Here is a 56,463-nt window from a genome sequence, read left to right as displayed (position 1 = left end):
GGCCGATCGGCTGGTGGCGGACCGGTTCGGGACGGCTCCGGCCGTGCTTCCCGGCGGCTTCCACGATGTCGGCGGATCCCGTACCTACGTCGCCGGGGACAGGACCTCGCCCGGCTTCGTACTCCTGCACGGACTCCCCCTCGACGGCGAGTCCTGGCAGGGCGTGCTCGGCGAACTGGACGGAGCACCCGCCCTCGTCGCCGACCTGCCGGGACTCGGCCGCTCGGCCCCCACCTCGGCCACCCCGCTGGCCTGGCTCACCGATCTGCTGGCTCCCGTACGGACCCGGCCCGTGATCGTCGCCCACTCCGCGGCCGCCGCACCGGCACTCCGCTACGCCGCCGCCCATCCCGAGCGCATCAGTGCCCTGGTCCTCGTCTCCCCCTATTTCCTCCAGGAGGCGGCCCCGAGACCGCTCCGCACACCGGCGCTCGCCACGCCGCTCCTCAAGAGGATCTCCGCCGACCGTCTCGCGACCTCGCTCCTCGGCGATGGCACTTCCTCGGACGAAGCCCGCCGGGCCGTGGCGAGCGCCGCCGCCCAGCTGCACCGGCCTGGCGTCGCCCGCCGTACGGCCCGCCTGCTCCGGGACGCGAACCAGCCCGCCGAACGCGCCGCTCTCCAAGCCCTGCTCAGCGAGACGGTGTCGGTCCCGGTCCACCTCCTTGCCGGGCAGCTGGATCCGCTGGTCGCCGACCCAGGCCCGGCCACCGTCACGACCATCCCCGGCACCGGTCACCACCCGCACCTCACGCACCCGGCCGCCATCGCCTCGATCATGCGGCGCGCCGACGGGGCGCCGGGCTGAGGCCACAAGGCCGCCGGGGACTGAGGTCACGAGGGCCATGCGGCACCTCGGCGGGGCGCTGAGCTGAGGTCACAAGGTCGGCGCGCCGCTCCACACCGCGGGATCATGGAGCATGATGATCGTCTGCGTGCCTTCCGCGTCCACGATGTCGAAGGCCCGGGGCATGTCGGGCGCCACGGTATCGGCGAATATCGTCTGCGGCCGCTGGATGAGGTGAGCGAGCACCACCGGATACCGCCCGTCCCGCCCGCCTATCGCCACGGTGAAGATGTCGTCCTTGTCGTCGTACTCGAGATAGGCGAGCGGGAGCTTCTCGGCCTGCATGAGATCGCCGAACGTCCGGCTCAGCACCTCGACGGTCACGTCCGAGCCTTCGTACTGCCTTGACAGGTTGTCGAAGAACTGGCGCCATTCCTCGCGCGGCAGCTCGGGTCGCTCCTCGGTCATCTGACGGTTCCTTCCCTCCGGGTACGGGCCCGCGATCTCCTCCATGCTGGTCGGACCGCACCCGCTCGCACATCACACGGTCGGGTAGGTCCTCCCTCAGCCCCTGCTCTGAAGAACCGCCCGCAGCAGCCCGGTGACCAGCGGATGCGGCTGTTCCGGTGTCGATCGGGCCTGCGGCACGAACAGCGTCGCCACGTAGAAGGGATGTCCGGGAAGCTCCAGCACCCGCGCCTCCTGCTCCTCATCGACGCCTGTCACCCGGAATCCTCCGTCGTGCAGGGTTCGCCGATGGCCGGGCTCCAGGCCGAAGTCGCAGTAGTACTGCTCCTCGACCTCCGTGAGGCCGTACAACTCGGCTGCCCGCGAGCCCTCCACGAGGCTGACGGGCATGGTCTTGCCGGCGAGCGAGCAGGTCAGCGCGGAGACGAACAGCTCCGAGGCGTAGGGGTCGTACTCACCGTGCTGGGCGTCCTCGAACCCGAGCACGTCGCGGGCGTACTCGATCACCATGTGCTGGAAGCCGCCGCAGGTGCCCAGCGTCGGGACGCCCTGCTCGCGGCCGTGACGCAGGGCGGCGACGGCCCCGGTCAGGCTGCGGTACGGGCTGCCGGGCGCGCACAACAAGGCGTCGGCGGCGCGTACTGCCGACAGATCCCGTTCCAGCGGCTCGGTCGCCTGCCACTGGATCTCGATCTCGATCCCCAGCTCGGCCGAGGCGTGACGTAGCGCGTCGTTCGTGGCCGCGTGCGTAGGGAATGTCGGGTCGAAGTCGCCCACGACGGCGACGATCAAGGAAGGAGCCATGGCGCCCACTATCGGATACGGCGGGCCGGACAGCCAAGTCCGCGCCGCGGCGTCGGTCATGTCGTTCACACCGTTCGACCTGCGGAAATGATAAGTGTCGCCATATGACTAAAACGATCATCGGGGGCGCTCTGGCCGGCGCGGCGCTGCTTGCGGCGACCGCCTGCGGGGGCGACGCCCGTCAAATGACCGAGCCGTTCGGCGCTCCTCCCACGCCGTACATCGCCGCCACCGAGACGCCCAAGTACGGCGCCCAAGCCGACTCGCAGAAGAAGAAGCTGGAGGAGGTGGGGCAGGCCGCGATGAAGGCCGTGCCCGGCTCGACGCTCGTCTCGATGGAGACCGAGGAGAACGGCGGCCTCTGGGAGGTGCAGGTCGTCGACGACAAGGGCGTCGAACACCAGATGGACGTCGAATCGGACAAGGCCAAGGTCGTCAGCGGCCCACGGGCGGAGGACGACGAGAACGCCGGCGACAAGGCCCGATACCTCGACCGCGTCAAGGCCGCCAAGATCGACTACGCGCAGGCGGCGGCCAAGATCCTGGCGGCCGTGCCGGGGGGCCGCATCACCGAGATCAACCTGGACAGCCACCGGGACAAGATCGTCTGGGAGGTGGACGTGGTTCCGCCCAACGGGTCCAAGCAGGACATGACGGTTGACGCGACCGACGGCGCGGTGACAAAGGACAGCCACTCGGACTGATCGGGGACGCCGAGCGCTGACCGCACCCCCGACGGTCAGCGCACCCCTCCTCAGCGTCAGCGAGCGCGGCGGGTTATCGACCCGAGGCCGAAGCCGAGCCCGAGTCCGAGCCCGAGTCCGGGTCCGGGTCCGCCAGCCAGGCGTCCACCCCCGCCCGCAACTCCGCCTTGAGCTCCTCCTCGGCGAACGAGGCGTCGATCGAGGCCCGGGCGAACCCGGCCAGTTCCGCGTCGTCGTACCCGAAGACCTCCCGCGCCAGCGCGTACTCGCCGGCCAGGTCGGTTTCGCCGTCGGTGTTGAGCGTGACCGCCAGCCCCGCCGCGCTCAGCCGCCGCAGCGGGTGCTCGGCCAGGCTGGGGACAACGCCGAGCAGGACGTTCGACGTGGGACAGACCTCCAGCGGCACCCCGCGCTCCCGCACCTCGGCGACCACCGCCTCGTCCTCCAGGACGCGGACGCCGTGCCCGATCCGCTCGGCGTGCCCGATGGCGAGCGCCTCGCGGATGCTGTCCGGCCCGCCGAACTCCCCCGCGTGGTGCACCAGGCGCACCCCGGCGTCGCGCGCCGCGTCGAGCACCTCCGCGAACGGCGCCACCGGGTAGCTCTCGTCGCCCGCCAGCCCGATGCCGACGACCGCCTCGTAACGGGTGGCCAGCCGCAACGTCTGCCAGAGCCGGTCGACGGAGCGCCGCCGGGAGTGGTCGAGCAGCACCCGGCACTCGATCCCGTAGCGGCGCGACCCCTCGGCCAGCCCGTCCAGCACCGCCTCCAGCGGCATCTCCGGCGCGCCGAGCCGTTCGCCGTGCGAGGCCGCGGTGAAGGACACCTCCGCGTAGCGGGTGCCCTGGGCCGCCTCGTCCTCGCAGAATTCCAGCGCCACCCGCCGGAAGTGCTCGGCCGTGAGCAGCCGCCCGCGCACCAGCGCCCGATGGTCGGCGAACTCCCGGAACGTGGCGAACGGCCCGCCCCGCCCGGACGGCCCGCCGAACTCGCGCGAGGTCTCGGGGCGTACCGTGCTCTCCAGGTGAACGTGCAGGTGGGCTTTGGGCAGCAGCCGTACGTCTCTCACTGTCAGCACCCTAGATGGGGAAACGGACAGACCGCATCCCGATTTGGATATTGACTGACTGGTCAGTCATAATGATCATATGTCCCCCAGGACGGTCGACAAGGCCGCGCGACGTAAAGAGATCCTCACCGCGGCGGTGCGGGTGTTCGCCCGCAAGGGCTTCGCCGCCACCCGCATCGACGACATCGCCGCCGAGGCGGGCATCGCCAAGGGCAGCGTCTATCTCTATTACGACAGCAGGGACGCGCTGCTGGAAGCCGCCTTCGAAGGCTACCGGACCATGTCGGCCGCCATCTTCGACCGGGCGCTCAACGGGTGCGGGCCGGCGCTGGAGCGGCTGGCCGAGATGGTACGCGAGGTGCTCGGCGTGCTGACCGCGCGGCGCGAGCCCGCCCGGATCATGGTCGACCTGTGGGCGGCCTCCCGTGACGCGGAGGGGTCGCTGGTGGACATGGCGGCCGTCTACGGCGACGCGCGGGCCGTGATCACCGAGCTCCTGCGCCAGGCCGCGAAGGAAGGCGTGCTGCGTGAGGGCCTGGACGAGCGCCACGCGACCGTCATCGTGGGGACCATCGAGGGCTGCCTGCTGCAGTGCCTGGTGGATCCCGGGCTACCGGCGGCGGAGCTGGCCGAGCCGATCATCCAGATCTTCCTGGAGGGGCTGCGCCGACCGGCCGCTTGACAAGCCCGGAGGGCTGATAGAGCCTCCTTGCAGAGATCTCCGGTACACCAGCCACTTCGCCTCTCTCACAGGTGAGGAGACGATGCCGGAAGAACACGAGCCGATGCCGTCGCCCGCACAGCAACGGCTGTGGTTTCTCCAGCAGCTCGCGCCGGATTCGCCGCAGTACAACGTCTTCCGGGGCTACGAGCTGCGCGGGCCGCTGGACGTGGCGGCGCTGCGCCGAGCCCTCGGCGCGCTGGCCGACCGGCACGTCGCGTTACGCATGAGGTTCCCCGCCGACGGCGGGGTGGCCCGCGCGGTGGTGAGCGGCACCCCCTTCGACGTCGAGCTGCCCAGCACCGATCTCGGCTTGGAGTCGACGGCGGCCGATCTCGCGGGCGAGCCTGGTTGGGACGCGGCGGCGACGGAGTTCGCCCGGCTGTGGTCGGCGCGGCCGTTCGACCTCGCGCGGGACGACCTGATCCGGGCCCACCTCCTGCGCGTCACGCCCGAGCTGCACGTGCTCCTGCTGTGCGTGCATCACATCGTGATCGACGGCTGGTCGGTGCCGATCATCGACGAGGAGCTCGGGCTGCTGTACGCGGGCCGCCCCCTCGGCCCGCCGCCGACCGGCTACCTCGAGTACGCCCGCCGGCAGGAGGAGCTGGCCGGCTCCCCCGCGGCCGAGCGGGTGCTCGCGTACTGGCGGCGGCGGCTGGCGGGCGCGCCCGAACTCGTCACGCTGCCCGCCGACCGGCCACGGCCGAGGATCCAGGACTTCCGCGGCGGCCTGCTCGTCAGGCCCGTGCCGGTGGACGTGACCGCCACGCTGCGGTCTTTCGCCGCGGCGCACCGGGTCACGCCGTACACCGTCGCCTACGCCGCCTTCGCCGTCCTGCTCGCCCGCTATGCCCGCGCGAGCGACCTGGTGATCGGCGTGGTCGTGGCCGGGCGTTCGCGGCCGGAGTTCGCCGGGACGGTGGGCTTCTTCGTGGGCACGCTGCCGGTACGGATGGATCTGTCCGGGGATCCGAGCTTCCTCGCGGTGCTCGCCGCGGCCCGCGAGGCGCTGTTCGACGCCTACGACAACGACCTGCTGCCCTTCGACGTCCTGGTCGACCGGCTGTCCCTGCGGCGCGACCCCTCCTACATCCCGCTGGTCCAGGTGATCTTCCAGATGCTGGTCACTCCGGCGTACGGCACCGAGACGCGCTGGGGCGACCTCGGCGCCCGGCTCTGGGGCCGGGACGTCTCGCAGCCCGCCACCCGCTTCGACCTGGAGGTCCACCTCCTGGACCAGGCCGACGACGACATGGTCATGGAGGTCTCCTTCAACGCCGACCTGTTCGACGAGGAGACGGTCACGGGGCTGGCCGATGACTACGTGCGGGTGCTGCGCCTGCTGTGCGGCGACCCCGAGCAGCCGGTGTCCGGGGCGTACGCGCTGATCGGCGGGGGTGCGCGGCAGGTTCGGGTGTCGGTCCGCGACGAGCATGGGGTGTCGTTGCCGTACGGGGTGCCGGGCGAGGTCTGGCTCGACGAGACGCCCACGGGGCTGCTCGGCCGCATGGGGGCCGTCGGTGGGCTGGACGTTCTGGGGCGTACGGACGCCGAACTCGTGGTGCGCGGCTGCCGGGTGCCGGCCGAGGTGATCGAGCGGGCGCTGCTCGACGAACCGTCGGTCGCGGCGGCCGAGGTGTCGATGGGAGACGGCGGCGAGCTCACAGCCCGCCTCACCGCCGTGCCCGGTGTGACCCGCCCGGCCCGGCCCGAACTGCGCGCCCGGCTCCGCCGGCGGCTGCCCGGCTTCCTGGTGCCCGGCACCTTCCTCTGGAACGGCGAGCCCTCCCCCGCCGAAGCCCCGTCCCTGAACGTACTGGATCTGACCACACCGGCCCCGAACGCACCGGACCTGACCGCACCGGACCTGACCTCAACGGGCGCGACCGCACCCGGCTCGACCGCAACGGACCTGGACGCACCCGACCCGACCGCACCGGGCCCGAATGTGTCTGGCCCGGTCGCGCCGGTTCCGGGCGAGCCGATGGTGTTCTTCGTGGCCGCCGAACCACCGGGAGAGGCTTCGTGAGCACGTCAGCGGCGGCGGCCTGTTTCTGGACGCCGCGCCGCAGACCCGGCGCGGCACTGCGCGCGGTCTGCTTCCCGCACGCCGGCGGTGACGCGCTGTCGTACGCCTCCCTCGCCCGCGCGCTGCCCGACGACGTGGAGGTCCTGGCCGTACGGATGCCCCGGCCTGGCGACCGGTCCGGACCCCCCGTGGCCGATCTCGCGACGTTCACCGCCCGGATCGCGGCCGCGCTCACGGACGTGGCGCCGCCGTACATGATGGTGGGCCAGAGCCTGGGCGCCCTGCTCGCCTTCGAGACGGCCAGGGCGGCGCCGGGTACGCCCCCCACGGCCTGCCTGTTCATCTCGTCGGCGCCACCGCATCGCTGGGCGGAGACGCTCGACCTCTACGCCGCGAACGGCGCGGATCGGGCGCTGCTGTCGTACCTGCGTGACGGCGATGGGGGTGTGGGCGCGGCGCTGGACGATCCGGCGGCTGAGGCGCTCGTGCTCCGGGATCTGCGGGTGGATCTGCGGCTCCTGCAGGGGTACGCGGCATCCGTGGAGCCGCGGCTCACCTGTCCGGTCCGCGTCCTGGTGGGCGCCGAGGACCCGGCATTGTCGCCGGACGACGTCACCGCGTGGCGCCGCTACACCACTGGCGCCTGCTCGGTCGGGTCGGTGCCCACCGGCCACTTCGTCGTACGGCAAGGAGAGGCTTTCGTCGTCCAAGAGATCACCCGCGTCGCCGCCGCGGGACTCATCGCCGAGGGAGAATGATGTTCGACGCGGAGATCGGCCGACGGGTCGCGGAGCACGCCGCCCAGGCCCCCGGCAGCCCGGCGGTCGTGTCCGCCGAGGGCGTCCTGACCTACCACGGTTTGTCCACGCGGATGGAACGCTACCGCGAGGCGCTGGTGGCGGCGGGCCTGCGTCCGGGCGACGTGGTGGCGATGGCGCTGCCCGACGGCGCGACCGGCATCGCCGCGATGCTGGCCGCGTTCACCGCCGGCGTCGCCTTCGTCTGGCTCGACGAGGACCAGCCCGCCGCCCGCCACCGCGCGATCCTGGAGGACTGTCACCCGACGGGCCTGGTGACGACGCCGAACGGCGCGGAAGGGGCCGCAGGGTCGCCTCCAGCAGGGGTGACCGTCCAGGGCAACCGAGCGGCAGGGTCGCCTCCCGCGGTGGTGACCGTTCAGGGCGACGAGGCGGCGGTCGTCTCGGCCGCGCCGTCCGGGCCGCGAGCGGAGACGGTGCCACAGGACACCAGCTGCCTGGTCTACACCTCGGGCTCCACGGGCCGGCCCAAGGGCATCGTCCAGCGCAGCGGGAACCTCCTGCACTTCGCCCGCTGGCTCGCCTCGGAGACGGGGCTGCGTCGCGGATCCCACATGCTGCAGCTGGCCCGCCTCAGCTATGACGCCGCCTACCTGGAGATCCTCAGCGCCCTGGACGCCGGCGCCGCGATCGTCATCCCGCCGCCCACGGTGAAGCCCGACGGCGCCGAGCTCCTGCCGTGGCTGGACGGCCGCGAGGTGACGCACGTGTTCTGCGTGCCCACGCTCATCCGCCGCCTGCTGCTGGCCCGGGAGAGCGCGGGCGAGCCGCCCGACCTCGGGATGCGGGCGGTCAGCCTGTACGGGGAGCCGTTGCACAGCTCCACCGTGAACCAGGTACGCGCCCATTTCCCGCGAACGGCGGTCTACAACATGTACGGCCCGGCCGAGACGACCGTGGCGACGTTCCACCTGGTCGAACCGGACTGCGCCGGGGACGTCCCCATCGGCCGCGACATCCCGGGGGTGGAGACCCTGCTGCGCAGAGCCGACAACGCTTCGGATGCGTGGAATGCTTCGGATGTGTCCGATGCGTCCGATGCCTCCGATGCCTCCGATGCCTCCGATGCCTCCGATGACGAGGGTGAGGTCTGGATCAGGACCCGGTTCCTGGCTCGCGGTTACCTGGGACGGCCCGCGGAGACCGCCGCGGTCTTCTCGGCGATGGACGAGTCCGGCCTGCGTACGTACCGGACCGGGGACCTGGCGCGCAGGCGGCCCGACGGCGCGCTGGTGTTCCTCGGCCGCCGCGACCATCAGGTCAAGATCCGGGGCGCCCGTGTCGAACTGGCCGAGATCGAGGCCGTGCTGCGGGCCGAGCCGGGCGTGGCGCAGGCCGCCGTCGGCGTCTTCAGCGACGAGCAGGGCACCGTGCATCCCGCCGCCTATCTGGAGCCGGTCTCGGCGGCGAAGGTGGATGTGCGGGGCCTGCATCGCCATGTGGCATCCGTCCTGCCCGCGTACATGGTGCCCGCCGCGTACGTCATGCTCGACAAGCTCCCCCTCACCGCGACCGGGAAGATCGACCGGAACCGGCTGCCGGACCCGAACACGCTCACCTCGGGAACCGGCTCCCGGGGGGCGTTCGAGACCGAGACCGAGCGGCGGCTGGCCGCGATCTGGCGTGAGGTGCTCGAGCGCGAGGAGCTGGGCGCCGATGACGACTTCTTCGAGCTGAAGGGCCACTCGCTCATGGCCGTCCGGATCGCGGCGGCGGTGATCGGGGAGTTCGGGGTGGAGATACCCGTCCGGGCCGTCTTCGAGCATCCCACCGTGCGCGAACTGGCCGCCTACATCGACGATGATCCGTCCCGCTTGTAGGCGTCCTCCTGCATCGACGAGGACCCGTCTCACCTGTAGGTGTCCTCCTGCATCGAGGAGGAGCCGTCTCACGGTAGGCGGCCGTTTTCCTTGTAGGCGGCCGTCTCACTTGTAGGCGGCCTCCTGGGCGGGGATGCCCCGGATCCGGCAGGGGCGTTCGGCGCGGAGCAGGAAGCGGTGCAGCTCGGCCCGGACGCGCCGTACCGCGTCATCGGTGGCGTCGCGCATGTACAGCTCCAGGACGAACCGCTGCCCGTCGTGCTCGGTGTGCTCGTCGTCGCCCGCGTACCTGCTGCGCCGATCGTCGCCCGCGTACGTGCCGCGCCCGTGCTCACCCGCGTGCCTGCCCTGCCCATCGTCACTGGCGTGCCCGGCTCGGCGGCCGGGGCACAGGCGGGTGGTCGCGGCCACGACTCCGGGCAGCCCCATGGCCAGGCGGCGTACCGACGGCAGCGACACCTTGACCCCGTCCACGACGCAGGAGTCCCCCATGCGGCCGGCGAAGTAGAGATAGCCATCCGAGTCGAGACGGAACAGATCCCCGGTGGCGATCTGCGCCGAAGCGGTATGGGGGTCAGGAGCGCGGCCCTCAGTGGCGATCTGCCCGGGAGCGGTATGGCGGTCGAGAGCGCGGCCCTCAGTGGCGACCTCCCCTGGAGCGGTACGGCCGTCGGTGGCGCCGACCCGCCGCACGAGCACGGTGTCGGAGGTCACCAGCAACTCCCCCACCCCGTCGCGTACGTTCCGCAGGGACACCCCGACGCCAGGCAGTGGGCGGCCGACCGAGCCGTGCCGGTGGGCGGGTTCGAGATGCGCGGCCAGGGTGCTGACCCGTGGTCCCGCCTCCGTCAGGCCGTACGTGATGTACACCTCCAGGTCGCTCCGCGCCCGCACCAGCGCGGTGACCTCCTCCGACGGCAGGGCGTCGCCGCCCACGGTGAGCATGCGCAGGCCCCGGGGCGGCGCACCGGGCACCAGGTTCCGCAGGAGGAAGGGGGTCAGCGAGGAGCTTGTCACGCCGTGGCGGCGTACGGCGTCGAGGTAGCCCCGCGGGCTGAACGGCGGCCCGGTGACCACCAGGCGGGCACCGGTGACCAGGCCCGCCAGCGCCTGGGCCACCAGGGCGTAGGAGAAGTTCAGCGGCAGCGTGACCAGCATCGTGTCGTCGCTCCGCAGCCCAACCGCCCCGGCGTGCCTGGCGGCGTTCCGGAACAGGGACGAGGCCCGGTGGAGGCAGCCGCTGAAGATACCGGAGGTCCCGGAGGTCAGGATGATCACGTGGCCGGGCTCGTGGTACTGCCAGGGACCGGGGAGCGTGGCGACAGCGGTACGGCCGAAGCGCCTGACCGCCGTACCGGGAACAGCCCTGCCGTACGGGGTGACCAGCAGGCGCGCGCCGAGACGACGGGCGACCTCCACGAGGCGACCCGCGGGCATGGCGGGCGGGACGGCGACGGGCACCGCTCCGCCGTGGAGCGCGCCGAACAGATACCGCAGCAGCGCCGTCCCGCTCGGCAGAGCGAGAACCACCACGTTCCCCAGCCGATCGGTCAGCTCGGCGAACACCTCGGCGATGGCCGCGACGGACGTCGCCAAGCCAGGCTCTGCGCCGCCACCGCCGTCGCGACCGTCACCGTCACCGCCGTCGACGTCAACGGCTCGCTCGGCAAGGTAGGTCTCCACCTCGCCGAGCGTCGGGCCAAGGTCGTCGGCGCTCATCCCGGACCTGGGATCCGGCCATCGGCATCGCCGCGCCTCGCTGCTCGCGCCCGCGCGGCGGCGTTGCGGCGATCTGCTGCCGGGGCCAGGATGCGGGCGGCGACGGTGTGGTGACCGTTGTTCTCGCTGTGCTCGGCGACGGCGACGTAGCGGCACTGGCCCGTCGCCAGCCAGCCGGCCGCGATCAGCGCCACGACGGGCCCCGCGCGCTCCGGCGGCATGCACACCAGCAGGCTGGGGCCGCGGAAGCCGAGCGTGATGCAGAGCAAGCCGGCGAGCGAGCCGGGGTTAGCGCCGGCGAAGCGTAGCGGAGAGATGCGGCCCCGGGCGGCCGTGTCGGCGACTGAGCGCATGGTGTGGCGGGTCCCGTGGTCGCTGACGGCCAGGGCGCCGATCTCGGCCACCCGCCGACGCACCGCCTCCGGTGCCCCGGCCAGCGCCGCCTCGACCGCGGCCACCACGAGCCAGGCCGCCGGGTCGGCGTAGAAGGAGGCGGTCCGGCGCCCGGCCGCCGCCAGGTCGCCGGTCTCGCACAGCCCGTGTGCCAGGGTGGCCAGGCCGGGGCGATCACCGTACATGCCGCGCTCCCCGGGTGAAGGCCAGGCTCGTGATGAACCCGCCGAAGCCGAGCGTCAGGCTGAGCCCCGCCCCGGGCCGCAGCCCGCCAGGCCGACCGGCGGGGACCGGAAGGGGGAACCCCTCCAGCACCTCTTCCAGGCCCGCGACCGGCGGCACCGTGCCGTAGTGCAGCGCCAGCACCACCGCGATGGCCTCCAGCACGCCGGTGGCGCCGAGGGTGTGCCCCAGCGCCCCCTTGGTCGCGAACACCACAGGCGGCGCCGCGCACCCCGCGAACAGCCCGGTCAAGGCGGCCGACTCGGCGGCGTCGTTGACAGGTGTACCGGACCCGTGGGCGTTGATCACGGCGATGTCTTCCGGGGTGATCCCGGAGGCGGCCAGGCAGCGCCGCACGGAGAGGCCGACTCCGCTGCCGGCCGGGTCGGGCGCCGTCATGCCCGCTCCGTCGTTGGCCACCCCTGTTCCGGCCAGCACCGCGTACGGCTCGGCGCCTCGGGCGCGGGCGGACTCCTCGCGTTCGAGTACGACGAATCCCGCGCCCTCCCCCAGCAGCGTCCCGTCGGCCCGGCGATCGAACGCGCGCAGCCGAGTGGGCGACATCGTGCCCAGTACGGTGTGCGCGAGCCGCTTGGCCGGGGTGACCACGTCGGCCGCGCCGCACACGCTCACCTCGGCGGCTCCCGACCGGACCACCTCGGCGCCCACCGCGATCGCGTCGGACCCGGACGAACAGGCCGTACTGACGGCGACGGGCGGCAGCCGCAGCCCCACGGCGGCGGCGACGTCGACCGCCCACTGGTACAGATCCCCGTCCTCATCGTCCAGGTGCGCCCCGAAACTGGTGCCCAGCACGGGGTACGGGTCCACCACCGCGCCAGGGACGACCCCGGACGGCCCGCCGACGTCCAACGAGCGGGGCGTGAGCCCGGCATCGGCGAGTGCGCGCGACAGTGTGCTCTCCGCCAGGGCCCGCTGCCGTGATGACGGCTTCAGCTCCGGCGACGGGTCGGCCAGGGTCGCGGCGAGCGGGTTGCGCAGCCGGTGCTCCGACGGTACCTCCCGGAACCCGTCGTCCCCGTCGAGCAGCCGCTGCCACACCCCGGCCAGGCTGTCGCCCAGGGCGGTGGACCAGGCCATGCCGGTGACCCAGACGTTCACCACAGCCGCCGCCCGAGCTGCTCGACCGTGACCCGGATGAGGGAGCCGCGGAAGGCCGCCACCCGTTCGCCCTCCACGGTCGCCCGGCAGGAGAAGTGGAAGGTGTTGCCGATGATCCTGTCGCTGCGCACGTCGAAGATCACCTGGTCTCCGACCACCACGATGCGGTGGAAGCGGCTGTGCGCCGAGCCGATGAGCGTGAGTTCGTCGTCGGCCAGCTTCGACGTGCTCATCTGGTAGAGGATGATGCCCGACTGGGCGATGGCCTGGACCAGGTGGCTGCCGGGGTAGATGCCCCGCTCGGGGAAGTGCCCGGCGATGGCGTCCATGCTGCCGGACACCGACAGCATGCTGCGCAGGTACTCTCCCGGCACGTAGTCGAGCACCCGGTCGATGTAGATCATGGGGTGGCGGTGCCGCAGCCACTGCTTGATCTCCGTGAATCCCAGGGTCGAGTCACCCGTCTCGGCCATCGGCCCTCTCTTCGCTCAGCTGGGCGCGCAGCGCGGCGCGTAAGGCGGCGGGCAGCGGTGCCGGACTGCCGTCGGCCGCGTTGACCAGGCACAGCACGAGCGTGCCCGAGGCGAGCAGCGGCCCGGCCCCGTCGTCCGGACGATCGGGCAGGCGGCGTACCGTGCCGGAGACTCGCCATGAGGCCCCGCCCACATGGTCGACGTCGGCGCGTACCTCGATCCGGTCGGGGAAACGGGCGGCGGCTCCGTAGCGCATGCGTAGTTCGGTCACGGCCGGCTGCAGCTGGTGCTCGCTCATCAGGCGGGTGCCGACGCCCATCGCCTCCAGGTCCTCCAGCAGCGCGGTCTCGATGAGCGAGGCGTAGCGGGTGAAGTGGACCACCCCCGCGGCGTCGGTGTCCACGTGCTCGACACGGCGGCGAAGCGGCCGCGGCCCACTCACCGGCCCGCTCGTCGGCCCGCTCACCGAGCCGCCGTACCGAGGAACGTCGCCGTTCCCCGCCGAATCGCGGCGACCAGCTCCTCCACCTCGGCTGGGCTGGTGACCAGGGGCGGCGCCACGCGCATGGTGGGGAAGACGTACGGCAGGCCGTGGGAGCGGCGCCCCGCCCCGGCCATGAACTCGATGTAGCAGCCCGCCCTGATGATGTGCGACCGCAGCTCGCGCAGCCGGTCCGCGGCGTCCTCCGTGAGCTCCAGCCCTTGCAGCAGCCCCGTACCCCGCAGCCCGCGATAGGTCTCGGGGAAGCGGTCGAGCACCTCCCGGCCGAGGAGCGCGGTCAGCCGCGCGCCGAGCTCGGCCGAGCGTTCGAGCAGCTTCTCCTCCTCGATCAGCCGCAGGCCGTCGTGGATCACCGCGCAGGTCAGCGGACGCAGGTCGGAGGTGGCCACGGCACCGGACGGCCGTACGGACAGCGACCGCCTGGCGATCACCATCGAGGTGGACAGCACGCCCATGCCGAGGCTCTTGCCGATGACGGTGATATCGGTGGGAATCGGGCCGTCCTCGTCCGCCATGGCGAAGAACCGGCCGGTCTTGGCGAACGTGAGGACCTCGTCGGCCACCAGCAACGCCCCATGCTCGGCGGCGAGCGCGGCCAGGGTCCGCAGGTAGCCGGGCGGGGGGACCAGCAGGCCCGCGTCACCCTGGACCGGCTCGACGACCACGGCCAGCAGGCGCTCTCCGTGGCGGTCGAAGAACTCGCGTAACGGCTCCGGGACACCGAACGGAAGGTGCTCCACCGTCAGCCCGTACGGGCCGTCGGCGGCCATCCCCGGGAGCCCGGCGCGGAAGTGGCGCCGGTTGAGCAGCGGCGTGAGCGCGCCCGTCCATCCGTGCCACGCGCCCTGGAAGGCGAGCACGAGATCGCGGCCGCCCCGCTCCGGGTCGGGCCGCGTCCGTCGATGGTCGTATCTCGACTCCAGGACCAGCCGCACGGCCAGTTCCATGCCCTCGGAGCCGGAGTTGCGGCCGGCCGCGTGGTATTCGCCCGGTGGGAAGTGGTCGCGCCACAGCCCACCGGGGCCGAGCGTCGCGGCGAGGAGGCGGGTGCGTTCGGCGACCTCGATCTCGTCCGTCGCGTACCCGAGATCCGTCGCCGCGCGCGTCAACGCGCCCAGCACGGCCGGGTGCCCGGCCCCGAGGCAGGCGCTGGCGTACCCGCCGGAGGCGTCGATGACCTCGAACGGCTCCCCGGCGCCGCCGCGCTCGGCCAGCCGCAGCCGCACGCCACGGCCGCCGACCGAGACGAACGGAAGCCGGCTGCCACCGTAGTGATCCAGGTGCAGGCTGTGGGACGGCGACGCGGCGGTCAGGCCCGCGTGGTTCACGTCCCGCCGCCCTGCAGGCGCCGGATGAGCGCGGCGAGGGCGGCGATGGTACGGAAGTTCTCGGGTACGAAGTCCTCGTCGGAGACGCGGACATCGAAGATGTCCTCACATTGCACGCGGAGTTCGGTGAATCCCAGAGAATCGAGCCCGTAGATGTCGCGCAGGCTCTCGTGGTCGCTGATTTCCTCGGCCGGCGTCTCGACGAACAATTCGGTCGCCAGAATCTTCTTTATGGTGCTCTCGATTTCCATTACACCTCCGGACAAAGCGCATGGTAAAGAGAACGGCACAGGACGTGGCAGCTTCGTCACGGAATAGCAGGTCGGCCGCGGAATCCCGGGGCCGTTGGCCGCCAACACCGCCCAGCATGAACCAACCGATGTTGTTCGTCAATTGCATCCGGCGTCACGGAGTTCACAGGAATTCAACAGGATGAAGCGGAAATGGGAATTACCCCGGTGGGCCGCCTTTCCGATCTACAGTGCGGTTATGAACACGGGTACTGGACCGGGGGTGTTCACCTCCGACGGCTCACCGGTGGAGTTCTACGCCGCGATCGACGCCGCGGGCGAACCGGAGATCATTCAGCGGGGTGTGCCCGTGGGCGGGTCGATCCTCGAACTGGGCGCGGGCACGGGCCGGGTCACGCACGCCCTCACCGCCCTCGGCTACGACGTGGTGGCCGTCGACGAGTCGGCCGAGATGCTGGCCAGGGTCGAGGGCGCCGAGCGGGTACACGCGCGGATCGAGGACCTCGCGCTTGAGCGGCGCTTCGACGCCGTGCTGCTGGCCTCGCTGCTCATTCATGTGCCGCTGGTCTCGACCAGGCGGCGCTTCCTCGACTGCTGCCGCCGCCACGTGCGTGACGACGGCGTGGTGGTGATCCAGTGGATTCCGCTGGACGTACGCGCCACCTGGTCAGTGGGGACGACCTTCGGGCGGTCCGGGTTCACCACCACGATCACCGAGTTCGCCCCGTCAGGGCGGGATCTGGTGAATCTCACCCTGAGGTACGAGACCGACGGCCGACTCTGGACCCAGTCGATCGTCGAGCGGCCGCTCAGCGACGACCAGCTCACCACGGCTCTGGCCGAGTCCGGGCTGGTCGTGGACCGCTTCCTGACCTCCGACCGGACGTGGCTGACCGCCCGTCCCAGCTGAGCCGCCCGTCCTAGCCGGGGTACGGGCCACCCGTCCTAGCTGAGGTATTCGCGCAGCGCCAGAGCCCTCGACGGGTGGCGGAGCTTGGACATGGTCTTGGCCTCGATCTGCCGGATCCGCTCGCGGGTCACGCCGTAGATCCTGCCGATCTCGTCGAGGGTCATCGGCTTGCCGTCGTTCAGGCCGTACCGCATGGAGATGACGCCCGCCTCGCGCTCGGACAGCTCGTCGAGCAGGGCTCGCAGCTGCTGCTGGAGCAGGGTGAACGAGACCGCGTCGGCCGGGGAGACGGCCTCGGTGTCCTCGATGAGGTCGCCGAACTCGCTGTCGCCCTCCTCGCCCAGCGGCGTGTGCAGGGAGATCGGCTCGCGGCCGTAGCCCTGCACCTCGGCGACCCGGTCGATGGGCAGCTCGGTCTCGACGGCGATCTCCTCGGGCGTGGGCTCGCGGCCGAGCTCGCCGGACAGCCGCCGCTGCGCCCGCGCCACCTTGTTGATCATCTCGACCATGTGGACCGGGATGCGGATCGTCCGCGCCTGGTCGGCCATCGCCCGGGTGATGGCCTGCTTGATCCACCACGTGGCATAGGTGGAGAACTTGAACCCGAGCCGGTAGTCGAACTTCTCGATCGTACGGATCAGCCCGAGGTTGCCCTCCTGGATCAGGTCGAGGAAGAGCATGCCGCGGCCGGTGTAGCGCTTGGCGATCGAGACCACCAGGCGCAGGTTGGCCTCCAGCATGCGTTCCTTGGCCCGCAGGCCGTCGCAGGCGATCCATTCGAGGTCGGCGCGGAGCTGACCGGGCAGATCGGCCTCCGTGCTGAGGCGCTCGGCGGCGAACAGTCCCGCCTCGATCCGCTTGGCGAGGTCGATCTCCTGCTCGGCGGTGAGCAGCGGCACCCGCCCGATCTCCTTCAGGTACGCCTTGACCGAGTCAGCGCCGGCGACGGGGGCGCCGTCGGCGATGTTTTCGTCTAGCTCGAGAACCTCTGCTGCTTGGGACAAGACACTCTCCTCGCTCGGGTCGTTCGACTGGCGAATATCGATCTCGGACCAAGAAGTCCCTCGGGGGCGAGGGAGCGGGAGACGCAGCGGGTCGTCGCCGACCACGCTGTCCGGCTGCTCCTGATGCGCGGGTCCGGCTGGACGACCGCGGCCCGGGGGGCGAAGATGGCCATCATCGGTTACTTCCCGCGCGCGGGTGATTCGGCACCTGTCCGTCGTAAGAGGTTCGCCGTGGCCGCGCGCGGCAGGGCGAGAGTGAACTCGCCGCCATACTCGTTAAGGCGACGAGACGCGTGTCCGGCCTCAGTCCCACCATCGTCTTCCACGCTACCCGCTGCCCGGCCATGCTCGGCGCCCGCCCGGCGACCGGTAAAAGCCGCCGGTAGAAAACGGGGCAGCGTGCGCTATTGCGGCAGGTTCCGTTCCGCGTTGAGCAGTTCGTCCAGCGCCCCGCGCAGATCGTCGGCGAGCTCCCACGCGTCGGGCACCATCTCCCGGTCGGTGACCACGCCGATGTCCAGGGAGCCGTCGTAGGAGAAGGCGGTGATGTTCACCCCGCCGCTCACGTCGGTGATCACCGAGACCGGGTAGTGGGTGAGCAGCCGGGCGCCGCACACGTACAGGGGGAACTGCGGGCCCGGTACGTTCGAGATGGCCACGTTGATGGGCGGCGCGGTCTGCCCGACCAGGCCGAACGCCGATCTGGAGGCCAGCCCCATGAGGGCGGCGGGCATCGACTCGCTCAGCTCGCGCAGCCACCGCGCGGGCGCCAGCGAGAACCTGTCCTTGATCCGCTGCATGGCGAGCCGCACCTGCTGCAGCCGCGCCACGGGATCCTCGAGGTGGACGGCCAGCGGCGCCGTCATGAACGTCACCTGGTTGCCACCCGTCCCCGCCTCCCGCAGCGAGAACGGCACCCCGGCGATCAGCGGCTGACGCGGGACGCCGCCGTGCGCGGCCAGCCACCGGCGCAGCGCGCCCGCGCACACGGCCATCACCACGTCGTTCACCGTCACCCCGAACGCCTTGCGCACCTGCTTGATCTCCTCCAGCGGCAAGGAGACGAACGCGAAGCGCCGATGCTCGGAGACCGGCCCGCTGAACGGCGTCTTGGGCGCGGGCAGCGACGGCAGTTCCGGGGCCTGCCCGGAGCCGGCGACCCGGCGGGCCAGCCCCGACACCATCCGGCTGCCCGGCAGCGACGACACGACGGGGATCTCGTCCAGGTGCGGCATCGCCCGGGCGGCGAAGCGCACCGCCTGCGCCGGATTGCCGGCCAGCCTGGCGAGCCCGCGCAGGACCATCTCGGCCGCTCCCGGCGGCTCCGAGTCGCGCTCGGGCGCGACCGCGGGCGCCGGCGCGGGTATGGGGCCCACGTCGAGGAGGGCGGCCAGTACGTCGGCGCCGCCGATGCCGTCCACGGCCGCGTGATGGATCTTGGTGTAGAGCCCCATGCGGCCGCCGGACAGGCCGTGGATCAGGTAGATCTCCCACAGCGGCCGGCGGCGGTCCAGGCGGCGGGCGTGCAGCCGGGACACCTGGTCGGCCAGCTGCCGGTCGTCGCCGGGCGGCGGCAGCCCGATCTCCCGTACGTGATAGTCGAGGTCGAGGTCGTCCTCCTGCACCCAGTAGGGGTGGTCCAGCCCGAGGGGCACGAACGCGAGCTTGCGCCGCAACGCGGGCACGTACGGCAGGCGCCGTTCCAGCAGGGCCTGGAGGTCGGCGCGGTTGAGATCGCCGTCCAGGATGGCCAGGCCGGCGATGTTGGCGATGTTCGTCGCCGTCTCGAAATGGAGAAACTGGGCATCCAGGGCGGTCAGCTGCGGCATGGCTCATACCTCCGCCCCGAACAAATCAGAATCAGCTCATTACTTCAAGTGAGCGGGCCTCCGCGTCCGGCTCGGCGAAGGCCAGCAGGGCCATCGCCTCCTCCTCCAGCGCCTCGGTCGGCACCGGGGTGAAGGGCGTGAGGAGCAGCTTGGCCTTCTTACCCGTGCGCCTGATCTGCCAGGTCCCGGCCACGAAGCCGTCGACCAGGTAGGTGGCGCGGACGCGCAGGTTCTTGGTGACGACCTCGCCGCGGTGCTCCTCGGCCAGCACGCGGGTACGGTCGGCGTGGCCGAGCATCAGATTGTCGAAGTCGGGCAGGAACCTGACCGGCGCCGGCACGTCCTCCTCCGGCCTGGGCGCCTCGGGCAGGTCGAACAGCTCCCGGCCGCGCTCGTCCACCAGCACCTCCAGCCGGTCGCGCATGCCGTTCAGCACGGCCTTGAGCCCGCTCAGCCCCGACCACGTCTGCATGTCGGCGGCGGTGGCCGGGCCGAACGCGACCAGGTACCGCTCGACGAGCGTCCCGATGTCCGGCTCCGCGGCGAGCTCGATGCCCGGCAGGGCGAAGGCGGCCTCGCGCGGGAAGCTCCACCGGTCCTCGGTCGGCACCATGATCAACGGGACCATCATGCGCACCGCGTAGCCGAGCGCCCGGTCGTAGGCGCCCGGGAACTCCCTCTCCAGCCTCGGCCGCAGTTCGTTGAACGTGTGCGGCCCCTCGGCCAGCAGCCGCTCCGCCGCTACCGCGACGGCGGCGAAGTCGACCTCCGGGAAGCGGCGCGCCGCGGCGGCGAGCAGCGGCTGTAACAGGGGCCGGAACTCGGCGAAGTCCGCCGCGGTCACCAGGTGCAGGGTGGCGCGCATCATGGTGGCGCGCACGAGCGTCCGCGCGCGCAGCGCCGCGTGCAGGTCGGCGCGGGCGAACCCGTCGAGCCGGGTCCACAGTCCCAGGTACGGCGGGCGCGGCTCCTGCGCCTGCAGCCCGGCCAGGCGGTGCACGACGGCGGCCACGCCGCCCTGGTGGCGGCGCAAAAGATGCTGCCGCGCCAAGGTGGCCCGGTTGAGCTCTCTCAGGGTGAGCATGAACACATCATGCCCTTTGCCACTAAATTTCCGGTCGCTAAATTCCCTGTTCAATCGGTACGCGCGACCTATCCCGCGCTGGACGACGGCCACGCCTATCTCGACGGCGCGGCGGGCACTCAGGTCCCGCAGTCGGTGATCGACGCCATCGTGAGCGCCTACCGTACGGGTATCGGCAACGCGGGCGGCGCCTTCGAGGCCAGCCACCGCGCCGACGAGATCGTGGCGGCCTGCCGCGCGGCCGTGGCCGACCTGGTCGGCTGCCTGCCGGACGGGGTGATCCTCGGGCCGAATATGACGACGCTGACCTATCGCCTGGCCGGCGCGCTGGCCCTGGGCTGGGGCCCCGGCGACGAGGTGGTGGTCTCGCGGCTCGACCACGACGCCAATGTACGGCCCTGGATACAGCTCGCCACGCGCGCCGGGGCGACGATCCGCTGGGCCGAGGTGGACCCGGCGACCGGGGAGCTGCCGGTGGAGCAGTACACGAACCTGATCGGCGAGCGTACCAAGCTGGTGGCGGTGACCGCCGCGAGCAACGTGCTGGGCACCCGCCCGGACGTTGCCGCGATCACCACGCTGGCACACGCGGCGGGGGCGCTGACCTACGTGGACGGCGTGCACGCCACCGCGCACGGCCCCGTGGACATCGCGGAGCTGGGGGCCGACTTCTACGCCACCAGCGCCTACAAGTGGTCGGGCCCGCACATCGGCGCGGTCATCGCCGATCCGGCGCTGCTGGAGACGATCAGACCGGACAAGCTGGCCTCCTCCCCCGACACGGTGCCGGATCGCTTCGAGTGGGGCACGTCCCCCTTCGCCGATCTGGCCGGCGTGACTGCCGCGGTGAACCACCTGGCCACCATGGTCCCCGGCACCGGGACGCGCAGGGAGCGGCTGCTCACCTCGCTGTCCGCGGCCGAGGTGTACGAGCAGGAGCTGTTCGCCGTGCTGATCGCGGGCCTGGAGGCGATGCCGCACGTCACGTTGTACGGCAAGCCCGCCAGGCGTACCTCGACCGCCTACTTCACCGTCGCCGGGCGCACCCCTCGCGAGGTCGCGGAGGCGCTGGCCGCGCGCCGCGTGAACGTGTGGAACGGTCACAACTACGCCTGGGAGCTGACCGGCGCGCTGGGCATCCGCGACTCCGGCAGCGCGGTGCGGGTCGGGCTGGTGCACTACAACGACCATTCTGACGTCGACCGCCTGCTGAAGGCCGTGACCCGCCTCGAAGAGTGATCCCGGGGCTAAGATCGCCGGGTGAGCCTGCCCGCCGTACCGGGCCTGCCGACCACGCTCGTCGAGCCGGCCCGCGACCCCTATCACGTCTATCTCGACTCGCTGACCAGCCCCGAGTCGCGCCGCACGATGCGCGGCTGCCTCGACCGGCTGGCCCGCCTGCTCACCGGCGACGAGGCGGCCAGCGGCGCGGGCCAACCGTGGCATCTGCTGCGTTACGAGCACACGGTACGCATTCGCACCCTGCTGACCGATCAAGGCTGGTCGGCGGCCTACGTCAACAAGCACCTGGTGGCGCTGCGCCGGGTGCTGAAGGAGGCGTGGCGGCTCGGGCAGAGCAGCGCGGAGGACTACGCGCGCGCCTCCGACCTGGCTCCGGTACGCCAGAGCCGCCTGCCCACCGGTCACCACGTGCCACCGGAGGTCGTGGGGGCGGCCCTGTCGGCCTGCGACGACTCACCCGCCGGGATCCGCGACGCGGCACTGATCGCGGTGCTCTACTCCACCGGCTGCCGCCGCGCCGAGATCGGCGGCCTGTCGCTGTCCGACTACGACCCTGGCGCCCGCTCGCTCCGGGTCCGCGGCAAGCGCGACAAAGAGCGGATGGTCTACCTGACGACCGACGCGATCGGGCTGGTCGAGCGGTGGCTGGCGGTGCGGGGCGATGAGGCGGGCGCGTTGTTCAGCCCGATCAGCAGGATGGGCCGCGTACGGATGCGCGAGGGCCGCCCCGTCGGGCTGACCGGGCAGGGCATCGCCGACATCCTGGCAAGGCGGCTGGGCGAGGCGGGGGCGTCCCGGCGTACGGCGCACGACTTCCGTCGCACCTTCATCGGCGAGTTGCTGGACGCGGGCGTCGACCTGGCCACCGCCCAGGCGCTGGTCGGCCACTCGTCACCGGCAACCACGGCCCGCTACGACCGCCGCCCGGAGAAGACCCGCCGCGAGGCCGTCGACCGGCTCCGCCTGCCGGCCGCGCGACCGCTCCGCTGAACCTTCCAGGTGCTGTCCCTGCCCACCGTCCTGGCCGGGCGGCAGGCAGGGGACGGCGGGATCAGGTGTTCATGTTGGACACCACGATGTAGCCGATGACCATGCCGAGGATCATCGCCACACCCGAGGTGACCGCGGCCCACTTGCCCAGCGTCTCGCCGCGCGTGTGGCCCGCGATGCCCAGCCCGATCCCGGCCAGGCCGAACAGAATAGGGATGAACAGCAGGGATATCGCCGCGCAGACGAACGCGATGATCGACAGCAACTGCCCGGCCGACTTCTGGCCGGACTGCGCGTACGGCGCCTGCTCGTAGGGGGGCGGAGGCGGCGGCCCGGGGGGCGGCTGCTGCGCCCACTGGGCCTCACGGCGGGACGGATCGTCGCCCGGGGGCTGATCCTGGGGGGAGGTCACGATCTGGGCTCCTCTCGAGAACACAACCAAGTCGGCGGCCCGTTCCTGACGTGAGGCCATCACACACCGTGTCGGTCGTCCTGTCGAGCGGATCAGGCTACGACATCTGGTAATTCAGGTGATTTCGGGGGCTGTAAAGACATCGAGAGGTAGCGGCCGGGAGTGCACCACATCCAGCCGGGAGACCGCGCGGGTGAGCGCGACGTACAGGCGGTTGAGGCCGCGCGCCTCGGCCTCGACGATGGCGGCGGGCTCGGCCAGCACCACGTGGTCGTACTCCAGGCCCTTGGCCATCGAGGCGGGCACCACGCTCAGCCGCTCGCCGATGTCGAGGCCGCCGTTCCAGAGGGCGTCGGTGAGCGGGCCGGCGTCGGCGTCGGCCGCGATGACGCCGATCGACCCCTCGAAGGTCAGCGCCTCACGGGCGGCCGCGACGACCCCCTTCTCCAGCTCGGTCACCTCGGTGACGAGCAGCCTGCCGTCGGTGCGGTACGACGTGGTGGCGGGCACGTCCACGTCGAGCGCCGCCAGCAGCCGGTTGGCCGGGCCGACCACCACCGCGGGCACCCGGAACCCGGTCGTCAGCGCGACGATCCCGGCCTCCGGCTTGCCGAGCAGTTCCAGGTGCCGCGGCCAGGACACGGCCGCCCATGGCGTGGTGCCCTGCGCCAGGTCGCCGAGCACGGTGATCGAGCCGTGCTCGCTGCGCCTGGCCACCGCCCTGCACTGCATCGGCGACAGGTCCTGCGCCTCGTCCACGATGACGTGGCCGTAGCCGCGCGGCCGTTCCAGCAGCCCGGCGATCTCGTCGAGCAGCACCAGGTCGGCCTCGGACCACTTGGCGCTCTTGTAGCCGCGCGGCGGCCGGGCCCAGGTGATGGCCGCCCGTTCGTCGGCCGTCAGGATCGGGGCGGCCGGTTCCGGGTCGCTCAGCAGCGCGCACAGGAGCTCCTCGGGGCGTACGGCCGGCCAGATCTCGTCCAGGAACGGCGTGAGCGCCTTGCCGATCTTGCGCGTCCAGACGGCGTTGCCCGTGTGACCGCGCAGCTCGGCCTGGCGCCGCATCAGCTCGGTGATCCGGGCGCGCACCCGTTCACGCCCGATCGCGTACGGCATGGCCTCGCGCCGCGTGTCGTCGACGATGCGGCGCAGTTCGTCCTCGCCGACCCGCCACCGGTAGGAGCCGTCGGCGACGGAGACGGGTTCGACCGGTTTGCCGATGCGCCCGTACAGGGCCTTGCGCAAAACCTCGGCCATCCGCGCGTCGTGCTTGACCAGCGCGGCGGCCGTGCTGTCCGTGGCCGTGACCGCGACCGTGCCCAGCAGCCGCTCCAGCGTGGACTGCTCGACGTCGACCTCGCCCAGCGCGGGCAGCACCGCCGAGATGTATCCGAGGAAGGCCCGGTTGGGACCCAGCACCAGCACCCCCGAGCGCTCCAGCCGCTGCCGGTGCGCGTACAGCAGGAACGCCGCCCGGTGCAGGCCGACGGCCGTCTTGCCGGTGCCAGGTGCGCCCTGCACGCAGATCGACTCCTCCAGCCCGGCACGGACCAGGTCGTCCTGCTCGGGCTGGATGGTGGCGACGATGTCGCGCATCGGGCCGACGCGCGGCCGTTCGATCTCGGCGGCCAGGATCCGGCTCTCGGTCTCCTGGCCTTGGGCGAGCCGTTCGTCCTCGAACGACGTGAGCGTGGTGCCGGCCCAGCCGAATCGGCGGCGTACCTCGACGCCCAGCGGGTCGCGGGCGCTGGCCCGGTAGAACGCCCGAGAGACGGGCGCCCGCCAGTCGATGACCACCGGCGGGCCGCCGTGCTCGCCGGTGATGTGCCGCCGGCCGATGTGGTAGCTGCGCCCCCGGTGCTCGGCGGAATCGCCGCCGAAGTCGAGCCGTCCGAAGAACGGCGGGCCCTCGGGCTCCTCGCTCAGCTCCTTGGCCAGGCTCTTGAGGTGGCGGCCGAGCCGTTCGGCGCTGTAGCGGTCGCCCGCCACGCTCTCGCCGACGATCACGTTGTCCCGTGCCGCGTCGAGCATCCTGCGCAGCCCGGCTCCGCACTGTTCGACGTATCGCCTCTCCTCGTCGAGCGTGGTCATTCCACCTCCAGTTAACTCGGTTAATACTTTTACCAGGTTAACACTTTGGTAGAGTGGCCTCATGACAGGACTTCGGCAGTTGCAGAGGGAACACGTGCGCGAGGCCATCTCCACGGCGGCCATCTCGCTCTTCCTGGCGCGTGGTTTCGACGAGGTCCCCGTCACCGAGATCGCCGCCGCCGCGCGGGTGTCGAAGCCGACACTGTTCAAGTACTTCCCGGCCAAGGAGGACCTCGTCCTGCACCGCATCAGCGACCACCAGGGCGAGTTCGCGCGGGTGGTGCGGCAGCGCACGGCCGGCGAGCATCCGCTGACGGCGCTGCACCGGCACTTCCTCGACGCCCTGGCCCGGCACGACCCGGTCACCGGGCTGAACGACCAGCCAGAGGTGATCGCCTTTCGCCGCATGGTGTTCGGCACGCCCAGCGTGGCCGCCCGCCTGCTGCATCACATGTCGATGGATGAGGACGCCCTGACCGCCGCGCTCGCGGAGGCCCCGGAGATCCCCGACGCCCTCACCGCCTCGCTGCTGGCGGCGCAGGTGCTGGCCGCGCACCGGGTACTGGCCAGGTACAACTGGCAGTCCCTGGCCGACGGGCGCGCGCTGGCGGAAGTAGAGCCGGAGGCCGTACACCGCGCCGACCGCGCCTTCGCCCTGCTGCGCCACGATTGAGGAGCGACATGCCAGATCTCGAAACGGCCGTCGCCACGGCCCTCGAAACGGCCAGGGGCCGGCTGCGGCACGAACTGCTGGACACCGCCTCCGGCACCACCGCAGTCGGCGCGGCCACCGGCCTGGCCGACCCGGCCCTTCTAACCGGCCCCATCCCCGACCTCCCGACCAGCCTTGTCGCCGGCCCACCGGCCAGTCCCGGCGCCGACGGGCCCACCCCTCTGGTGAACCGGCTCGGGGCTGATGGCACTTGGCCGGACCTCGACTACGCCGACCGGGGCGACGGCCGGAACTGGGCACCGCTGGAACACCTGTCCAGGACCCTCTCCCTGGCGCTCTCCCCACAGCACCATGCCAGCGCGCTCACCGCCCTGGACGCCTGGCGCCGCCGCGGGCCGCGCAGCGCCAACTGGTGGTACAACGAGATCGCCGCTCCCCAACTGGCCGGAGACGCCCTCCTGCTACTCGCCGACCGGCTCGACCCGGCCGAGCGCATGGCCTGGGGCACCTGGCTCGCGGGCTGCGCGGGCCATGGGGAGATGACCGGCCAGAACCTCGTCTGGACCCAGGCGGTCGTCCTGCGCCACGGCCTGCTGGTGGACGACGCCGACCTGGTCTCCTCGGCGGTCGCGCGGATGGCGACGACCCTGCGGCCGACCCACGGCGAGGGCATCCAGGACGACTTCAGCTTCCACCAGCACGGCGCGCAGCTCTACTCCGGCGGCTACGGCTTCGCGCTGGCCGCCGACCTGGGCTTGTGGATCTATGTGGTGTACGGCACGCCGTGGGCGTTCGGCGGCACCGAGGTGAGCTTCTTCACCGACTTCCTGCTGGAGGGCCTGCAGTGGGCGATACACGGGGGCGTCTTCGACTTCACCACCATGGGCCGCAACATCACCCGAGCGGACGCCCACCGACCCACCCCCGACCTGCGAACCGCGATCCGCCGCCTGCGCGCGTCCGGCGCGCCCCGGCAGGCCGAACTGGCGGCCTTCGAACAACGCCTGGCCGAGGCCGAACAGCCGACCGCGGAACGCACTGCCGGGACCACTGCGGAGCCCGCTCCCAGCTCCACTCCCAGGGCCACTGCGGGACCCGCTCCCGGGTCCAGTGCCGGGTCCAAGGCGTCACGGCTCCCTACCGGGACCGAAGGCGTACAGCCCGCTGCCAGGACCGAGGCCGCACGACCCGCTGCCGGGCCCGTTGGGTGTCGTTATTACCCACGTTCCGACTACCTCGTGCACCGGCGGCCCGGCTGGTCGGTGTCGGTGCGCATGTCGTCCACCCGTACCGCGCCCACCGAGAGCATGAACGGCGAGAACCTGCGTGGCCGCCACCTCGGCGACGGCGTCGCCCCCATCCGGGTCGGCGACGGGCCGGAGGACGGCTACCGGGGGGTCATCCCACTGTGGGACTGGGCGCGCCTGCCCGGTGTGACCGCCGAGCAACCCCCCGACCCGGCGGCGCTCCTCCCCCGTCCCAACGACCGGCACGGCGCGTCACCGGACGTCGGCGGCTGGACGGACGGCCGCCACGGCGTGGCCGTGATGCGCCTTGCGGGGACCGACCGGATCACGGACGGCTGGAAGGCGTGGTTCTGCTTCGACGACGTCTTCGTCGCGCTCGGGGCCGGGATCACCGCGCCGTCGGCCGCGTACAGGGTGGTGACGACGATCGACCAGCGCCTGGCAACCGGCCCGTTGACGATCGACCCGTTGGCCACCGGGCCGAGGACCACCGGGCCGAGGACGACCGGGTCCTTCGTGCATCAGGGGCAGATCGGTTACCTGCCGCTGTCCGACCGGGAGCCCCTTTCGGCGCGGGTGGAGCGCCGGAGCGGCAGTTGGGCGGACATCACCGCGACCGGGTCCACCGCGACGCTGGCCGCCGAGGTGTTCACCGTCGGCTTCGACCACGGCCCGCGGCCGGCCGACGCCACGTACGCGTGCCTGGTCCTGCCCGGCGCGGACGCGGCGGCCACGGCCGCGCGCTGGGCGGACCCCGGTGTCACCGTCCTGTCCAACACTCCCCTGCTGCAGTCGGTCCGCTGCGACCACAGCGGCGTGACCCTCACCGCCCGCCACGACGCACGGGGGCTGGCCTTGACGCGGAGCTGAGGTTTACTTCGTTATATCGTTCGATATAGCATCCGAGCCATGATGAACGCACGCCGCGCGCCCGGCGGAGGCGGTCTCGGGCCGACCGGGCGCTTCTTCGGGCCCGGTGAGCTGCGCCTGGCGATCCTGGCCCTGCTCGCCGAGCAGCCCGGCCACGGCTATCAGGTGATGAACCGCCTCGCCGACCGGTTCAACGGGACGTACGAGCCCAGCGCGGGCTCCATCTACCCGACGCTGCAGATGCTGGAGGACGAGGGCCTCGTCCGGGTCGAGGCGGCCGAGGGCCGCAAGGTGCACCACATCACCGAGGCGGGCCAGAGCGTGGTCGGTGAGCAGGCCGAGGAGATCGACCGGCTCTGGGCGCGGGCGGCCAGCCGGGGCGAATGGGGGATGTTCCGCGAGCCCGAGGCGGCCGAGATCATCGGCCCGGCCCTGCGCCTGGTGAAGGCCGCGGTCAAGACGCTCGCCCACGCGCACGGCGACCCCCGGGTGGTCGACGAGATCCAGACGATCTTCATCGAGGCCCGCCGCCGGATCGAGCAGCTGGACCCCCGCCGCCGCTGACCATCCGCGCTCAGCTTCACAGGTCCGCGCTCAGCCCGGCCACAGGTCCGCACACAGCCCGCCCGCGCGTTCTCGCTCAGCCCGTACGCACACAGCCCGTACACACACAGCCCGCACGCACTTAGCCCGTACGCGCGCAGCGGCCCGTACGCGCTTAGCGCGTAGACGCGCAGCCCGTACGCACTAAGCCCGCGTCCGCACTCAGCAAGGAGTTGGAAATGAAGACGACCATCACCCGCGCGCTGCGCGACCGGCTGTTCGTCGTCGGGGAGGTGTTGGAGACCGAGCAGGTGACGCCGCGCATGCGGAAGGTCAGGATCGGCGGCGAGGCCCTGAGCGGGCTGAAGTGGACCCCCGGCCAGCACGTCCGGCTGGCGGTCAACGACATCTTCGCCGCCCGTACGTGGTTACGGGGCGAGATCACCGACGCCCTGCGTACGTACTCGATCTGGCACCACGACCCCAGCTGGCAGACCATCGAGCTGATCGGCTTCGACCACGGCGGCGACGGACCGGGCACGACCTGGATCAGGAACGCCCACCCCGGCCAGGAGATCGCCTTCACCAAGCCGGAAGGCAGCCTCGTGGTACGCCCCGCGCCCTACCATCTGTTCGCCGGGGAGGAGACGGCGTCGGTCGCGTTCGGCGCGATGCTGCGCGCGCTGCCGCTGGGCGAGACGGTGTTCGGGGCCGTGGAGGCCGATGGGCCCGGTGACCATCTGGACCTGCCGCGCGAGCTCACCCGGGTCTGCCGCGACGGAGCGTCCGCCGCGAACTCCGAGCTGCTGGTGGAGGCCGTCAGGAAGCTCGACCTGCCGGACGAGCCCGGGGTGGCCTACCTCGCCGGGGAGGCCCGGACGATCCAGGCCGTCCGCGCGCATCTCGTACGCGAACGGGGCTGGCAGCGCGGGGACGTCCGGACGAAGCCCTTCTGGACGCCCGGCAAGCGCGGACTCGACTGACACCTTCCGGACGCCCGGCAAGCGCCGTCTCGAATGACATAGGTGGATATAGCGGGCGTGAGATCCTGTGCTGGTGCTTCCTCCGATCGATGAGTTGCGTGAGCTGGTCGCCACCCGCCTGACCGCCTTCGACCGCCGGGAGGTGCCGCCGGCCGAGGGGGTGCGCCGGGCCGCCGTGACGGTGTGCGTGCTCAAGGACCCGGCCGGCCTGCCGTACACGATCCTCATCAGGCGGGCGTCGCGCGGACGCAATCCCGGGCAGTGGGCGCTGCCGGGCGGGCGGCTCGACGACGGCGAGCAGCCGGTCGAGGCGGCGCTGCGGGAGCTGGCCGAGGAGACGGCCGTCACCGGTGTCGAGGTGGCGGGGCTGCTCGACGACTTCGTCACCGACTCGGGGTTCGTCATCACGCCGGTGGTGGCCTTCGGCGGGGAGCAACGACCGGTCGCCGACGCGCACGAGGTGGCCTCGGTGCACGCTGTGCCGCTGGAGCGGTTCCTGGCGCCGGGGGTGCCGCGCTGGCGCGGCGGGCTGCTGCAGATGCCGCTGGGGCCCTCGATCGTCGTCCACGCGCCGACGGGGGCGATTTTGTGGCAGTTCGCGGAGGTCGCTCTGCGTGGCCGTGAGCTGCGGGTCTTCGACGTCGCCCAGCCACACTGGACCAGAACCTGACCGTTTCTTTTAGGCCGGTGGAATACGTGCCGCCGGATGTCCGTTAGCATCGAATGGCCGATGTGGTCTGTGTCCCCCGGGCCGCAAATTACCGCCTTCACGGAATACCGTTCGGCTGGAGCCGTGTTGTGCATCTCGCCGAGGAGGCGACCGCCACATCGGCCTTAGGCTTTTCAGGCGCCCCGGTTCCGGCCGGGGCGCCTGCTCTAGGGTGGGTGGCCGGACCGCCGATCATCCAGGAGAGCCCGTTGCTATATGAAGTGGTCAAGTTCGCCGCTACGCCGATCGCCCATGCGATGTGCCGCCCGCACATCTCCGGCGCGGCGCACGTGCCGAGGACGGGACCGGCGATTCTCGCCGCCAACCACTTGTCGGTGCTCGACTCCTACCTGCTGCCCGCGCTCCTGCCGCGGCACGTGACGTTCGCCGCCAAGAAGGAATACTTCTCCGGCAACCCGGTCTCCGGCTGGTTCATGCGCCTGGGCGGCAGCCTGCCCACCGACCGCGACAGCGCGCACGCCGCGCAGGAGATGCTGGACGCCGCCGCCGACCTGCTGGACCGCGGCGAGTTGTTCGGCATCCACCCCGAGGGCACCCGCTCCCCCGACGGCCGCCTCTACCGCGGCAAGATCGGCGTGGCCTGGCTGGCGCTCAAGACGGGCGCGCCCGTGCTGCCGGTGGCCCTCAGCGGCACCGAACGCGTGCTGCCGGTCGGCGCCAAGGTGCCGCGCCCGGCCAGGATCGGCATCACGATCGGCGCGCCGATGCGGTTCGAGGGCGACCACAGCAAGGCCCGCGACCGCCGCCGGGTGACCGACGAGATCATGGCCGCGATCCGGGAGCTGTCCGGTCAGGAGTACGTGCCGACCTATGCGTCGAGCTTCAAAGCTGCCAGCAATATGTCCTAATTTGTCGCTAAGCTCTGCAACCTGTCGATGACCATGGGGGCTGACCAGTGGCGCGTGGCCGCACCATCGCGATCGTGTCCTGCGTCACCGTGCTGGCGGCGGGGGCCGCTGCCGGTGGCGCGTACTACGTGTTTCATACGAGAGGCACACCCGCCGAGACGGCGCGGCTTTTCGCCGCCGCCTGGCAGTCGGGTGACAAGGCGGCCATGAGCGCCACGCTGGCCGCGCCGCAGCAACTGACGGCGTACGACCAGATGCGCACCGGCCTCGCGGTCGAGTCGACCTCGGTCAAGCTCGGCACCGTCACCAAGTCCGGCGACGACCGGGCCCACGTGCCGTACACCACGACCTTGAAACTGAAGAACATCGGCGACTGGACCTACGAGGGACAGATCGACCTGAAGGTGGCCGATCGCGCCTGGAAGGTCGACTGGACGCCCAAGACCCTGCACCCGTCGCTGACCGCCGGCGCCACGTTCGCGCTCAAGACGCGCTGGCCCGACCGGGCGAAGATCACCGACGCCGACGGCGGCCGCATCGACGACGGCTCGGCCGGCGGGTCGGTGCAACAGCTCGTCGGCTACCTCGAGAAGGCGACCAAGAAGGACGTGGCCAAGCTCGGCTCCTCCTACCAGGTCGGCCAGGCCATCGGCCGGGACGGGCTGCAGGCGACGTTCCAGAAGCAGCTGGCCGGCACCCCGGCGACCGAGATCAAGGTCGGCGACAAGACGCTGCAGACGATCGAGGGCAGCGAGGGCGAGGATGTGAAGACGACGCTCGACCCGCGCGCGCAGGCCGCGGCGGTCGCCGCCGTCAAGGACGTCAAGAAGCCCACCTCGATGGTCGCGATCAAGCCGAGCACCGGCGAGATCCTGGCCGTGGTCAACAACCAGGGCGGCTTCAACCGGGCGCTCGACGGCCGATACCCGCCGGGCTCGACGTTCAAGGCCGTCACCGCGATCGGGCTGCTGGCGGCCGGGATGTCGCCCGAGGACAAGGTGACCTGCCCGATGTACGCGACGGTGGGCGGGTTGAAGATCCGCAACTCGGAGAAGGAGGAGTTCGGGTCGCTGTCGTTCCTCGACTCCTTCGCGCACTCGTGCAACACCACGTTCGCGCCGCTCGCCGAGACGCGCCTGAGCGCCGACAAGCTGCTCAAGACGGCTGAGGACGTCGGATTCAACCAGCCGCTGAACATCGGGGTGTCGGCCACCAAGGCGAGCTTCCCCAAGGCGGAGTCGGACGCCGAACTGGCCGCCGAATCGTTCGGGCAGGCCAGGATCACGGCCAGTCCGCTGTCGATGGCCTCGGTCGCGGCGGCCATCGCCGACGGCACCTGGCGGCCGCCCACGCTGGTGCCCGACCTGAAGCAGAAGGCGGCCGAACAGCCGCTGCCCGAGGGCGTCAAAACCAACCTGCACGCCATGATGGCCGCCGTCGTCTCCAAGGGCACCGCCAAGGCGTCCGGGCTGCCCTCGGGCACGCTCGGCAAGACGGGCACGGCGGAGTACGGCACCGGCGACAAGCTCAAGACTCATGCCTGGTTCATGGGGTTCAAGGGTGACGTGGCCTTCGCCGTGGTGGTGGAGGGCGGCGGCACCGGGGGCAAGGTCGCGGCCCCGGTGGCGGCCACCTTCCTGCGCCACCTGTGACCCGATCAGCCCGCCAGGCCGCCTCTGTCCAGGCGGGCTCTTTCCGCCGTGCCGATCTCGTCCGCGTGACCCCTTGTCGCGGGGCCAGTCGCGACCGGTGCGGGGCGGGTGTTCTGGTGGTAGACCCGCCACTGGTCGATGCCGGGGAACGTGCCGATCGTCAGCTCCGCCAGCAGCGCTCCGGTCCACGCCTCCTCGGCCATGCTCATGGCCAGGGCGTATTCGGACTCGATGAGGAACAGCCGCGGGATCTCGCCGCGCTCGACCTCCAGAGTCTCGCGCTGGACGGCGATCCGGTCACGAAGCAGGGCGAGCCGCCGCCGGAGCAGCGCGGTGACCTCTTCGGGGTCGAGCCCGCCCATCACCGACAGCCCGGCCTCGAACCCCGTCGGCTCCCGTTCAGGAGTCCCCAGAAGCTCGCGCGTCCAGTCCTCGGCCTCCTCGCGGCCGTCGGCGGTGATGCGGTAGACGGTCCGCTCGGGCCGGCCCCCTTGCCGGGCGCTCTGGGTGGCCCTGATCAAACCGTGCTTCTCCAGATTGCGTACCACTGTGTAGAAGGAGCCCCACTTGATGGGCGTCTCGCGGTCTTTACCACGGGCCCGCAGGACGGATGCCATCTCGTACGGATGCATCGGCCGTTCCGCGACCACCGTGAGCACGGCGAGGGCCAGCAGATTGGCCACCCGGCGTCGTTGCGCCACCCACACCATCCTCGTAGACGAATATTCGTGGGCGACTATACGCATGCGAGTATTCCGGGAGCAATAGGACTTGTGTCTCCAGCGGGCGAGATCACGGCCTGCGGGCACGGCACACGGTGTCTGGCATCCGACACACTGCGTCAGGCGTCTACCGCACTGCGCACGGCGTCTCGCGTCTGACGTACGGCGTCTGGCGCACGGGCGTCACAAAACGCCGGATATTTCGGGAGATGCGTTAGAGCGAGGCGGCCAGCGCCAGTGCCGTGGCGGCCTCGTGGCGCAGGACCATGATCAGTAGCGTCGCGACCAGAGTGGCGATCAACAGCCAGCTGATCAGGATGATGACCGTCGAGCGGCGCGGCCTGCGCCGGCGGCCGGACTGCCCGTCGACCTTCTCCTCGCTGCGACGAGCCCGCTCGTTGAACGACTCCAACCTCGCCACAAGTCGCGGATCGTCGTCGACGAGGTGCTGCTCGATCTGCGCCAGCATCCGCTCCTCGTCCTGCGACCAGGCCATGGGTGCACCTCCGGAACGCAAGCTCTGTGCCGGGTTTCTGCCCAACCATGAAGATCATTAGCCCCCGCCCAAGCAGGTAATTGCCACCTCTTTTCATTTGCGATCTTCGTCGAACCTTTGTTCTAATCATGGGATGCGCTGGGACAACCTGCGCCTGGCCGACTCCGGCCGGGACGATCCGGCCGTGCCGCTGTTCGCCCGCGGCGCGGTCACCCGCACGTTCGACACTCCCGAGTTCAAGGGGATGACCTTCTACGAGATCCAGGCCCGCTCGATCATCAACCGGGTGCCGGCGGCCAGCCGGGTCCCGTTCGAGCACACCATCAATCCCTATCGGGGCTGCGGCCACCGCTGCGTCTACTGCTTTGCCCGCAAGACCCACCAATATCTCGACCTCGACGCCGGCGCCGATTTCGACTCGAAGATCGTGGTCAAGGTCAACGCCACCGAACTGGCCCGCAAGGAGCTGGCGGCGCCGCGCTGGCACGGCGGCCCCATCGCCATGGGCACGAACGTCGACTGTTACCAGAGGGCCGAGGGCCGTTACCAGCTGATGAGGGGCATCCTGGCCGCCCTGCGCGACGCCGCGAATCCGTTCTCGATCCTCACCAAGGGCACGCTCATCCTGCGCGACCTCGACCTGCTGACCGAGGCCGCCGAGGTCACCCAGGTGAGCGCCAGCGTGTCGGTCGGCTTCGTCGACCCCGATGTGTGGCGCTCCGTCGAGCCCGGCACCCCCGCTCCGCGCCGACGACTGGAGGTCTGCGCCACGCTCAACGACCACGGCATCTCCTGCGGTGTGCTGATGGCGCCGATCCTGCCGTACCTCACCGACTCCCCCGACCAGCTCGAACGCACGGTCAAGGAGATCGCCCAGGCGGGCGCCACCCACCTCGCGCCCATCGTCCTGCACCTGCGGCCCGGGGCGCGCGAGTGGTGGCTGGAGTGGCTGTCGCGTGAGCATCCCCGGCTCGTGCCGCGCTACCTGGAGCTGTACGGAAGGGGCGCCTACGCGCCGCAGGCCTACCAGCAGCGCATCACCGACCAGGTCAAGGAGCTGGCCCGACGCCACGGTGTCGGCCGGGCGACCGCGGCTTCAGCCCGCCGCCTCCCGCCTCGTGCTGAGCCCGCTCCACCGGCCCACCCCGAGCCCGCACCACAGGCGCGGCAACTCAGCCTCCCCGGCCTGTGACAGCGCGGCACCTCGACCTCTACGGCTTGCGACGGCGCGCCGGCTCAACCTCTCTGCCTCTGACGGCGCAGGAGCTCGACCTCTCCGGCCCGTGGGGTGCGATCAGCTCTGGGCTCTCCGGCCTGTGACTGCTCGGCCTCTCCGGCCTCTCCGGGCCGGCGAGCGGGTGAGCCGCGAATAATCATTGGCAGCGCGGCCGACGCAGATGACATCATGAGGCCGTTTCTGACGCCGACCAGCAGGAGCAGGTAATGCGGTGCCTTCGAGTCTCCCAGCGCCCCATTGGCACGAGAGTTCTCGAGGCTTCGACCACGCATGTACATCCTCAACATCGGCATCCTCGCGCATGTAGACGCGGGTAAGACGAGCCTGACCGAGCGACTGCTGTTCCAGACCGGCACGATCGACCGGCTGGGCAGCGTCGACGACGGCAGCACACAGACCGACAGCGGGGCCATCGAGCGGCGCCGCGGCATCACCATCCGCACCGCCGTCGCCTCCTTCACCGTGGGCGACCTACGGGTCAACCTCATCGACACACCCGGCCACGCCGACTTCGTGGCCGAGGTCGAACGCGCGCTCGGCGTGCTCGACGGCGCCGTGCTGGTGCTGTCGGCCGTCGAAGGGGTTCAGCCGCACTCGCGGCTGCTGATGAAGACGCTGCGCAGGCTGCGGGTGCCTACGCTGATCTTCGTCAACAAGATCGACCGGGCCGGAGCCCGGGAGCGGGAACTGCTGGAGGACATCCGGCGGTGGCTCTCGCCGTACACCGTCGCCTTGAACACCGTCGAGGAGATCGGCGGTCCGGATGCCCGCACGCGCCGCATCATCGGCCCGGACGAGGCGGACGGTTCCGGCGATTCCCTCCTTGGCGGTGAGGCGGTCGGCGGCGAGGTGGCTGAGATGCTGGCCGAGCATGACGACGGCATCCTGGAGTCGCTCGTCGAGGGGCGGGCGCCGAGTGGCCGGCAGGTGTGGGCGGCGATGGCCCGGCAGTGCGCCGACGGAGTGCTGCATCCGGTGCTGTTCGGGTCGGCGATGACCGGGCGGGGTGTCGGCGATCTGCTCCACGGGTTCCGGCTGCTGCCCGCCACGACCATGCCGGACACGCCCGGAGCGAGCACAGCCATAGCGGGCACAGCCATAGCGGGCACGGCCGGGTCAGGCACGCCCAGAGCGAGCACAGCCGTGGCGGGCTCGCCTAAGTCAGGCACGGCCTCGTCGGGTGAGGCGCTCAAAGCGACCGTGTTCGCGATCGAGCGGGGCGCCGCCGGGGAGAAGGTCGCCTATCTGCGGATGCGGTCCGGCGTGCTGCGTGCGCGGCAGCGGGTGCCCTTCCATCGCCTGCGCCGTGACGGGACGGTGGAGGAGTACAGTGGGCGGCCGACCGCGGTACGCGTGGCCGGGTCGGCGGAGTCGCAGGCGGTGGCCGGGGACATCGCGAAGGTGTGGGGCGTGCCCGAGGTCCGGGTCGGCGACCACCTCGGCCTCCCACCAAGCGACCAGCTCAGCACCCCATCAGGCAGCCGCGTCGGCACCCCACCAGACGACCACCTCGACACCGCGCCGGACAGCCGCCTCGGCACCCCACCAGCTAGCCGCCCCGGCACCGCGCCGGACAGGCGCCTGGGCATCTCACCAGAGGACGCGTCCAAGGGTGGGCACTTCCCTGCGCCCAGTCTGGAGACGGTGGTCAGGCCGCGGGTTCCCGGACAGGAGGGCCGGCTGCATGCCGCGCTCGCCGCCCTGGCCGAGCAGGATCCGCTGATCGGCACCCGCGCCCTGCCCGGCGGCCAGACGTCGGTCCTGCTCTATGGGGAGGTGCAGAAGGAGGTCATCGCCGAGACGCTGGCCGGGGAGTTCGGGGTGGAGGCGGTGTTCGAGCCGACCCGGCCCGTCTATCTCGAACGGCCCGCGCGCCGGGCGGAGGTCGTCGAGGAGATCGCCCGCCATGGCCGCAACGACTTCGTCGCCACCGTCGGCCTGCGGGTGGAGCCCGCCGCGATCGGGTCCGGTGTCGGATACCGGCTGGGCGTGGATCTGGGGTCGCTGCCGCTGGCCTTCCACCGGGCCATCGAGGACACCGTACGCGACACGCTGTCCGAGGGCCCGCACGGCTGGCCGGTCACCGACCTCCTGGTCACGCTGACCAGGACCGGTTATGACAGCCCGGTCACCACGGCGGCCGACTTCCGGGGGCGGACGACGAACGTGCTGCGGCGGGCGCTGCGCCAGGCGGGCACCCGGGTGTACGAGCCGTGCCACCGCTTCGAACTGGAGGTGCCGCCGGAGTCGCTGAGCGCGGCGACCGTACGGCTGGCGGCGCTGGGCGCCGTGGTGGCCGATGCCGTGCCGCGGGAGGCGGTGTGGCTGGTCAGCGGTGACATCCCGGCCCTGGCGGTGCGCGAGTTCGAGCTGGCGCTGCCCGGCCTGTCGCATGGCGAGGGCGTGTGGTGGTCGCGGCCCTTCGGTGATCGTCCCACCCGAAGGTAACGATATGTCACCGGTCGTCCGCCGACAGTTACTTCACATGTCGGTTTTCTTCCGGAAATGGGTACTAAGGCGGTTGATGTACTAATCCCACATCATCCGTTCAGGGGGAACCAATGGCACAGACGAACAAGAAGCCGGCCGCCAAGACCGGCAAGACCAAGAAACAGACGATCAAGCCCGCCCGCCAGGACAAGGACGCCAAGGACGCCAAGAAGGAGCCCAAGAAGCCGGACATGGCTTGACGCGGTGAAAGGATCAGGCAGCCGCGGCCGGAGTCCCGGCTGCCTGATCACGGAGCACACATGTCCGCCTACCTGCGCTTCCCCTCTATCTTCCAGGACGTGGTCGTTTTCGCGGCCGAGGACGACCTGTGGATGGTCTCCGCCCTCGGGGGGCGCGCCTTCCGTCTGACCGCCGGGCTCGCCGAGGCCGGTTACCCGCGCATCTCGCCGCGCGGCGACCAGCTCGCCTTCGTCGGGCGCGAGGAGGGCCCGGAAGAGGTGTACGTCATGCCCGCCGACGGCGGCGCGGCCCGGCGGGTCACCTATCACGGAGCCCGCTGCACCGTGACCGGCTGGGACCCCGAGGGCCGCATCCTGTACGCCAGCGACGAGTGCCAGCCGTTCGAGGGCCGCAAGTGGCTGCACCGGGTCGCGCCGGGCGGTGTGCCGCACCGCCTGCCGTACGGGCCGGCGAACTCCATCGCCCACGGCCCCCGCGGCATGATCGTCCTGGGCCGCAACACCGCCGACCCCGCGCGCTGGAAGAGGTACCGCGGCGGCACCGTCGGCGACCTGTGGATCGACCCCGACGGCGAAGGCCGCTTCCGCCGGCTCATCCGGCTGCCCGGCAATCTGGCGTCGCCCTGCTGGAGCGGTGACCGCGTCTGCTTCCTGTCCGACCACGAGGGCGTCGGCAACGTCTACTCCTGCACTCCGGACGGCGACGACCTGCGCAAGCACACCCACCACGACGACTACTACGCGCGCAATCTGTCCGGTGACGGCCACCGCCTCGTCTACCACGCGGGCGCCGACCTCTACCTGCTCGATCCGGAGGACGCACCCCAGCGGATCGACGTACGGCTGGCCAGCTCCAGGACCCAGCGCAACCGCCGGTTCGTGGAGGCCGACGACTACCTCGAGAGCGCCACGCTCACTCCCGACGGCAGCGCCCTGGCGGTCACCGCGCGCGGCAAGGCGTACACCATGGCCGGTTGGGAAGGGCCGGTCCGGCAGCACGGCGAGCCCGACGGCGTCCGCTACCGCTTCCTGACCTTCCTCAACGACGGCCGCCGCCTCATCGCCGCCGCCAGTGACGACGGTGACGAGGAACAGCTGGTCATCCTCGGCGACCCGGCCGCCCCGGAGATCGCCCGGCTCGGGCGGATCACCGCGCTGGTGCCCGATCCCGCCCACGACCGCGTCGCCGTGACCAACCACCGCGACGAGCTGCACCTTGTCGATCTGGCCACCGGGCGGGCCGTACTCGTCGAGGCCAACCCGCACGGCCCGCCGGCGGACCCCGCCTGGTCGCACGACGGCCATTGGCTCGCGTACGCCACCCCGCTGAACGCCCACACCGCCGCGATCATGCTGCACCACCCCGCGACCGGCCAGACCGTCGCCGCCACCGAACCCCTGCTCGAAGACTCCCGCCCCGCCTTCGACCCGCGCGGCCGCTATCTCTACTTCATCGGCCAGCGGGTCTTCTCCCCCGTCTACGACCAGCTCCAGTTCGACCTCGGCTTCCCCCTCGGCACCCGCCCCTACGCCATCGCGCTGCGACGGGACGTCCCCGACCCGTTCGTCCCGCAGCCCCGCCCCCTGGGAGCGAAGGACGAGGAGGAAGAGGAAGAGGAGGAGGGTGAGCCCGAGCCGCTGCGCGTCGACCTCGAGGGCCTGGCCCGCCGCGTCACCGCGTTCCCCCTGCCGGAAGGCCGCTACGAGCGGGTCGCCGGGCTGCCGGGCAAGGCGCTCATTCTCAGCAGCCCGCTGCAGGGTGAGAGCATCCTGGACCTGTACGACTTCACCAAGGGTGAGCGCGAGACCTTCGCCCGCGGCGTCAGCGACTTCGAGCTGTGCCGCGATCACAAAACGCTCCTGTACCGGGCGGGCGACCGGCTGCGCGTGCTGAAGGCCGCCGAGACGCCCGACGACGACGGCGACACCCCGGGCCGCGAAACCGGGTGGATCGACCTGTCCCGGATCAAGGTGTCGGTCTGCCCGGCGGCGGAATGGCGGCAGATGTTCCGTGAGGCGTGGCGCCTGCAGCTCGAGAACTTCTGGACCGAGGACATGGCCGGCGTCGACTGGCACGCCGTCTACGAGCGCTACCTGCCGCTCGTCGAACGCGTCAGCACCCGCGGCGAGTTCTCCGACCTGCTGTGGGAGCTCCACGGGGAGCTGGCCACCAGCCACGCCTACGAGAGCGGCGGCGAGTACCGGCCGGGCCCCGACTACACGCAGGGCAAGCTCGGCGTCGACTGGGACTATCGCGACGGCGTCTACCACATCGGCGCCATCGTCACCGGCGACGCGTGGAACCCCGAGGCCACCTCCCCGCTCAACCGGATCGGCCTGGACGTACGGCCGGGCGACGCGGTCCTGGCCATCAACGGCGCCCCCATCGGCGAGACCGCCACCCCCAACGAACGCCTGGTCAACCAGGCCGACGAGGAGGTCGAGCTCACCCTGCGGCGCGGCGAGCGCGTCTTCACCGCCGTCGTCCGCGCCATCGCCGACGAGGGGCCCGCCCGTTACCGCGACTGGGTCAACCTCAACCGCGCCCGTTGCCATCAGCGCTCGGACGGCCGCGTCGGATACGTACACATTCCCGATATGGGCACCGACGGGTTCGCCGAGTTCCACCGCGGCTTCCTGGCCGAGCACGACCGTGACGCGCTCATCGTCGACGTCCGCTTCAACGGCGGCGGCAACGTCTCGGCGCTGCTGCTGGAGAAGCTGGCCCGCCGCAGACTCGGCTACGACTATCCCCGCTGGGGTGATCCCGAGCCATACCCGCCGGAGTCGACGCGCGGTCCGCTGGTCGCCATCACCAACGAATGGGCCGGCTCCGACGGCGACATCTTCAGCCACACCTTCAAGCTGCGCGGCCTCGGCCCGCTCGTCGGCAAGCGAACCTGGGGCGGGGTCATCGGCATCTGGCCGCGGCACCGGCTGGCCGACGGCACTGTCACCACACAGCCAGAGTTCTCCTTCGCCTTCGACGACGTCGGCTGGCAGGTCGAGAACTACGGCACCGACCCGGACATCGAGATCGACATCACCCCGCAGGACTACGCGGCGGGCACGGACACCCAGCTCGAGAAGGCCATCGACGTGATACTCGGGCTGCTGGCCGAACACCCCCCACACACCCCGGATCCAACACATCGGCCACGGATGCAACCTTAAGAGGATTTGCAACGTCTATAGATCATGCGTGGGGTTAGTCCTCGGGGATGGACAGGACACTCCACCGAAGCGGGACAATAAGCCGGTGGCGAATTCGCACACATCGCCATTGGCCACTTGTGTAGTGACACTCTCGGTTCAAGGGGGACTTCTCAGGTGCGCGCACTGGCACGCAAGGGCAGGTCGGCGATGGTCCGGCTGTACAAGGGCTACAACCGCCGCAAGGTGCGCAAAGCGCCGCCGCCGTCCACGGACAAGGTCAGAATCCTGATCCTGCACGCGTACGGCATGGGCGGCACGATCAGGACCGTCTTCAACCTCGCCAGTTATCTGGCCGAGAACCACGACGTGGAGATCGTCAGCATCCTGAAGGAGGCCGAGGAGCCCTTCTTCCCGATCGACCCGCGGGTCAAGTTCCGCTTCCTGGACGACCGGCTGAACCCCGGCCCGGACCCGGTACGCGCGATGCTGTCGAAGCGGCCGAGCAAGCTCATCCCGCCGGAGGAGTCGGCGTTCCACCGCTTCAACCTGTGGACCGACCTGAAGCTGGCCCGCTACATCCGCTCGCTCGACACCGGGATCCTCATCTCCACCAGGCCCGGCCTCAACCTGGCGATGGCCCAGTTAGCGCTGCCGAGCGTCATCACCATCGGCCAGGAGCACGTCGCGCTGCGTACTCAGCCGGAGGCGGTGCAGGAGCTGATCAAGTGGCGCTACCGCCGCTTCGACGCGCTGGCCACCCTCACCAAGGCCGACCTGCGCGACTACCGCGCCGCCCTGCCCAAGAAGCCGAAGCGGCTGATCCGCATCCCCAACGCCGTGCCGCCGATGACCGGCGACGTGGCCAAGCTCGACTCCAAGGTCGTCATCGCCGTCGGCAGACTGACCCGCCTCAAGGGCTTCCACCGGCTCATCGTCGCCTGGGAGGAGGTCGCCAAGACCCACCCCGACTGGAAGCTGCGCATCTACGGCGCCGGCCCCCAGGAGGACAACCTGCGCCAGCAGGTGATCGACGCGGGTCTCGAGGGCCAGATCGAGCTGCCCGGCGCCACCTCCGACGTCGGCGCCGAGCTGGAGAAGGCGTCCGTCTTCGTGCTCAGCTCGCGCCACGAGGGCTTCCCGATGACCATCCTGGAGGCCATGGCCAAGGGGCTGGCCATCGTCAGCTTCAACAGCCCGCACGGGCCAAAGGAAATGATCACCGACGAGGTCGACGGGCTGCTGGTCAAGCCGCGTACCAACGCCAACCTCGCCACCTCGCTCCTGCGCGTCATCGAGGACGAGGAACTGCGCCGCCGCCTGGCGGCCGGGGCGCTGGAGACGGCGCGCACGTACGACGTGGACGTCATCGGCGCGCAGTGGGACGCCCTGTTCGAGGAGCTCCTGGCCCGCCGCAACGGCACCTACGTCAAGCCGACGCCGCCCACGCCCGCGGAACCGGCGTCGGCCGAACCGGCACCCGCGGAATCCGCACCGGCGCCGGCCGAGCCCGCGCAGACTCCGTGGTCCTCCTGACGGCCGGCTAAGCGCGGCTCGTCAGCTCGACCGGCTCCGCGATGACGTCCACCAGCGCCCCGTTGCGGTGGACCGTGATCGGCAGGGGCCGCCCGATCGCCTCGGCGAACATCAGCCGCTGCAAGCTCTGCGCGTCGCCCACCGGATGGCGGTCCGCGCTCAGCACCAGATCCCCCGCCCGCAGGCCGGCCCGGTCGGCGGGCGATCCGGGCATCACCTCCACCACCCGCAGCGCGCTGTCCTGCCCGGTCCGCCGGCGGAGCGGCTCGCTCAGCGGCGCCGGCGAGGTCACCAGTCCGAGGTAGGCCCGCCGTACCCGGCCGTCCTTGATCAGCGTGGCGATGATCCCCCGCGTCGTGCTGTTGACCGGCACGGCCAGCCCCACCCCGACGCCGGCCACGGCCGTGTTGACGCCGACCACCCGCGCCCGCGAGTCGGCCAGCGCTCCTCCCGAGTTGCCGGGGTTCAGGGCCGCGTCGGTCTGGATCACGTCCTCGATGAGGCGTACGGCCTGACCGCTCCGGGCCGGTAACGACCGTCCCAGTCCCGACACCACGCCGGCCGTCACCGAACCGGCCAGCCCCAGCGGGCTGCCCACCGCCACCACGAGCTGTCCCACCACCAGTTCGTCGCTGTCGCCCAGGACGGCGGGCTCCGGCGTGGGCACCTGCGCCCTGATCACCGCCAGATCCGACAGCGGATCGCGCCCCACCACCAGGAACTCACCCGACGACCCGTCGGCGAACGCCACCGTGCCCGCCCTCGAGGAGCCCACCACGTGCGCGTTCGTCAGCAGGAACCCGTCGGCCGTGAAGACCACCGCCGACCCGCTGCCCCGATCCGCCCGAACACTGGCCACCCTCGGCAGCAGCTCGGCCGCCACCGAGGAGACGACGCGAGAGTAATCATCCATGACGACACCCTTCTCAGTTGCTTACATCATTACTCCGCAACTGAGAAAACGGCCACCGCCCATGAAGATCCGCATCCGGATCAACAGGACCGCGCGCCACACACCCCTCTCTCTGCCGCCTCAAACCTCTCACTGTGTCAAACACCACAATGTCGGGAATTGATCTCTAGAGAACCTGTGCCCAAGAATCCCCGGAGGCGTACTTGAGCACAAAGGAAACGGTCGCCCTCCTGGCAGGGGGCGTCCTGGTCGTCTCCCTCGTCGGCGGCACCAAGACCAGCCCGGCCACCGCGGCCAGCCCCCTCACCAACACCAGCGGAACCCGCCCAGGACTCGCCCCCATCGCCACCGACGCCGACCGGGCCAGCGCCCGCACCCTCATCAAGCGGCTCCGGGTCAAGGGCCGCGGCCCCAAGACCGGCTACGAGCGCACCAGGTACGGCGACAACTGGGCCGACACCGCCACCGGCGTCCCGTACGCCCGCAACGGCTGCCGCACCCGCGACGACCTGCTCGCCCGCGACGGCCAGGACGTCAAGTATCGCCAGGGCTCCCGCTGCGAGGTCGTCTCCCTCGTCCTGACCGACCCCTACACCGGCCGGACCATCGACTGGCGCAAGGACCACGCCGACGAGATCCAGGTCGACCACGTCATCCCGCTCGCCTACGGCTGGCGGATGGGCACACCGCGCTGGTCGATGTCCAAGCGCGTGGACTTCGCCAACGACCCGCTCAACCTGCTGCCCGTCTACGGTGCCGCCAACGAGCAGAAGGACGCCTCAGGGCCGGCGGGCTGGCTGCCGCCGCAACACCGTATCCGCTGCGCCTACGTCACCCGCTTCGCGCAGGTCGCGCTCAAGTACGACCTGCCCGTCACCCGCGCGGACAAGAACGCCATGCTCGCCCAGTGCCGCTGACCGCCGCTCAGATGACCAGCGCCGCTCAGAGCACGTCGATCCACTCGAAGCCGTTCTTGAACGTCAGCTGGGCCAGGGCCCGCTGCCCCTGGGGGTTGGGGTGGAAATAGTCCCACTTGCTGATGTGGTCGAGCGTGAACGGGTAGGCGAACACCGCGCCCCCGTCCGTACGGCACGCGGTCCCCAGCGTCGCGCACGCCTCGGCGGCCTCGTGGTTGTAGGCCATCACGCGCGCCCGCACCCGGGCCCGCCGCGCCACGTCCGCGGGCTTGGCCGACGAAGGGGAGGCCAGCATCGTGGGGCAGATCCGGCCGAGCGTCCAGAACGTGCGCGCCAGCGCGTTGCTCTTGCCGACCTGCCACAACCGGCGCAGGTCGGGAATGCTGGCGAAGAACACCCTGACCCCCGGCACCCCGGCCCGCAACTCCGCCAGAGCCGCGTCGAGCCGCTGCCGGTAGACGCTTACGGGCGTCATGTCCTTCTCCGCCGGCTTGCAGGCGTCCTGAGCGCCGATAAGGATTGTGACGTATGTCGCCTTGGCGGTGATCGCCTGCTTCACCTGACCCATCAGGTCCGCGCTCGTCGACCCGGGCACCGCGAAGTTGCGGTTGTGCCCCGTGATCGTCCGGCTCAGCCCGGCCAGCCGCAGGTAGTGGCTGGTCACCTCGGCGTTGTCCCCCGCCGACCAGGAGCGGGAGGTGCACGAGACGTACCAGCCGCACGCGTTGAACCCCGCCGAGATCGAGTCTCCCAACGCCGCCATGGCCTCCGGGACAGGCTCCGCCGAGGACGACGCGTGTGCCGTACCGGAACCGAGAAGAACGAGGGCAGCGGCGAAGAGGGGTGCGAGACGAGTGATCATGCGGCCCAAAGTAGGGATGGGCGCGGAGGCCGACTATGTCGTCAAGGCAACATCTGCCATCTCGGGACCGTGTTCATATCGCTGCTTGACAGTCCTCATCCGATGAGGATGCTCCGAATATCATGCGGGTTCCCCCTTTATCTGGGTTCATTGACCGTAACCGGTCATTCACGGGGGTCCCAGTCGAACGTGTTCAGTTCCCGCATAGAGTGTCTGGGTGAGTGTCGCGCTCGGAACCACCCGCCCGCTACCGGTTCGCACCGCCCCCATAGGTGACCCCGGTGACCTGCTGGCCTCCCTGCCCCGGACCGCCGCCCCCTATGCCTGGATCCGGCACGGCGAAGGACTCGTCGGCTGGGGTGAGGCCGCACGGGTGGCCGTTCCCGCAGGTCCCGACCGGTTCGCCTGGGCGAGCCGGTGGCTCGCCGACCTGTTCGGCGACGCCCACATGGACGGCTATTTCGACGGCCCCGGTGGCATGCCCGGCGTCGGGCCCGTCGCCTTCGGCTCCTTCACCTTCGACGAGAACGCCGCCGGCTCCGTCCTCGTCGTGCCGCAGGCCGTGCTCGCCCGGCGTGCCGGCCGCGCCTGGCTCACCACCATCGGCGACGCGCGCCTCGAACCCCTCACGCCCGTACGCGATCCGGGCCGCATCAGTTACGGCGACGGCAGCCTGTCCGCCCCCGAATGGGAGCATGTCGTCGCCCAGGCCACCCGGCGCATCCGCGAGGGCGAGCTGGAGAAGGTCGTCCTGGCCCGCGACCTGATCGCCACGGCCGAGCGGCCGATCGACGTACGCCTCCTGCTCGACCGCCTCGCACAGCGCTATCCCGACTGCTACACCTTCTCCGTCGCCGGCCTGGTCGGCGCCACCCCCGAGCTGCTCATCCGGCGCACCGGCAAGGAGATCGAGTCGCTCGTCCTGGCCGGCACCACGCCCCGCGGCACCGGTCCGGCCGACGACCTGGCGCGCGGCGCGGCGCTGTTCGCCTCGGCCAAGGACCGGCACGAGCACGAGTGCGCGATCGCGTCCGTACGCGAGACGCTCGCCCCGCTGTGCTCGTCGCTGCAGACGCCCGACGAGCCTGAACTGCTCATGCTGCCCAACGTCCAGCACCTGGCCAGCCACGTGACCGGGCGCCTGGCCGACGGCGCGTCGGTGCTCGACGTGGTCGCCGCCATGCACCCGACCGCGGCCGTGGGCGGCACGCCCACCGACACCGCCATCAAGGTGATCCGGGAGCTGGAGGGGATGGACCGCGCGGGCTACGCGGGTCCGGTCGGGTGGATCGACGCGCACGGGGACGGGGAGTGGGGGATCGCGCTGCGGTCGGGGATCGTCCGGGGGCGCCGGGCGCGGCTGTTCGCGGGCGCCGGCATCATGGGCGACTCCGACCCGAGCTCCGAACTCGCCGAGGCGCAAGCGAAGTTCCGCGTCATGCAGTACGCCCTCGAGGGATGACGTGCTGGTTTCTTGTTACGGTCTAATTTTTTGTTACGGCAAGCCTGGGAAGACCCACCCGCCGTACGTGGCTGAGGGCCTCCAGGGACACGGCCGCTGAGCCCGCACAGGGCCGGCCGCCGTTACGGCCGCATTCTTAACCGGCTACGTGGATTCTGTTGCCCGGTGTCACCTGAGCCCTGCCCGCCGTCAGGGTGGCCAGCCAGTCCGTGAAGGCGGCCGTCTCGTCGTCCCCCACCGCCACTGTGAAGACGACCTTGCTGCCGTAGGACACCTCCCTGATGGGGTGTCTCGATGCCCGTAGGTCGTTCTCTATGCGGCCCGCCTGGTCGTGGGCCACTGTCACCTCGAAGAGCGTCGCCGGGATCATGCGGATCGGTACCGCCTGGTCCAGGGTCTCCGTCACCGCGGAGCTGTAGGCGCGGACCAGGCCACCGGCGCCCAGAAGGGTGCCGCCGAAGTAGCGGGTCACCACCGCCACCACATCGTTGAAGCCTCTGCCGGTCAGGGCCTGGAGCATGGGGGTGCCCGCCGTGCCGCCTGGTTCGCCGTCGTCGTCGCCCTTCCGGTCGTCGCCGATCACGTAGGCCGTGCAGTTGTGGGAGGCGCTCGGGTGCAGGTGACGGCGTTCGGCGATGAAGGCCGAGGCTTCCGCGGGCGTCCTCGCCGGGGCGAGCGCGCAGACGAAACGGGAGCGGCGGGCCTCCGTCTCGTGCTCGATGGCGGCGCTGAGAGTGAGGTAGGAGGACACGTCCACAGATTAGTGCTCACCGGACAGGCCGTCGGGGCGGGCTTCCCCCGTCCGGTCATGGGCTGCGACTGCTCTTCGTACCGATGCTTTCGGCTGATGCCGGCGCGGAGGGCGAGCCCACGCCACGGGGCTGGTCCATCTGCCGCCATTCACGGCGCAACCCGGTCAGCCCGATGGTGAGGAAGTAGGCCGCCCCGCACGCGACCAGCACCGGCGACAGTCCGGCGGCGGCCACCGCCGCGCCGGCCATGAGCCCGCCCAGCGGAATCCCGGCCCAGGCCAGCGAGTCTCCCAGCGCGTTGACCCGCCCCAGCAGCCGTCGCGGCACCCGCTCGAAGAGGATGGCGCCCAGAATCGGGTTGATGAGCCCGCAGCCGAGCCCGCTCACCGCGAACACGACCAGCATCACCCACACCGGCGCGTCCATCGCCAGGACCAGGAACCTCGGCGGCCCCGCCACCAGGAAGGCCACGAAGAACACCGCCCGCCGCCGCATCCGGTGCGCCACCGCGGCGGCCACCAGGCTCCCGCCGACCGCGGCCAATCCCATGGCGGCGCTGTTCAGCCCGATCACGGCCGGGCCATGGCCGGACTCCCGGGCCCACACCGGCACGAGTACCTGGGCGAACGCGGCGTCCAGCAGGTTCGTCACGGCGACCATGAGGGTGAGGGCCAGCAGCATCGGCTCGGCCCGCAGAAAGGCGACCCCCTCGGCGAATCGCCGCCAGTAGCCCCCCGCCTCCAGCACCGGGGCGGGGATCGGGGCGCCCGCGTACCGTGCCTGGGTGCGTGGCAGCGCCCACACGATGACGACGGAGCCGAGCGCGAAGCAGGCCCCGCTGAGCGCCAGCCCCACCAGCGGACCGGCCAGCGCCACCAGCGCCCCGCCCATCGCCGGACCCAAGGTGGCGGCCAGCCGTTCGGTCACGCCCGACAGGGCGGCGGCCCGCTCCAGCGGTATCCGGCCACGTTCGGCCGCCTCCGGCACCATGATCTCCTTGGCCAGATCGCCGGGCCCACGAGCCGCGCCGATCAGTGCCACCAGCCCGAGCAACGCCGGGAAGGCCAGCAGGTCGAGCGCGTGCAGCAGAGCCACGGCCCCGGCTCCGGCGGCGCTCACCACGTCGGCGACCCACGAGACCCGGCGCGGGCCCAGGTGATCGACCAGCGGCCCCGCGAGCAGCTTGACCAGGACGTACGGCGCCATCTCGCAGAAGGCCACGAGCCCGGTCATGGCGGCGCTGCCGGTCGTGACGAGCACGAACCACGGCAGCGCGATGGCCGACACCCGGGTGCCGGTCAGCGACATCGCCATGGCGGCCAGAACACCGGCCAGCGGGCGTAAGGACCGTCCGGTCGCAGGAGGAGTCATGACGGATCCACCTCCGATCCGTCCGGCTCCGGCAGCAGGTGCATGACCAGCGACACGCGCTCGGCACCCTCGGCCGTCTGCTCGGACGCGTCGCGCCGGTAACGGTCGATCACGGACAGCAGCTCCTCACGCATCCGCTCCGCCTCTTCCGGGGTGAGACGGAGCGCCCAGTGGCTGATGTCGAAGGCATCGAACCAGGGGCGGGGCATGGTCTGCAGTTCGTTCAGCGCGCGCTGTGTCAGCAGGCTGTGCGCGGCGGCCACGGAGCGCAGGTACGCCATCAGCGCCTCGGGCTCCTGCCTGGCCACGTCGCTGGAGGTCAGCCGGGTCACCTCGTGCACCGCGCGCCACCACCGCTCCCGCGCGTTCCCGCGTTCGGCGTCCTCCTCGACGAAGCCCGCCGCCGCCAGCCTGCGCAGGTGGTAGCTGGCCGTACCGGAGTTGACGCCGAGGCGCTCGGCCAGCCGGGTGGCCGTCGAAGGACCGTACTTGCGCAGCAACTGGACCAGCTCCACCCGCACCGGGTGAGCGAGGGCCCGCAAGCCCTTGGCATCGAGAACTACGACTGACGTCATGCCCCCACCCTAGATTGCCAACATCTCTTCGCAAAGAGTTCTTCGCGAAGAGATGTTGGCAATCGCTGGGCTCCGCCGCCGACGTGTTCGCGCTGGGAGGTCTGGCGCACGCGGCACACGTTCGGGCTCGGCGTCGTGGCGGGGGCGGCCGTGGCCGCCGCGGTGGTCGCGACGGCCGCCACGGCCGGGCTGATCAGGCCGGGCGCCGCCGACGGCACTCCGCTCGCCCAGCCCGCCGCGATCGTCACGGTCACCGGACAGGCACCCGCCCACCCGACGGAGAACGAGGACGACGTCAGATACGGCGCCGCCGGCCTCGCCGCGGACAAGATGGCCGTGCTCGACTCCAGACAGACCGGCACTCATCAGGCGCGCGTCGACAACACCAAGTACATGAGCACCTACGAACCCGACCAGGCCGAAGGCAGGCTCGTGTGCGTCTTCGGCCAGAACACGATCGGCCTCGTCAAGGTGACGAAGGTCAGCGAGGGTGACAGCAACTACATCACTATGGACCTGACAGTCTGGCAGCGCTGACGCCTACTCTTGAAGTCATGTCCGTGACGCCCTTGCGGGGCGGGCCGGCGCGCGAGGCCGAACTGCTCGGCGTCGTGCTCGATGTGCTGCGCGAAACCGGCTACGACCGGCTGACCATCGACGCCGTGGCCGCACGCGCGAAGGCGGGCAAGCACACCGTCTACCGGCGCTGGCCGTCCAAGGCGGAATTGGTGGTCGCGGCATTCGTCAACGCCGTCTCCACCACGCCGGTGGCGCCCGACACGGGTGAGCTGCGGGCCGATCTGCTCGGGCTGATGGAGTCGCTGGTGGGCGAGCTGGCCCGGCTGAGCGACGTCGTCGCCGGGCTGGTCGGGGAGATCCTGCACAACGCCGACCTGGCGCGCGCGGTGCAGCAGAACTACGTCGCGACGCGCCGCCGGTTGACGCTGGAGGTGTTCGAGCGGGCCTGGACCAGGGGCGAGCTGTCCCGCAGCGCCGACACCGACCTGCTGTGGCAGGTGGGCCCGGCGGTCCTGTTCTTCCGCGCGCTGGTGAGCGGCGAGCCCGTCGACAGCGAGCTGGCCCGGCGCCTCGTGGACCACGTCGTGCTACCCCTCGCACTCAACCGCCGGTAGCCTCCCCGCCACACCTGCCTACCCCCCAAGCCAAGCCCTCGCTTGGCCCGCCACTCCCCCAGCCCTGGCTCCGTTCTTCCTTCCTCCCCCGAAGGGGGTGCCCTTCCATGGGCCTCTGCCCCGAGGGACCACCTTCTTCCACCCCCTGAAGAGGATGTCCCTCCATAGGACCTCCGCCCCGACGGACCGCCCTCTCTCCACCCCCCGAAGGGGGTATCCCTCCAAAAGGACACCAGCCACCACGGACCGTCACACGGATGGAGCCCGGTTACGTGACAAACCACCCGGGAAACCATGGCTACCCTAGGTCCGCCGCCGGGCGCGATACGCGCTGGCCTTGGCGCGGTTCTGGCACGACAGCCCGCAGAACCGCCGCGAGGCGTTACGCGTCACGTCGAAGAAGACCAGCGAACACCCCTCCGCCTCGCACGACCGGAGCCGTACCCCCTGCCCCACCCCGATCACCATGGCCAGCGCCGTGCCGATGTCGGCGGCCCACGCGTCGACCAGTGAGGCTCCCGGCTGGTGGAAGGCCAGCATGGGCGGCTCTCCGCTCAGGTGGGCGACGGCCGCGTACCGTACCAGCAGCGCGTTGAGCGACGCGACGGAATCGGGACCGCCGCCGAAGACGGGCCGCAGCTCGGCGGCCACCTCCGCCAGGTGGTCGGCGTCGGCGGCGGTCAGCGCCCCGGCGGGCGGCCGCTCGAGGCGGGCCGTGGCATCGAGTACGGCGGCACGGCGCGCGGCCCCGCCGGCCGGCGGCTCAAGATCGCGCCCATGCGCCTCGCCCACGGCCAGTACGTTCACCAGGAGGACGGCGAGCTCCACCCACCGGCCAACATAACTGTCTATTTGCGTTTGACCAGTGATGCGCCAGGAGTCTATCGTCACTGTCATAGCTTACCTAGACAGTGAGGAATCGGCATGTCCATCGATGGCAGACTCGCCCGGCGCATGTGGCACCAGTTGGAGCCGATCCACGCGGCGCTGTACTTCTCCCCGCAGGCCTTCGAGGAGGCGGCGGCGATCGGCTACGACGTGGAGTCGCGCTGGCCGAGCTACTTCGCCTACCGCACCGCGCCGTTGGGCCGCGCGGGCACGAACCTGGCCTTCGCCACCTACTACAGCTTCAGCCCGCGGACGATCGCCGAACACGTTCCGGCCGTCTGGGACACCGCGAGTCCCGCAGAGGTGCTGCGCGCCCGCCATCGGGCCGTGGACCGTACCTATCGGACCCTGCTCGGCGACGGGGTCGGGGCGCTCGGCGAGGCCGCCGAGCTGGCCCGGCGGGTGGCGGAGAGCGTGACGGTGGGCGGACGGCCGTTCGCCGCGGCCAACCTGGACCTGTCCTGGCCCGATGAGCCGCACCTGGCGCTCTGGCACGCCGCCACCGTGCTGCGTGAGCACCGCGGCGACGGCCACCTGGTGGCACTGCAGGCGGCGGAGCTGGACCCGTGCGAGTCGCTGGTCTCCTTGGCCGCGGTCGGCGGCGCCCCGGTGGCCAACTTCGCCGGGCGCGGCTGGAGCGAGAGCGAGTGGGCCGGCGCCCAGGACCGGCTGGCCGGGCGCGGCCTGGTGGACACCGAGGGCCAGGCCACCGACCAGGGCCGGGCGCTGCGCGACCAGGTCGAGCGGATGACCGACGACCTGGCCGCCGAGCCGTGGCGGCAGCTGGGCGAGCAGCGCGCCGATCGGCTGGCTCAGCTCATCCAGCCCGTCCTGGGAGCCGTCTTCGAGGCGGGCATTCTCCCGATGACCAGCACGCTCGGCATCGCCACCGTGAAGGCCCCTGACTGACGGGCGCACCCTCCGCATTCGGCTGCGACGAGGGGCCGGAAGCGGTGAGGGTGATCCTCGCCGCCCTCACCCTGCGCAAACACGCGGGAAGTTTCGCCCGTTTGTGAAGCCCGTAGAATCCGCGTGTGAGTCGTGACGAGGAGGCCGTGCGCCACACGGTCGAGCGGATGGCGCGGATCTTCTCCGACTGGGGCTTGCCGCCCATGGCCGCGCGGGTGCTGTTCACGATGATGGCGGCCGAGGAGCGGACGCTGACGGCCGCCGAGCTCGGTGAGCGGCTCGGCGTCAGCCCGGCCGCCATATCCGGCGCGGTGCGTCTGCTCACGCAGATGCACCTGGTGGTGCGCGAGCCGGTGCCCGGATCCCGCCGCGACGTCTACCGCCTGCCCGACGACGCCTGGTACGAGCTCACGCTGACCAAGATGCCGATCTTCCGGCAGATCACCGGCGAGGCGTCGGCCGCGGTCGAGGCGGTCGGCGGCGACGGCACCGTGGCCGGCGCGAACCTGGCCAGAATGCGCGACTACTTCGAGTTCGTGGAGCGGGAGTTGCCCCAGCTCCTCGACAAATGGCGCGCACGCTGAGGAGCCGAACGCTAGCCCCTGCCGTACTTCTTGTGCACGGCCTGCTTGCTCACCCCGATCGCGTTGGCGATCTGCGCCCACGGTAGCCCGGCCACCCTGGCCCGGCGCACCTGCACCGCCTCCATGCGCTCGAGTTCGTGCCGCAAGGCAGTGGTGGCCTGCAGCGCCCGCAGCGGATCCTCGTCCTGCGCCTGCCGCATCAGCGTCGCCAGGTCGTTCGTCATCCCCTTAACGTAGTCCAGCGGGCCGTCATCGCGAATCCAGGACGAGCCTCAGGCCGAGGCCGATGAGGACGACGCCGGAGATCTGCTCCAACCGCCGCCTGACCGCCGGGCGGCCCAGAAACGCCTTGGCCTTGGCGACGGTCCAGATGAGCAGGCCGTACCAGAGCAGGTCCACGAGCACCCAGACGACGGCGAGCGTGACCAGGGTGAGCGGGACGTTCTGCCCGCGCGGCACGAACTGCGGCAGGAACGACATCGCGAACACCGCCGCCTTCGGGTTGGCCAGGCAGGTCCCGAATCCGGCCAGGAACGACCTGCGCCGCCCGCTGACCGCGTCCACCTCGACCGGCGGCGCGTCCTTGCGGCGGGCCTGCCAGAGCGACTGCGCGCCCATCACGACCAGCAGCACCGCGCCCGCGACGCGCATCACGTCGTAGGCCACCTGCGAGGCCAGCACCAGCGCCGACAGGCCGAACGCGGCGGCCAGCCCCCAGATCAGGATGCCGGCCTCGTTGCCCAGGGTGGCGGCCAGGCCGGAACCGCGCCCGGCCCGCAGGGTCTGTCTGAGAATGATCGCGGTACTCACCCCCGGAACCATCGCCACCAAGATGCACGCGCCAACGAATGCGATGAGATACATGTGGGGCATCGTGGCAGAATCTCCCGGATTCAGCCGTAGATTTTTCCGAGCTCCGCGATCGCCTCGGCCATCAGCGCGCGCAGTTCGGGCGGTCCGAGCACCTCGACGCTCGCCCCGAGCCGCAGCAGCAGCCAGCGGGCGTGCGTGAGCGACTCGATCGGTACGGTGAGCGTGCGCCAGCCCTCCGCGTCCGGCTCGCCGCCCTCGGCCAGCGCGGCGGTGACGACGTCGTTGCCCATCGTGTACGCGAGCAGGCTGTCGGTGCCGGGGGCGACCTTGATGACGGCCTCGGCGGTGTACATGCGTTCGCGGAACTCGCGCGAATAGTCCTGCCAGAAGTCGCCGAGGTCGAAGCCCTCGGGCCGGTCGAACCCGCCGGGCAGGGTCTCCAGCGTCAGAATGCGCGCCACCCGGTAGGTGCGCGGCGTCTGCCCGTCGGGGGCGGCGATCAGGTACCAGGAGCCGCCCTTGAGCACGAGCCCGTAGGGGTTCACCTCCCGCTCGACGTCCTGTTGGCCCCAGCGCCGGTAGGTCATCCGCAGCCGCCGCTGCTCCCAGACCGCCGCGGCCACCTCGCTGAGGTGCGGCACGTCGTCCGCGTCGCGGTACCAGCCGGGTACGTCCATCAGGAAGCGCTCGCGCATCCGGGAGGCGTGCGAGCGCGGCTCGGGCGGCAGCGCGGCCAGCAGTTTCAGCTCCGCGCTCGCCACCACCTCCGACAGCCCCAGCTCGGCCGCGGGCCCGGGAAGGCCGGCCAGGAACAGCGACGACGCCTCCTCTGCCGTCAGCCCGGTCAGCCGGGTGCGGTAGCCGTCGAGCAGTTGGTAGCCGCCCGCCGGACCGCGATCGGCGTAGACCGGAACGCCGGCGGCCGACAGCGCCTCGACGTCGCGATAGACGGTCCTGACCGACACCTCCAGCTCCGCGGCCAGGTCGGTGGCGGTCATCCGGCCGCGCGCCTGCAGGAGCAGCAGGAGGGAGAGCAGACGGCTGGCACGCATGACCCCCATTGTATTGCGCACATTATTCGTGTTTGTATGAACACATGGAACGTGTGATGTCCATCATGAACGCCCTCCGCACCCACGACAGCGTCTCGGTCGCCGAGCTGGCCGCCGAGCACGGCGTGTCGGAGATGACGATCCGCCGCGATCTGGACGAGCTGGCCCAGCAGGGCGTACTCCGCCGGGTCAGAGGCGGCGCTCTGTCGCTGCTGCTGCGCGGCGAGGAGCCGCCGTTCGGGGTGCGGGAGCGCGAGGCGGTCGAGACCAAGCAGCGGATCGGCGCCGAGGTGGCCGGGCTGATCGCCGACGGCGAGGCGGTGCTGCTCGACGGTGGCACGACCGCGCTGGAAGTGGCGCGCGCGCTGCTGGACCGCCGGCTCACCGTGCTGCCGCTGGCGCTCCAGTCGGTGTCACTGCTGGCCGCGGCGCCGCGCGTACGTCTGGTGCTGCCCGGCGGAGAGGTACGGCAGGGCGAGCTGAACTTCATGGGCCCCCTGACCGAGACCTCCATCAAGGCCCTGCGCTTCGACACGGCGGTGATCGGCTGCTGCGGACTGTCCGCCGAGCACGGGCTGACCGCCCACGACCTGCCGGAGGTGGCCGTCAAGCAGGCCGCCATCGCCGCCGCCAGGCGGGTGATCGTGGCGTGCGACTCGGGCAAGTTCGCCAGGACGGCGTTCGGCGCGGTCTGCCCGATCTCGCGGCTCGACGTGGTGGTGACCGACGACGGCATTCCGCGCGAGCAGCACGACGCCCTGGCGGCCGCCGGGGTCGCCGTCCGCCTCGTACAGGAGTCCCAGTGAAGCGGCCCCGAGTAGCCGTCCGTCTCGTCCAGGAGTCGCCGTTGAACCGCGCCCGAGTCACCGCCCGTCTCGCTCAGGAGTCGCCGTGAGCCGCGCCCGGGTCGCCGTTTATCTGCTGTTCTTCCTCGCCGGGGCCGCCGTGGGCACCTGGACGGCCCGGATTCCGGCCATCAAGGAGAACCTCGGGCTGAGCGACGGGCGGCTGAGCCTGGCGCTGCTGGCCATCGCCGCCGGAGCGGTGGTGGGCATGCAGGCGGTCGGCCGCCTCGTCGACCGCTACGGCAGCAGCCGCGTCATGATCCCGGCCGCGCTGCTCCAGGGAGTCGTGCTCGTCCTGCCCGCCTACGCCGCGAACCTGGGCACGCTGGCCGCGGCGCTGTTCGGGTTCGGCGTGGTGCACGGGGTGCTGGACGTCTCGATGAACGCCAACGCGGTGGAGGTGGAACGCGCCTGGGGACGGCCGATCATGTCGTCCTTCCACGCGGTGTTCAGCATCGGCGGGTTCGCCGGCGCCGCGGTCGGCGGACTGTTCGCGCACCTGGCGCTCTCCCCCGCCGTCACGTTCCTGTCCGTCGGGGCGGTGATCGCGCTCCTGGCCGCGTGGGCGGCGGCCTGGGCGCTACGCTCCCGCCCTGCCCCGGTGATCTCGGCCGACGGAGTACGCCCGGGGCTGCCCAAGGGCATCCTCTTCCTCGGCGTGCTGGCTTTCTGCTGCCTAGTGGGCGAGGGCGCGGCGGCCGACTGGAGCTCGGTCTACCTGCGGGAGGACCTGGCCGCGTCCGCGGGGTTCGCGGCGGCGGGATATGCGGCGTTCTCCATCATGATGACGGCGGGACGCCTGGCCGGGGACCGGCTGGCCGCCCGCTTCGGGCCGGTGGCGCTGGTGCGCGGGTGCGGGCTGCTGGCCGCCGCCGGGCTGGGACTGGCCCTGACGATCGGGCATCCGGTGGCGGCGGTGGCCGGGTTCGGGTGCTTCGGGGCGGGGTTGTCGTGCATCGTGCCGCAGGTGTTCTCCGCCGCCGGGCATCGTGACCCGGCGTTCGCGGGGCGGGCGCTGGCGAGGGTGGCGAGCATCGGCTATCTGGGGTTCCTGTCCGGGCCGGTGCTCATCGGGGGCATCGCCGAACTCTCCGGGCTGCCGCGGGCACTGGCCGTACCGGCGCTGCTGGCCGCGTTCGTGGCGCTGGCCGCGACCGCGCTACGCACTCGTACGACCGAGCCGGTCGGATCCTAAACGGTCGGGTCGGAACC

General features: G+C 71.3%; 54 protein-coding genes and 1 pseudogene (1 of these 55 cut by a window edge). 29 read left to right on the top strand and 26 right to left on the bottom strand.

Going from position 1 to position 56,463, the window contains the following annotated elements; translation table 11 throughout:
• Window positions 1–808, top strand: partial view of an alpha/beta fold hydrolase gene (locus AB0C30_RS32800; RefSeq protein ID WP_357951921.1) — the 3' portion only. It extends 1,112 nt beyond the left edge of the window; only the last 808 of its 1,920 coding nucleotides appear in the window; its start codon lies beyond the left edge, outside the window; it ends in the stop codon at window positions 806–808.
• A 69-nt stretch (window positions 809–877) separates the two neighbouring features.
• Here AB0C30_RS32800 and AB0C30_RS32795 read toward each other — a convergent pair whose 3' ends face one another.
• Together AB0C30_RS32795 and AB0C30_RS32790 are read right to left on the bottom strand one after the other, a co-directional pair.
• Window positions 878–1,255 (bottom strand): DUF5335 family protein, encoded by a 378-nt coding sequence (locus tag AB0C30_RS32795; protein WP_357951919.1) that lies wholly within the window; start codon window positions 1,253–1,255, stop codon window positions 878–880.
• Window positions 1,256–1,351: 96 nt separating this feature from the next.
• Window positions 1,352–2,059, bottom strand: coding sequence for a hypothetical protein (locus AB0C30_RS32790; RefSeq protein ID WP_357951917.1), 708 nt, complete (start codon window positions 2,057–2,059; stop codon window positions 1,352–1,354).
• A gap of 104 nt (window positions 2,060–2,163) precedes the next feature.
• On the opposite strand from AB0C30_RS32790, the gene AB0C30_RS32785 reads away from it, so the two are divergent.
• Window positions 2,164–2,763, top strand: coding sequence for a PepSY domain-containing protein (locus AB0C30_RS32785; RefSeq protein WP_357951915.1), 600 nt, complete (start codon window positions 2,164–2,166; stop codon window positions 2,761–2,763).
• Window positions 2,764–2,836: 73 nt separating this feature from the next.
• Here the strand turns inward: AB0C30_RS32785 and add are convergent, their stop codons facing one another.
• A complete protein-coding gene (add, locus tag AB0C30_RS32780; RefSeq protein WP_357951913.1) occupies window positions 2,837–3,832 on the bottom strand; it encodes an adenosine deaminase in 996 nt (331 codons plus the stop codon).
• 79 nt (window positions 3,833–3,911) lie between these two features.
• Between add and AB0C30_RS32775 the strand changes: the two genes are divergently transcribed.
• From AB0C30_RS32775 to AB0C30_RS32760, 4 genes are all read left to right on the top strand, one after another.
• Complete coding sequence (locus AB0C30_RS32775) at window positions 3,912–4,514, top strand: TetR/AcrR family transcriptional regulator (RefSeq protein WP_357951911.1); 603 nt, start codon at window positions 3,912–3,914, stop codon at window positions 4,512–4,514.
• Window positions 4,515–4,596: 82 nt separating this feature from the next.
• On the top strand, window positions 4,597–6,585 hold the full coding sequence (locus tag AB0C30_RS32770) for a condensation domain-containing protein (protein ID WP_357951909.1): 1,989 nt from the start codon (window positions 4,597–4,599) through the stop codon (window positions 6,583–6,585).
• A complete protein-coding gene (locus AB0C30_RS32765) occupies window positions 6,582–7,343 on the top strand; it encodes an alpha/beta fold hydrolase (RefSeq protein WP_357951908.1) in 762 nt (253 codons plus the stop codon). The genes AB0C30_RS32770 and AB0C30_RS32765 overlap by 4 nt, the downstream gene beginning before the upstream one ends.
• Window positions 7,340–9,223 carry an AMP-binding protein gene (locus AB0C30_RS32760; protein WP_357951905.1) on the top strand — a complete coding sequence of 628 codons (1,884 nt, stop codon included), beginning with the start codon at window positions 7,340–7,342 and terminating at the stop codon, window positions 9,221–9,223. The genes AB0C30_RS32765 and AB0C30_RS32760 overlap by 4 nt, the downstream gene beginning before the upstream one ends.
• Before the next feature lie 105 nt (window positions 9,224–9,328).
• Here the strand turns inward: AB0C30_RS32760 and AB0C30_RS32755 are convergent, their stop codons facing one another.
• The 7 genes from AB0C30_RS32755 to AB0C30_RS32725 are packed head-to-tail and all read right to left on the bottom strand — an operon-like array spanning window position 9,329 to window position 15,233.
• Complete coding sequence (locus AB0C30_RS32755; protein WP_357951903.1) at window positions 9,329–10,942, bottom strand: AMP-binding protein; 1,614 nt, start codon at window positions 10,940–10,942, stop codon at window positions 9,329–9,331.
• Window positions 10,939–11,520: a hypothetical protein gene (locus AB0C30_RS32750; protein ID WP_357951902.1), complete on the bottom strand. Its 582-nt coding sequence runs from the start codon at window positions 11,518–11,520 to the stop codon at window positions 10,939–10,941. Before AB0C30_RS32750 ends, AB0C30_RS32755 begins: the two co-directional genes overlap by 4 nt.
• Window positions 11,510–12,679, bottom strand: a complete 1,170-nt coding sequence (locus AB0C30_RS32745; RefSeq protein ID WP_357951900.1) for a beta-ketoacyl-[acyl-carrier-protein] synthase family protein — start codon at window positions 12,677–12,679, stop codon at window positions 11,510–11,512. The genes AB0C30_RS32750 and AB0C30_RS32745 overlap by 11 nt, the downstream gene beginning before the upstream one ends.
• Entirely contained in the window at window positions 12,676–13,152 is a 477-nt protein-coding gene (locus tag AB0C30_RS32740) for a hypothetical protein (RefSeq protein WP_357951898.1), read from the bottom strand. Before AB0C30_RS32740 ends, AB0C30_RS32745 begins: the two co-directional genes overlap by 4 nt.
• Window positions 13,136–13,618: an acyl-CoA thioesterase gene (locus AB0C30_RS32735; RefSeq protein ID WP_357951896.1), complete on the bottom strand. Its 483-nt coding sequence runs from the start codon at window positions 13,616–13,618 to the stop codon at window positions 13,136–13,138. The genes AB0C30_RS32740 and AB0C30_RS32735 overlap by 17 nt, the downstream gene beginning before the upstream one ends.
• Window positions 13,615–14,982, bottom strand: a complete 1,368-nt coding sequence (locus tag AB0C30_RS32730) for an aminotransferase class III-fold pyridoxal phosphate-dependent enzyme (protein ID WP_357951894.1) — start codon at window positions 14,980–14,982, stop codon at window positions 13,615–13,617. Before AB0C30_RS32730 ends, AB0C30_RS32735 begins: the two co-directional genes overlap by 4 nt.
• Window positions 14,979–15,233: an acyl carrier protein gene (locus tag AB0C30_RS32725; protein WP_357951892.1), complete on the bottom strand. Its 255-nt coding sequence runs from the start codon at window positions 15,231–15,233 to the stop codon at window positions 14,979–14,981. Before AB0C30_RS32725 ends, AB0C30_RS32730 begins: the two co-directional genes overlap by 4 nt.
• A 238-nt stretch (window positions 15,234–15,471) precedes the next feature.
• Between AB0C30_RS32725 and AB0C30_RS32720 the strand changes: the two genes are divergently transcribed.
• A complete protein-coding gene (locus AB0C30_RS32720) occupies window positions 15,472–16,143 on the top strand; it encodes a class I SAM-dependent methyltransferase (RefSeq protein WP_357951890.1) in 672 nt (223 codons plus the stop codon).
• 35 nt (window positions 16,144–16,178) lie between these two features.
• Here the strand turns inward: AB0C30_RS32720 and AB0C30_RS32715 are convergent.
• From AB0C30_RS32715 to AB0C30_RS32705, 3 genes and pseudogenes are all read right to left on the bottom strand, one after another.
• Window positions 16,179–17,087, bottom strand: a pseudogene (locus tag AB0C30_RS32715) (RNA polymerase sigma factor); the annotation flags it as partial.
• Window positions 17,088–17,551: 464 nt separating this feature from the next.
• Window positions 17,552–18,976 carry a wax ester/triacylglycerol synthase family O-acyltransferase gene (locus AB0C30_RS32710; protein ID WP_357951888.1) on the bottom strand — a complete coding sequence of 475 codons (1,425 nt, stop codon included), beginning with the start codon at window positions 18,974–18,976 and terminating at the stop codon, window positions 17,552–17,554.
• 31 nt (window positions 18,977–19,007) lie between these two features.
• Complete coding sequence (locus AB0C30_RS32705; RefSeq protein ID WP_357951886.1) at window positions 19,008–20,060, bottom strand: winged helix DNA-binding domain-containing protein; 1,053 nt, start codon at window positions 20,058–20,060, stop codon at window positions 19,008–19,010.
• 9 nt (window positions 20,061–20,069) lie between these two features.
• Between AB0C30_RS32705 and AB0C30_RS32700 the strand changes: the two genes are divergently transcribed.
• Together AB0C30_RS32700 and AB0C30_RS32695 are read left to right on the top strand one after the other, a co-directional pair.
• Window positions 20,070–21,299, top strand: coding sequence for a cysteine desulfurase-like protein (locus tag AB0C30_RS32700; RefSeq protein WP_357951884.1), 1,230 nt, complete (start codon window positions 20,070–20,072; stop codon window positions 21,297–21,299).
• A gap of 21 nt (window positions 21,300–21,320) precedes the next feature.
• Entirely contained in the window at window positions 21,321–22,292 is a 972-nt protein-coding gene (locus AB0C30_RS32695; protein ID WP_357951882.1) for a tyrosine-type recombinase/integrase, read from the top strand.
• A 61-nt stretch (window positions 22,293–22,353) separates the two neighbouring features.
• Here AB0C30_RS32695 and AB0C30_RS32690 read toward each other — a convergent pair whose 3' ends face one another.
• Together AB0C30_RS32690 and AB0C30_RS32685 are read right to left on the bottom strand one after the other, a co-directional pair.
• Complete coding sequence (locus AB0C30_RS32690) at window positions 22,354–22,704, bottom strand: hypothetical protein (protein WP_357951881.1); 351 nt, start codon at window positions 22,702–22,704, stop codon at window positions 22,354–22,356.
• Window positions 22,705–22,818: 114 nt separating this feature from the next.
• Window positions 22,819–24,795, bottom strand: coding sequence for an AAA family ATPase (locus AB0C30_RS32685; RefSeq protein ID WP_357951880.1), 1,977 nt, complete (start codon window positions 24,793–24,795; stop codon window positions 22,819–22,821).
• Between the two features lie 61 nt (window positions 24,796–24,856).
• Here AB0C30_RS32685 and AB0C30_RS32680 point away from each other — a divergent pair, with 61 nt between their 5' ends.
• From AB0C30_RS32680 to AB0C30_RS32650, 7 genes are all read left to right on the top strand, one after another.
• Complete coding sequence (locus tag AB0C30_RS32680) at window positions 24,857–25,468, top strand: TetR family transcriptional regulator (RefSeq protein ID WP_357951878.1); 612 nt, start codon at window positions 24,857–24,859, stop codon at window positions 25,466–25,468.
• An 8-nt stretch (window positions 25,469–25,476) separates the two neighbouring features.
• A complete protein-coding gene (locus AB0C30_RS32675) occupies window positions 25,477–27,585 on the top strand; it encodes a polysaccharide lyase family 8 super-sandwich domain-containing protein (RefSeq protein WP_357951876.1) in 2,109 nt (702 codons plus the stop codon).
• A gap of 39 nt (window positions 27,586–27,624) precedes the next feature.
• Window positions 27,625–28,149, top strand: coding sequence for a PadR family transcriptional regulator (locus tag AB0C30_RS32670; protein WP_357951874.1), 525 nt, complete (start codon window positions 27,625–27,627; stop codon window positions 28,147–28,149).
• A gap of 218 nt (window positions 28,150–28,367) precedes the next feature.
• A complete protein-coding gene (locus AB0C30_RS32665) occupies window positions 28,368–29,111 on the top strand; it encodes a siderophore-interacting protein (RefSeq protein ID WP_357951872.1) in 744 nt (247 codons plus the stop codon).
• Window positions 29,112–29,184: 73 nt separating this feature from the next.
• Window positions 29,185–29,781 carry a CoA pyrophosphatase gene (locus AB0C30_RS32660; protein ID WP_357951871.1) on the top strand — a complete coding sequence of 199 codons (597 nt, stop codon included), beginning with the start codon at window positions 29,185–29,187 and terminating at the stop codon, window positions 29,779–29,781.
• 248 nt (window positions 29,782–30,029) lie between these two features.
• A complete protein-coding gene (locus tag AB0C30_RS32655; protein WP_357951870.1) occupies window positions 30,030–30,689 on the top strand; it encodes a lysophospholipid acyltransferase family protein in 660 nt (219 codons plus the stop codon).
• Window positions 30,690–30,763: 74 nt separating this feature from the next.
• Complete coding sequence (locus tag AB0C30_RS32650) at window positions 30,764–32,341, top strand: penicillin-binding transpeptidase domain-containing protein (protein WP_357951869.1); 1,578 nt, start codon at window positions 30,764–30,766, stop codon at window positions 32,339–32,341.
• A gap of 5 nt (window positions 32,342–32,346) precedes the next feature.
• Here AB0C30_RS32650 and AB0C30_RS32645 read toward each other — a convergent pair whose 3' ends face one another.
• Window positions 32,347–33,042, bottom strand: a complete 696-nt coding sequence (locus AB0C30_RS32645) for a PadR family transcriptional regulator (protein ID WP_357951868.1) — start codon at window positions 33,040–33,042, stop codon at window positions 32,347–32,349.
• A gap of 235 nt (window positions 33,043–33,277) precedes the next feature.
• Window positions 33,278–33,559, bottom strand: coding sequence for a DUF3040 domain-containing protein (locus AB0C30_RS32640; RefSeq protein ID WP_357951866.1), 282 nt, complete (start codon window positions 33,557–33,559; stop codon window positions 33,278–33,280).
• A 133-nt stretch (window positions 33,560–33,692) separates the two neighbouring features.
• Here AB0C30_RS32640 and AB0C30_RS32635 point away from each other — a divergent pair, with 133 nt between their 5' ends.
• The 5 genes from AB0C30_RS32635 (at window position 33,693) to AB0C30_RS32615 (ending at window position 42,175) form a co-directional block, all read left to right on the top strand.
• Complete coding sequence (locus AB0C30_RS32635; protein WP_357951865.1) at window positions 33,693–34,751, top strand: Rv2578c family radical SAM protein; 1,059 nt, start codon at window positions 33,693–33,695, stop codon at window positions 34,749–34,751.
• 315 nt (window positions 34,752–35,066) lie between these two features.
• Entirely contained in the window at window positions 35,067–37,244 is a 2,178-nt protein-coding gene (locus tag AB0C30_RS32630; RefSeq protein WP_357951863.1) for a GTP-binding protein, read from the top strand.
• 113 nt (window positions 37,245–37,357) lie between these two features.
• On the top strand, window positions 37,358–37,486 hold the full coding sequence (locus AB0C30_RS32625; RefSeq protein ID WP_357951861.1) for a hypothetical protein: 129 nt from the start codon (window positions 37,358–37,360) through the stop codon (window positions 37,484–37,486).
• Window positions 37,487–37,546: 60 nt separating this feature from the next.
• Window positions 37,547–40,660, top strand: coding sequence for a S41 family peptidase (locus AB0C30_RS32620; RefSeq protein WP_357951859.1), 3,114 nt, complete (start codon window positions 37,547–37,549; stop codon window positions 40,658–40,660).
• Window positions 40,661–40,816: 156 nt separating this feature from the next.
• Window positions 40,817–42,175, top strand: coding sequence for a glycosyltransferase family 4 protein (locus AB0C30_RS32615; protein WP_357951857.1), 1,359 nt, complete (start codon window positions 40,817–40,819; stop codon window positions 42,173–42,175).
• A gap of 7 nt (window positions 42,176–42,182) precedes the next feature.
• Here the strand turns inward: AB0C30_RS32615 and AB0C30_RS32610 are convergent, their stop codons facing one another.
• A complete protein-coding gene (locus AB0C30_RS32610) occupies window positions 42,183–43,088 on the bottom strand; it encodes a trypsin-like peptidase domain-containing protein (RefSeq protein WP_357951855.1) in 906 nt (301 codons plus the stop codon).
• A 203-nt stretch (window positions 43,089–43,291) separates the two neighbouring features.
• Between AB0C30_RS32610 and AB0C30_RS32605 the strand changes: the two genes are divergently transcribed.
• Entirely contained in the window at window positions 43,292–44,005 is a 714-nt protein-coding gene (locus AB0C30_RS32605) for an HNH endonuclease family protein (protein ID WP_357951853.1), read from the top strand.
• A gap of 25 nt (window positions 44,006–44,030) precedes the next feature.
• On the opposite strand, the gene AB0C30_RS32600 is transcribed toward AB0C30_RS32605, so the two are convergent.
• The gene (locus tag AB0C30_RS32600; RefSeq protein WP_357951851.1) at window positions 44,031–44,867 is read right to left on the bottom strand and encodes an SGNH/GDSL hydrolase family protein; all 837 of its coding nucleotides are present in this window, start codon (window positions 44,865–44,867) and stop codon (window positions 44,031–44,033) included.
• A 217-nt stretch (window positions 44,868–45,084) separates the two neighbouring features.
• Here AB0C30_RS32600 and AB0C30_RS32595 point away from each other — a divergent pair, with 217 nt between their 5' ends.
• Window positions 45,085–46,329, top strand: a complete 1,245-nt coding sequence (locus AB0C30_RS32595; protein WP_357951849.1) for an isochorismate synthase — start codon at window positions 45,085–45,087, stop codon at window positions 46,327–46,329.
• A gap of 136 nt (window positions 46,330–46,465) precedes the next feature.
• On the opposite strand, the gene AB0C30_RS32590 is transcribed toward AB0C30_RS32595, so the two are convergent.
• The 3 genes from AB0C30_RS32590 to AB0C30_RS32580 are packed head-to-tail and all read right to left on the bottom strand — an operon-like array spanning window position 46,466 to window position 49,027.
• Window positions 46,466–47,080: a YigZ family protein gene (locus AB0C30_RS32590; RefSeq protein WP_357951847.1), complete on the bottom strand. Its 615-nt coding sequence runs from the start codon at window positions 47,078–47,080 to the stop codon at window positions 46,466–46,468.
• Window positions 47,081–47,135: 55 nt separating this feature from the next.
• On the bottom strand, window positions 47,136–48,452 hold the full coding sequence (locus tag AB0C30_RS32585; protein WP_357951845.1) for an MFS transporter: 1,317 nt from the start codon (window positions 48,450–48,452) through the stop codon (window positions 47,136–47,138).
• The gene (locus AB0C30_RS32580; protein WP_357951843.1) at window positions 48,449–49,027 is read right to left on the bottom strand and encodes a helix-turn-helix domain-containing protein; all 579 of its coding nucleotides are present in this window, start codon (window positions 49,025–49,027) and stop codon (window positions 48,449–48,451) included. Before AB0C30_RS32580 ends, AB0C30_RS32585 begins: the two co-directional genes overlap by 4 nt.
• 135 nt (window positions 49,028–49,162) lie before the next feature.
• Here AB0C30_RS32580 and AB0C30_RS32575 point away from each other — a divergent pair, with 135 nt between their 5' ends.
• Both AB0C30_RS32575 and AB0C30_RS32570 read left to right on the top strand, forming a co-directional pair.
• Window positions 49,163–49,564: a hypothetical protein gene (locus tag AB0C30_RS32575; RefSeq protein WP_357951841.1), complete on the top strand. Its 402-nt coding sequence runs from the start codon at window positions 49,163–49,165 to the stop codon at window positions 49,562–49,564.
• A gap of 17 nt (window positions 49,565–49,581) precedes the next feature.
• Window positions 49,582–50,160 (top strand): TetR/AcrR family transcriptional regulator, encoded by a 579-nt coding sequence (locus AB0C30_RS32570; RefSeq protein ID WP_357951839.1) that lies wholly within the window; start codon window positions 49,582–49,584, stop codon window positions 50,158–50,160.
• A gap of 303 nt (window positions 50,161–50,463) precedes the next feature.
• On the opposite strand, the gene AB0C30_RS32565 is transcribed toward AB0C30_RS32570, so the two are convergent.
• Window positions 50,464–50,988, bottom strand: a complete 525-nt coding sequence (locus AB0C30_RS32565) for a CGNR zinc finger domain-containing protein (RefSeq protein ID WP_357951837.1) — start codon at window positions 50,986–50,988, stop codon at window positions 50,464–50,466.
• A gap of 96 nt (window positions 50,989–51,084) precedes the next feature.
• Between AB0C30_RS32565 and AB0C30_RS32560 the strand changes: the two genes are divergently transcribed.
• Window positions 51,085–51,957, top strand: a complete 873-nt coding sequence (locus tag AB0C30_RS32560) for a hypothetical protein (protein ID WP_357951835.1) — start codon at window positions 51,085–51,087, stop codon at window positions 51,955–51,957.
• A 125-nt stretch (window positions 51,958–52,082) separates the two neighbouring features.
• Window positions 52,083–52,541: a MarR family transcriptional regulator gene (locus tag AB0C30_RS32555; RefSeq protein WP_357951833.1), complete on the top strand. Its 459-nt coding sequence runs from the start codon at window positions 52,083–52,085 to the stop codon at window positions 52,539–52,541.
• An 11-nt stretch (window positions 52,542–52,552) separates the two neighbouring features.
• Here the strand turns inward: AB0C30_RS32555 and AB0C30_RS32550 are convergent, their stop codons facing one another.
• The 3 genes from AB0C30_RS32550 to AB0C30_RS32540 all read right to left on the bottom strand — a co-directional run bounded on the left by AB0C30_RS32550 (window position 52,553) and on the right by AB0C30_RS32540 (window position 54,406).
• Complete coding sequence (locus AB0C30_RS32550; RefSeq protein WP_225291204.1) at window positions 52,553–52,765, bottom strand: hypothetical protein; 213 nt, start codon at window positions 52,763–52,765, stop codon at window positions 52,553–52,555.
• Between the two features lie 25 nt (window positions 52,766–52,790).
• On the bottom strand, window positions 52,791–53,363 hold the full coding sequence (locus AB0C30_RS32545; RefSeq protein ID WP_357952189.1) for a LysE family translocator: 573 nt from the start codon (window positions 53,361–53,363) through the stop codon (window positions 52,791–52,793).
• Between the two features lie 71 nt (window positions 53,364–53,434).
• On the bottom strand, window positions 53,435–54,406 hold the full coding sequence (locus tag AB0C30_RS32540; RefSeq protein ID WP_357951832.1) for a YafY family protein: 972 nt from the start codon (window positions 54,404–54,406) through the stop codon (window positions 53,435–53,437).
• A 44-nt stretch (window positions 54,407–54,450) separates the two neighbouring features.
• On the opposite strand from AB0C30_RS32540, the gene AB0C30_RS32535 reads away from it, so the two are divergent.
• A complete protein-coding gene (locus AB0C30_RS32535) occupies window positions 54,451–55,212 on the top strand; it encodes a DeoR/GlpR family DNA-binding transcription regulator (protein WP_357951830.1) in 762 nt (253 codons plus the stop codon).
• Window positions 55,213–55,297: 85 nt separating this feature from the next.
• Entirely contained in the window at window positions 55,298–56,446 is a 1,149-nt protein-coding gene (locus AB0C30_RS32530; protein WP_357951829.1) for an MFS transporter, read from the top strand.
• Window positions 56,447–56,463: the final 17 nt, after the last annotated feature.

It is taken from the genome of Nonomuraea sp. NPDC048901, from assembly GCF_040649695.1.
In the GTDB taxonomy this organism is placed as follows: Bacteria; Actinomycetota; Actinomycetes; order Streptosporangiales; family Streptosporangiaceae; genus Nonomuraea.
Note: the sequence above shows the minus strand (reverse complement) of the source record. Positions and strands in the feature narration are given on the sequence as shown.

Coding starts and splice junctions, on each gene's coding strand:
- AB0C30_RS32670 (WP_357951874.1), top strand. CDS start 27,625: ATGATGAACGCACGCCGCGCGCCCGGCGGAGGCGGTCTCGGGCCGACC.
- AB0C30_RS32570 (WP_357951839.1), top strand. CDS start 49,582: ATGTCCGTGACGCCCTTGCGGGGCGGGCCGGCGCGCGAGGCCGAACTG.
- AB0C30_RS32535 (WP_357951830.1), top strand. CDS start 54,451: ATGGAACGTGTGATGTCCATCATGAACGCCCTCCGCACCCACGACAGC.
- AB0C30_RS32580 (WP_357951843.1), bottom strand. CDS start 49,027: ATGACGTCAGTCGTAGTTCTCGATGCCAAGGGCTTGCGGGCCCTCGCT.
- AB0C30_RS32775 (WP_357951911.1), top strand. CDS start 3,912: ATGTCCCCCAGGACGGTCGACAAGGCCGCGCGACGTAAAGAGATCCTC.
- AB0C30_RS32755 (WP_357951903.1), bottom strand. CDS start 10,942: ATGAGCGCCGACGACCTTGGCCCGACGCTCGGCGAGGTGGAGACCTAC.
- AB0C30_RS32795 (WP_357951919.1), bottom strand. CDS start 1,255: ATGACCGAGGAGCGACCCGAGCTGCCGCGCGAGGAATGGCGCCAGTTC.
- AB0C30_RS32785 (WP_357951915.1), top strand. CDS start 2,164: ATGACTAAAACGATCATCGGGGGCGCTCTGGCCGGCGCGGCGCTGCTT.
- AB0C30_RS32725 (WP_357951892.1), bottom strand. CDS start 15,233: ATGGAAATCGAGAGCACCATAAAGAAGATTCTGGCGACCGAATTGTTC.
- AB0C30_RS32700 (WP_357951884.1), top strand. CDS start 20,070: ATGCCCTTTGCCACTAAATTTCCGGTCGCTAAATTCCCTGTTCAATCG.
- AB0C30_RS32625 (WP_357951861.1), top strand. CDS start 37,358: ATGGCACAGACGAACAAGAAGCCGGCCGCCAAGACCGGCAAGACCAAG.
- AB0C30_RS32630 (WP_357951863.1), top strand. CDS start 35,067: ATGTACATCCTCAACATCGGCATCCTCGCGCATGTAGACGCGGGTAAG.
- AB0C30_RS32560 (WP_357951835.1), top strand. CDS start 51,085: ATGTCCATCGATGGCAGACTCGCCCGGCGCATGTGGCACCAGTTGGAG.
- AB0C30_RS32740 (WP_357951898.1), bottom strand. CDS start 13,152: ATGGCCGAGACGGGTGACTCGACCCTGGGATTCACGGAGATCAAGCAG.
- AB0C30_RS32750 (WP_357951902.1), bottom strand. CDS start 11,520: ATGTACGGTGATCGCCCCGGCCTGGCCACCCTGGCACACGGGCTGTGC.
- AB0C30_RS32640 (WP_357951866.1), bottom strand. CDS start 33,559: ATGGCCTGGTCGCAGGACGAGGAGCGGATGCTGGCGCAGATCGAGCAG.
- AB0C30_RS32540 (WP_357951832.1), bottom strand. CDS start 54,406: ATGCGTGCCAGCCGTCTGCTCTCCCTCCTGCTGCTCCTGCAGGCGCGC.
- AB0C30_RS32675 (WP_357951876.1), top strand. CDS start 25,477: ATGCCAGATCTCGAAACGGCCGTCGCCACGGCCCTCGAAACGGCCAGG.
- AB0C30_RS32585 (WP_357951845.1), bottom strand. CDS start 48,452: ATGACTCCTCCTGCGACCGGACGGTCCTTACGCCCGCTGGCCGGTGTT.
- AB0C30_RS32550 (WP_225291204.1), bottom strand. CDS start 52,765: ATGACGAACGACCTGGCGACGCTGATGCGGCAGGCGCAGGACGAGGAT.
- AB0C30_RS32790 (WP_357951917.1), bottom strand. CDS start 2,059: ATGGCTCCTTCCTTGATCGTCGCCGTCGTGGGCGACTTCGACCCGACA.
- AB0C30_RS32760 (WP_357951905.1), top strand. CDS start 7,340: ATGATGTTCGACGCGGAGATCGGCCGACGGGTCGCGGAGCACGCCGCC.
- AB0C30_RS32635 (WP_357951865.1), top strand. CDS start 33,693: ATGCGCTGGGACAACCTGCGCCTGGCCGACTCCGGCCGGGACGATCCG.
- AB0C30_RS32620 (WP_357951859.1), top strand. CDS start 37,547: ATGTCCGCCTACCTGCGCTTCCCCTCTATCTTCCAGGACGTGGTCGTT.
- AB0C30_RS32770 (WP_357951909.1), top strand. CDS start 4,597: ATGCCGGAAGAACACGAGCCGATGCCGTCGCCCGCACAGCAACGGCTG.
- AB0C30_RS32710 (WP_357951888.1), bottom strand. CDS start 18,976: ATGCCGCAGCTGACCGCCCTGGATGCCCAGTTTCTCCATTTCGAGACG.
- AB0C30_RS32685 (WP_357951880.1), bottom strand. CDS start 24,795: ATGACCACGCTCGACGAGGAGAGGCGATACGTCGAACAGTGCGGAGCC.
- AB0C30_RS32610 (WP_357951855.1), bottom strand. CDS start 43,088: ATGGATGATTACTCTCGCGTCGTCTCCTCGGTGGCGGCCGAGCTGCTG.
- AB0C30_RS32720 (WP_357951890.1), top strand. CDS start 15,472: ATGAACACGGGTACTGGACCGGGGGTGTTCACCTCCGACGGCTCACCG.
- AB0C30_RS32705 (WP_357951886.1), bottom strand. CDS start 20,060: ATGCTCACCCTGAGAGAGCTCAACCGGGCCACCTTGGCGCGGCAGCAT.
- AB0C30_RS32680 (WP_357951878.1), top strand. CDS start 24,857: ATGACAGGACTTCGGCAGTTGCAGAGGGAACACGTGCGCGAGGCCATC.
- AB0C30_RS32665 (WP_357951872.1), top strand. CDS start 28,368: ATGAAGACGACCATCACCCGCGCGCTGCGCGACCGGCTGTTCGTCGTC.
- AB0C30_RS32600 (WP_357951851.1), bottom strand. CDS start 44,867: ATGATCACTCGTCTCGCACCCCTCTTCGCCGCTGCCCTCGTTCTTCTC.
- AB0C30_RS32545 (WP_357952189.1), bottom strand. CDS start 53,363: ATGGTTCCGGGGGTGAGTACCGCGATCATTCTCAGACAGACCCTGCGG.